The sequence below is a fragment of the Ralstonia pickettii genome (genome assembly GCF_000607165.1).
Lineage (GTDB): Bacteria > Pseudomonadota > Gammaproteobacteria > Burkholderiales > Burkholderiaceae > Ralstonia > Ralstonia holmesii.
Map to the genome: position 1 here is coordinate 288,358 of NZ_JFZG01000008.1, position 55,446 is coordinate 343,803.

The 55,446-nt window shown below is 64.8% G+C and carries 55 protein-coding genes, 1 pseudogene and 1 riboswitch (2 of these 57 cut by a window edge); of the genes and pseudogenes, 30 read left to right on the plus strand and 26 right to left on the minus strand.

Annotated elements, in window-relative coordinates; genetic code table 11:
• The 5 genes in view from BG83_RS0112795 to thiC are tightly spaced (at most 12 nt apart) and all read right to left on the minus strand, a layout consistent with a single transcriptional unit that may run on beyond the window.
• On the minus strand, positions 1 to 739 hold the 5' portion of the coding sequence (locus BG83_RS0112795; RefSeq protein ID WP_024977099.1) for a thiamine phosphate synthase. 416 nt of this gene lie to the left of the window's left edge; only the first 739 of its 1,155 coding nucleotides appear in the window; its start codon is at positions 737 to 739; its stop codon lies beyond the left edge, outside the window.
• Positions 736 to 1,563 carry a thiazole synthase gene (locus BG83_RS0112800; protein WP_024977100.1) on the minus strand — a complete coding sequence of 276 codons (828 nt, stop codon included), beginning with the start codon at positions 1,561 to 1,563 and terminating at the stop codon, positions 736 to 738. The genes BG83_RS0112795 and BG83_RS0112800 overlap by 4 nt, the downstream gene beginning before the upstream one ends.
• Positions 1,564 to 1,572: 9 nt before the next feature.
• Entirely contained in the window at positions 1,573 to 1,788 is a 216-nt protein-coding gene (gene thiS / locus BG83_RS0112805) for a sulfur carrier protein ThiS (RefSeq protein ID WP_024977101.1), read from the minus strand.
• On the minus strand, positions 1,785 to 2,930 hold the full coding sequence (locus BG83_RS0112810) for an FAD-dependent oxidoreductase (protein ID WP_024977102.1): 1,146 nt from the start codon (positions 2,928 to 2,930) through the stop codon (positions 1,785 to 1,787). Before BG83_RS0112810 ends, thiS begins: the two co-directional genes overlap by 4 nt.
• A 12-nt stretch (positions 2,931 to 2,942) precedes the next feature.
• A complete protein-coding gene (gene thiC, locus BG83_RS0112815; protein WP_024977103.1) occupies positions 2,943 to 4,850 on the minus strand; it encodes a phosphomethylpyrimidine synthase ThiC in 1,908 nt (635 codons plus the stop codon).
• Between the two features lie 99 nt (positions 4,851 to 4,949).
• Positions 4,950 to 5,051, minus strand: a riboswitch (TPP riboswitch).
• Between the two features lie 215 nt (positions 5,052 to 5,266).
• On the opposite strand from thiC, the gene BG83_RS0112820 reads away from it, so the two are divergent.
• Complete coding sequence (locus tag BG83_RS0112820; RefSeq protein ID WP_024977104.1) at positions 5,267 to 6,427, plus strand: NAD(P)H-dependent flavin oxidoreductase; 1,161 nt, start codon at positions 5,267 to 5,269, stop codon at positions 6,425 to 6,427.
• Between the two features lie 74 nt (positions 6,428 to 6,501).
• On the opposite strand, the gene BG83_RS0112825 is transcribed toward BG83_RS0112820, so the two are convergent.
• Complete coding sequence (locus BG83_RS0112825; protein ID WP_024977105.1) at positions 6,502 to 11,532, minus strand: putative Ig domain-containing protein; 5,031 nt, start codon at positions 11,530 to 11,532, stop codon at positions 6,502 to 6,504.
• A 502-nt stretch (positions 11,533 to 12,034) separates the two neighbouring features.
• On the opposite strand from BG83_RS0112825, the gene BG83_RS0112830 reads away from it, so the two are divergent.
• The 8 genes from BG83_RS0112830 (at position 12,035) to BG83_RS0112865 (ending at position 18,494) form a co-directional block, all read left to right on the plus strand.
• Complete coding sequence (locus BG83_RS0112830; RefSeq protein ID WP_024977106.1) at positions 12,035 to 12,583, plus strand: phage tail protein; 549 nt, start codon at positions 12,035 to 12,037, stop codon at positions 12,581 to 12,583.
• A 10-nt stretch (positions 12,584 to 12,593) separates the two neighbouring features.
• On the plus strand, positions 12,594 to 13,130 hold the full coding sequence (locus BG83_RS0112835; protein ID WP_024977107.1) for a phage tail protein: 537 nt from the start codon (positions 12,594 to 12,596) through the stop codon (positions 13,128 to 13,130).
• 18 nt (positions 13,131 to 13,148) lie between these two features.
• A complete protein-coding gene (locus BG83_RS0112840) occupies positions 13,149 to 13,667 on the plus strand; it encodes a phage tail protein (protein ID WP_024977108.1) in 519 nt (172 codons plus the stop codon).
• Between the two features lie 89 nt (positions 13,668 to 13,756).
• Complete coding sequence (locus BG83_RS0112845; protein ID WP_024977109.1) at positions 13,757 to 14,056, plus strand: DUF6916 family protein; 300 nt, start codon at positions 13,757 to 13,759, stop codon at positions 14,054 to 14,056.
• 8 nt (positions 14,057 to 14,064) lie between these two features.
• Positions 14,065 to 14,574, plus strand: coding sequence for a GNAT family N-acetyltransferase (locus BG83_RS0112850; protein ID WP_024977110.1), 510 nt, complete (start codon positions 14,065 to 14,067; stop codon positions 14,572 to 14,574).
• An 80-nt stretch (positions 14,575 to 14,654) separates the two neighbouring features.
• Positions 14,655 to 16,316, plus strand: a complete 1,662-nt coding sequence (locus BG83_RS0112855; RefSeq protein WP_024977111.1) for an acyl-CoA dehydrogenase family protein — start codon at positions 14,655 to 14,657, stop codon at positions 16,314 to 16,316.
• A gap of 124 nt (positions 16,317 to 16,440) precedes the next feature.
• Positions 16,441 to 17,328, plus strand: a complete 888-nt coding sequence (locus BG83_RS0112860; protein ID WP_024977112.1) for an amino acid ABC transporter substrate-binding protein — start codon at positions 16,441 to 16,443, stop codon at positions 17,326 to 17,328.
• 257 nt (positions 17,329 to 17,585) lie between these two features.
• Positions 17,586 to 18,494 carry an amino acid ABC transporter substrate-binding protein gene (locus tag BG83_RS0112865; protein ID WP_024977113.1) on the plus strand — a complete coding sequence of 303 codons (909 nt, stop codon included), beginning with the start codon at positions 17,586 to 17,588 and terminating at the stop codon, positions 18,492 to 18,494.
• A gap of 305 nt (positions 18,495 to 18,799) precedes the next feature.
• Here BG83_RS0112865 and BG83_RS0112870 read toward each other — a convergent pair whose 3' ends face one another.
• Complete coding sequence (locus BG83_RS0112870; RefSeq protein WP_024977114.1) at positions 18,800 to 20,530, minus strand: GMC family oxidoreductase; 1,731 nt, start codon at positions 20,528 to 20,530, stop codon at positions 18,800 to 18,802.
• 229 nt (positions 20,531 to 20,759) lie between these two features.
• On the opposite strand from BG83_RS0112870, the pseudogene BG83_RS29835 reads away from it, so the two are divergent.
• Positions 20,760 to 21,065, plus strand: a pseudogene (locus tag BG83_RS29835) (aldehyde dehydrogenase family protein); the annotation flags it as partial.
• A gap of 15 nt (positions 21,066 to 21,080) precedes the next feature.
• On the opposite strand, the gene BG83_RS0112880 reads toward BG83_RS29835, so the two are convergent.
• Positions 21,081 to 21,689, minus strand: a complete 609-nt coding sequence (locus tag BG83_RS0112880; protein WP_024977116.1) for a LysE family translocator — start codon at positions 21,687 to 21,689, stop codon at positions 21,081 to 21,083.
• A 104-nt stretch (positions 21,690 to 21,793) separates the two neighbouring features.
• On the opposite strand from BG83_RS0112880, the gene BG83_RS0112885 reads away from it, so the two are divergent.
• Positions 21,794 to 22,678, plus strand: a complete 885-nt coding sequence (locus BG83_RS0112885; protein WP_024977117.1) for a LysR family transcriptional regulator — start codon at positions 21,794 to 21,796, stop codon at positions 22,676 to 22,678.
• 14 nt (positions 22,679 to 22,692) lie between these two features.
• Here BG83_RS0112885 and BG83_RS0112890 read toward each other — a convergent pair whose 3' ends face one another.
• Both BG83_RS0112890 and BG83_RS0112895 read right to left on the minus strand, forming a co-directional pair.
• On the minus strand, positions 22,693 to 23,349 hold the full coding sequence (locus tag BG83_RS0112890) for a VOC family protein (RefSeq protein WP_024977118.1): 657 nt from the start codon (positions 23,347 to 23,349) through the stop codon (positions 22,693 to 22,695).
• A gap of 117 nt (positions 23,350 to 23,466) precedes the next feature.
• Positions 23,467 to 23,751: a hypothetical protein gene (locus tag BG83_RS0112895; RefSeq protein ID WP_024977119.1), complete on the minus strand. Its 285-nt coding sequence runs from the start codon at positions 23,749 to 23,751 to the stop codon at positions 23,467 to 23,469.
• Positions 23,752 to 24,218: 467 nt separating this feature from the next.
• On the opposite strand from BG83_RS0112895, the gene BG83_RS0112900 reads away from it, so the two are divergent.
• The 3 genes from BG83_RS0112900 to BG83_RS0112910 all read left to right on the plus strand — a co-directional run bounded on the left by BG83_RS0112900 (position 24,219) and on the right by BG83_RS0112910 (position 25,992).
• A complete protein-coding gene (locus tag BG83_RS0112900) occupies positions 24,219 to 24,794 on the plus strand; it encodes a PAAR domain-containing protein (RefSeq protein ID WP_024977120.1) in 576 nt (191 codons plus the stop codon).
• Positions 24,791 to 25,408 carry a type VI secretion system amidase effector protein Tae4 gene (locus tag BG83_RS0112905; RefSeq protein WP_024977121.1) on the plus strand — a complete coding sequence of 206 codons (618 nt, stop codon included), beginning with the start codon at positions 24,791 to 24,793 and terminating at the stop codon, positions 25,406 to 25,408. Before BG83_RS0112900 ends, BG83_RS0112905 begins: the two co-directional genes overlap by 4 nt.
• Before the next feature lie 71 nt (positions 25,409 to 25,479).
• Positions 25,480 to 25,992, plus strand: coding sequence for a hypothetical protein (locus tag BG83_RS0112910; protein ID WP_152543698.1), 513 nt, complete (start codon positions 25,480 to 25,482; stop codon positions 25,990 to 25,992).
• Positions 25,993 to 26,444: 452 nt separating this feature from the next.
• On the opposite strand, the gene BG83_RS0112915 is transcribed toward BG83_RS0112910, so the two are convergent.
• Positions 26,445 to 26,666: a hypothetical protein gene (locus tag BG83_RS0112915; protein WP_009239453.1), complete on the minus strand. Its 222-nt coding sequence runs from the start codon at positions 26,664 to 26,666 to the stop codon at positions 26,445 to 26,447.
• Between the two features lie 109 nt (positions 26,667 to 26,775).
• On the minus strand, positions 26,776 to 27,219 hold the full coding sequence (locus BG83_RS0112920; protein ID WP_024977123.1) for an acyl-CoA thioesterase: 444 nt from the start codon (positions 27,217 to 27,219) through the stop codon (positions 26,776 to 26,778).
• 188 nt (positions 27,220 to 27,407) lie between these two features.
• Between BG83_RS0112920 and BG83_RS0112925 the strand changes: the two genes are divergently transcribed.
• Both BG83_RS0112925 and BG83_RS0112930 read left to right on the plus strand, forming a co-directional pair.
• Complete coding sequence (locus BG83_RS0112925; protein ID WP_024977124.1) at positions 27,408 to 27,842, plus strand: universal stress protein; 435 nt, start codon at positions 27,408 to 27,410, stop codon at positions 27,840 to 27,842.
• A 166-nt stretch (positions 27,843 to 28,008) separates the two neighbouring features.
• Complete coding sequence (locus tag BG83_RS0112930; protein ID WP_024977125.1) at positions 28,009 to 28,398, plus strand: hypothetical protein; 390 nt, start codon at positions 28,009 to 28,011, stop codon at positions 28,396 to 28,398.
• Between the two features lie 68 nt (positions 28,399 to 28,466).
• On the opposite strand, the gene BG83_RS0112935 is transcribed toward BG83_RS0112930, so the two are convergent.
• Positions 28,467 to 29,330, minus strand: coding sequence for a DMT family transporter (locus BG83_RS0112935; RefSeq protein WP_024977126.1), 864 nt, complete (start codon positions 29,328 to 29,330; stop codon positions 28,467 to 28,469).
• Positions 29,331 to 29,684: 354 nt separating this feature from the next.
• The gene (locus tag BG83_RS0112940) at positions 29,685 to 29,957 is read right to left on the minus strand and encodes a metal/formaldehyde-sensitive transcriptional repressor (protein WP_024977127.1); all 273 of its coding nucleotides are present in this window, start codon (positions 29,955 to 29,957) and stop codon (positions 29,685 to 29,687) included.
• Positions 29,958 to 30,055: 98 nt separating this feature from the next.
• Here BG83_RS0112940 and BG83_RS0112945 point away from each other — a divergent pair, with 98 nt between their 5' ends.
• Both BG83_RS0112945 and BG83_RS0112950 read left to right on the plus strand, forming a co-directional pair.
• Positions 30,056 to 31,177: a nickel/cobalt efflux protein RcnA gene (locus BG83_RS0112945; protein WP_024977128.1), complete on the plus strand. Its 1,122-nt coding sequence runs from the start codon at positions 30,056 to 30,058 to the stop codon at positions 31,175 to 31,177.
• 212 nt (positions 31,178 to 31,389) lie between these two features.
• Complete coding sequence (locus tag BG83_RS0112950) at positions 31,390 to 31,698, plus strand: hypothetical protein (protein ID WP_024977129.1); 309 nt, start codon at positions 31,390 to 31,392, stop codon at positions 31,696 to 31,698.
• 58 nt (positions 31,699 to 31,756) lie between these two features.
• On the opposite strand, the gene BG83_RS0112955 is transcribed toward BG83_RS0112950, so the two are convergent.
• Complete coding sequence (locus BG83_RS0112955; RefSeq protein WP_024977130.1) at positions 31,757 to 32,653, minus strand: LysR family transcriptional regulator; 897 nt, start codon at positions 32,651 to 32,653, stop codon at positions 31,757 to 31,759.
• Positions 32,654 to 32,745: 92 nt separating this feature from the next.
• Between BG83_RS0112955 and tam the strand changes: the two genes are divergently transcribed.
• Positions 32,746 to 33,525 carry a trans-aconitate 2-methyltransferase gene (gene tam / locus BG83_RS0112960; protein WP_024977131.1) on the plus strand — a complete coding sequence of 260 codons (780 nt, stop codon included), beginning with the start codon at positions 32,746 to 32,748 and terminating at the stop codon, positions 33,523 to 33,525.
• Positions 33,526 to 33,610: 85 nt separating this feature from the next.
• Here tam and BG83_RS0112965 read toward each other — a convergent pair whose 3' ends face one another.
• Positions 33,611 to 34,447, minus strand: a complete 837-nt coding sequence (locus tag BG83_RS0112965; protein ID WP_024977132.1) for a bifunctional allantoicase/(S)-ureidoglycine aminohydrolase — start codon at positions 34,445 to 34,447, stop codon at positions 33,611 to 33,613.
• Between the two features lie 166 nt (positions 34,448 to 34,613).
• Positions 34,614 to 35,546 carry an N-acetyl-gamma-glutamyl-phosphate reductase gene (gene argC / locus BG83_RS0112970; RefSeq protein WP_024977133.1) on the minus strand — a complete coding sequence of 311 codons (933 nt, stop codon included), beginning with the start codon at positions 35,544 to 35,546 and terminating at the stop codon, positions 34,614 to 34,616.
• 115 nt (positions 35,547 to 35,661) lie between these two features.
• On the opposite strand from argC, the gene BG83_RS0112975 reads away from it, so the two are divergent.
• Together BG83_RS0112975 and BG83_RS0112980 are read left to right on the plus strand one after the other, a co-directional pair.
• Entirely contained in the window at positions 35,662 to 36,546 is an 885-nt protein-coding gene (locus tag BG83_RS0112975) for a LysR family transcriptional regulator (protein WP_024977134.1), read from the plus strand.
• A gap of 176 nt (positions 36,547 to 36,722) precedes the next feature.
• Positions 36,723 to 38,024 carry an MFS transporter gene (locus tag BG83_RS0112980; protein ID WP_024977135.1) on the plus strand — a complete coding sequence of 434 codons (1,302 nt, stop codon included), beginning with the start codon at positions 36,723 to 36,725 and terminating at the stop codon, positions 38,022 to 38,024.
• 4 nt (positions 38,025 to 38,028) lie between these two features.
• Here the strand turns inward: BG83_RS0112980 and BG83_RS0112985 are convergent, their stop codons facing one another.
• The 5 genes from BG83_RS0112985 to BG83_RS0113005 form a co-directional block, all read right to left on the minus strand.
• Complete coding sequence (locus BG83_RS0112985; protein ID WP_024977136.1) at positions 38,029 to 38,460, minus strand: hypothetical protein; 432 nt, start codon at positions 38,458 to 38,460, stop codon at positions 38,029 to 38,031.
• Between the two features lie 48 nt (positions 38,461 to 38,508).
• Complete coding sequence (locus BG83_RS0112990) at positions 38,509 to 38,946, minus strand: carboxymuconolactone decarboxylase family protein (RefSeq protein WP_024977137.1); 438 nt, start codon at positions 38,944 to 38,946, stop codon at positions 38,509 to 38,511.
• Positions 38,947 to 39,025: 79 nt separating this feature from the next.
• Positions 39,026 to 40,483 carry a PLP-dependent aminotransferase family protein gene (locus BG83_RS0112995; RefSeq protein ID WP_024977138.1) on the minus strand — a complete coding sequence of 486 codons (1,458 nt, stop codon included), beginning with the start codon at positions 40,481 to 40,483 and terminating at the stop codon, positions 39,026 to 39,028.
• Positions 40,484 to 40,556: 73 nt separating this feature from the next.
• Positions 40,557 to 41,771 (minus strand): NnrS family protein, encoded by a 1,215-nt coding sequence (locus BG83_RS0113000; RefSeq protein ID WP_024977139.1) that lies wholly within the window; start codon positions 41,769 to 41,771, stop codon positions 40,557 to 40,559.
• A 20-nt stretch (positions 41,772 to 41,791) separates the two neighbouring features.
• A complete protein-coding gene (locus tag BG83_RS0113005) occupies positions 41,792 to 42,997 on the minus strand; it encodes a globin domain-containing protein (protein WP_024977140.1) in 1,206 nt (401 codons plus the stop codon).
• 230 nt (positions 42,998 to 43,227) lie between these two features.
• Here BG83_RS0113005 and BG83_RS27780 point away from each other — a divergent pair, with 230 nt between their 5' ends.
• The 5 genes from BG83_RS27780 (at position 43,228) to BG83_RS0113030 (ending at position 47,941) form a co-directional block, all read left to right on the plus strand.
• The gene (locus BG83_RS27780) at positions 43,228 to 43,701 is read left to right on the plus strand and encodes an RrF2 family transcriptional regulator (protein WP_037031847.1); all 474 of its coding nucleotides are present in this window, start codon (positions 43,228 to 43,230) and stop codon (positions 43,699 to 43,701) included.
• 411 nt (positions 43,702 to 44,112) lie between these two features.
• Entirely contained in the window at positions 44,113 to 44,982 is an 870-nt protein-coding gene (dinD, locus tag BG83_RS0113015; RefSeq protein ID WP_024977141.1) for a DNA damage-inducible protein D, read from the plus strand.
• A 453-nt stretch (positions 44,983 to 45,435) separates the two neighbouring features.
• Positions 45,436 to 45,699, plus strand: coding sequence for a hypothetical protein (locus BG83_RS30090; RefSeq protein ID WP_327204824.1), 264 nt, complete (start codon positions 45,436 to 45,438; stop codon positions 45,697 to 45,699).
• Positions 45,696 to 45,824, plus strand: a complete 129-nt coding sequence (locus tag BG83_RS29840) for a DUF2795 domain-containing protein (RefSeq protein WP_327204825.1) — start codon at positions 45,696 to 45,698, stop codon at positions 45,822 to 45,824. The genes BG83_RS30090 and BG83_RS29840 overlap by 4 nt, the downstream gene beginning before the upstream one ends.
• A 455-nt stretch (positions 45,825 to 46,279) precedes the next feature.
• The gene (locus BG83_RS0113030; RefSeq protein WP_024977143.1) at positions 46,280 to 47,941 is read left to right on the plus strand and encodes an S-layer protein; all 1,662 of its coding nucleotides are present in this window, start codon (positions 46,280 to 46,282) and stop codon (positions 47,939 to 47,941) included.
• A 30-nt stretch (positions 47,942 to 47,971) separates the two neighbouring features.
• Here BG83_RS0113030 and BG83_RS0113035 read toward each other — a convergent pair whose 3' ends face one another.
• Both BG83_RS0113035 and BG83_RS0113040 read right to left on the minus strand, forming a co-directional pair.
• Positions 47,972 to 49,423 (minus strand): sensor histidine kinase, encoded by a 1,452-nt coding sequence (locus tag BG83_RS0113035; protein ID WP_024977144.1) that lies wholly within the window; start codon positions 49,421 to 49,423, stop codon positions 47,972 to 47,974.
• The gene (locus BG83_RS0113040) at positions 49,401 to 50,081 is read right to left on the minus strand and encodes a response regulator (RefSeq protein WP_024977145.1); all 681 of its coding nucleotides are present in this window, start codon (positions 50,079 to 50,081) and stop codon (positions 49,401 to 49,403) included. Before BG83_RS0113040 ends, BG83_RS0113035 begins: the two co-directional genes overlap by 23 nt.
• Positions 50,082 to 50,228: 147 nt before the next feature.
• Between BG83_RS0113040 and BG83_RS0113045 the strand changes: the two genes are divergently transcribed.
• A complete protein-coding gene (locus BG83_RS0113045) occupies positions 50,229 to 51,278 on the plus strand; it encodes an ABC transporter substrate-binding protein (RefSeq protein WP_024977146.1) in 1,050 nt (349 codons plus the stop codon).
• Positions 51,279 to 51,296: 18 nt separating this feature from the next.
• On the opposite strand, the gene BG83_RS0113050 is transcribed toward BG83_RS0113045, so the two are convergent.
• Positions 51,297 to 52,424: a porin gene (locus BG83_RS0113050; protein ID WP_024977147.1), complete on the minus strand. Its 1,128-nt coding sequence runs from the start codon at positions 52,422 to 52,424 to the stop codon at positions 51,297 to 51,299.
• Positions 52,425 to 52,715: 291 nt separating this feature from the next.
• Between BG83_RS0113050 and BG83_RS0113055 the strand changes: the two genes are divergently transcribed.
• Together BG83_RS0113055 and BG83_RS0113060 are read left to right on the plus strand one after the other, a co-directional pair.
• The gene (locus BG83_RS0113055; protein ID WP_024977148.1) at positions 52,716 to 53,150 is read left to right on the plus strand and encodes a PaaI family thioesterase; all 435 of its coding nucleotides are present in this window, start codon (positions 52,716 to 52,718) and stop codon (positions 53,148 to 53,150) included.
• Positions 53,151 to 53,173: 23 nt separating this feature from the next.
• Positions 53,174 to 53,773, plus strand: a complete 600-nt coding sequence (locus BG83_RS0113060; RefSeq protein WP_024977149.1) for a hydrolase — start codon at positions 53,174 to 53,176, stop codon at positions 53,771 to 53,773.
• Between the two features lie 4 nt (positions 53,774 to 53,777).
• Here BG83_RS0113060 and BG83_RS0113065 read toward each other — a convergent pair whose 3' ends face one another.
• A complete protein-coding gene (locus BG83_RS0113065) occupies positions 53,778 to 54,623 on the minus strand; it encodes a helix-turn-helix transcriptional regulator (protein ID WP_024977150.1) in 846 nt (281 codons plus the stop codon).
• 125 nt (positions 54,624 to 54,748) lie between these two features.
• Between BG83_RS0113065 and BG83_RS0113070 the strand changes: the two genes are divergently transcribed.
• Positions 54,749 to 55,446 carry the start of an MFS transporter gene (locus tag BG83_RS0113070; RefSeq protein WP_024977151.1) on the plus strand. It continues 769 nt past the right edge of the window, so 698 of the gene's 1,467 nt are visible here — the first part of the coding sequence; it begins with the start codon at positions 54,749 to 54,751; its stop codon lies beyond the right edge, outside the window.

Genomic DNA, 55,446 nt, shown 5'->3' on the forward strand with positions numbered 1-55,446 from the left:
CGCTGCCGGGTACCTCGGCGTGAACATCCTGCGAGACTTGCCAGTGGTCGTTGATGAACAAGCGCGTGGCGCTGCCGCGCGCCGCTGCTTCCGCGCGGCGCACTTGGTCAACCACCGCCTGCGCATCGTCCGACTTGAAGCGCAGTTGCACCGTCGGCACCTTGAGCGCGACGAGGCGCTCGACCCACTCAGCGTCCGGCACGACAGCGTAGACGCCGAGCTGTGTGGGACACGGCGCAAACGCGAGGTCCGCCGCAGTCGGGCATGGCAACGCCGGTTCGAGCACGCGGGGCAGGGCGTTGAAGCGAGTCGGCCAAGCCAGCGCGTCGGCGTTGCCTTCGGCGATCCACGCGCGTGCCACGCACAGCGCATCGCGCGGCTCGAATGCCAGCACGAGTGCCGCGCCGAAGATGGCGGCAAAGCGCGCATCGAATGCATCGCCTTGTGCCGCCGATGCGAAGCGGTACATACCGAGGCGGTCGTGCACGGTGTCGATGCGCTCCGCGCCGTCCGTCTCGCTGAGTACGACAGCTGCGCCGGCAGCGCGGGCGCGTTCGGCCTGTGCGGCGTTGGTGGTCAGCAGAACCGTTGCGGCGGTCGTCGCCTCTTCAGCACGGTCGGTCACGCTCCAGGCATGCGGCGCGCGACCAAAGGCTTCCACATGGCGATCGATGATCTGCGCAGCCAGTGCGGCCGCCTCCGGCCACGCGGCCGAAAAACGCAAAGCGGATGCACTCATGCCTGCTTCTCTTCCGCATGCCAGAACGGCAACCCGACAACCGGCGTGCTGGCCTGCGCAACATCACGCTCAGGCATCGGGCCAGACAGGCGCGCGAGCCGACCGGCCTGCGTGGCCATCGCAAACGCCTGCGCCATCGCCACAGGGTCGCCCGCTTGCGCGACAGCGGTGTTCAGCAGCACGGCGTCATAGCCCCATTCCATGACTTGCGTGGCGTGCGACGGTACACCCAGGCCCGCATCGACGATGAGCGGCACGTTGGTCAGGCGCTCGCGCAGCAGGCGCAAGCCGTACGGGTTGGTGGGCCCGCGGCCGGTGCCGATGGGCGCGGCCCACGGCATCAGTGCCTGGCAGCCAACGTCGAGCAGGCGGCGGCACAGCACGAGGTCTTCGGTGCAATACGGCAGCACCTTGAAGCCATCGCGGATGAGGCGTTCGGCCGCGGCGGGCAGGGCGAGCGTATCGGGCTGCAGCGTGTAGTCATCCCCGATGACTTCGAGCTTGATCCAGTCGGTCTCGAACACTTCGCGCGACATCTGCGCGAGCGTGTAAGCCTCGTCGGCGGAATAGCAGCCGGCGGTGTTCGGCAGCACGGGCACGCCGAGTTCACGCAACATCTTCCAGAAGCCGGCGCCCCCTTCGGGCGAGCCGGCGCTCTGGCGGCGCAGCGCCACCGTCAGCATGGCCGGGTTGGACACGCGCACCGCGTCTTCCAGCGCTTGCGGCGAGGGATACCGCGCCGTGCCGAGCAGCAGGCGCGAGGCGAAGGTTTCGTCGTACAGGCGCAGCGGGTCAGCCACGGTGGAAAGATTCGTAGTGGTCATCAAAGACTCCTAGCCGCCCACGACGGGCTGCACGAGCGCAATGCGGTCGCCCGAGTTGAGCGCGTGCTGCGCATGGCGCGCCTTGGGCACGAAGTCGCCATTCACCGATGCGGCAAACGGCGGGGCGATCTGCAATTGCGGCGTGGCCGCACCAATGGCGTCGGCCAGCGTGCTGCCCGCAGGCAGCGCGAGCGACAGATCGTTGAGGGTGACGTTCAGCGTCATGACAAAACAGGTTCGGGGGATGCGGCGCCAGCGAACAGCGCAGGCCATTCGCAGTCGTCCGTATCGAAGGCACAGCCGTCCAGCACGTCGCACGCTGCTGCCACCGCGGCTTGGGTGACGGCGGGCGCGATCATGTAGCCGTGCCGGTACAGGCCGTTGACCGAGAGCGTGCCAGCGCCGTCCCAGCGCAGCGCGGGGCGGTGGTCCGGCAGCGTCGGACGGCACTGCGTGTTCAGTTCCAGCACGCGCGCCTCGCCAAACGCGGGGTGCACGGCGTAGGCCGCAGACAGCAATTCCAGCGTAGAGCGCACGCTTGCCGGCGACATGTCGTCGGATTCAAGCTCGGTCGCACCGATCACGTAGACATTGCCCGGCTTGGGCGCGATGTACAGCGGATAGCGCGGATGCAGCATGCGCACCGGCCGCGTGAGCGACACGTCGGGCGCATGGATGCGCGCCACCTCGCCGCGCAGGCCACGCAGGCGCGGCCATTGCGGCTTGGCACCCAGGCCACGGCAATCGAGCACGAGGCGCGCGCCAAGCCCTGCAGCGGCCAGCGCGTCGGGGCTCGGATCAGCAACTTCCGTGTTCCAGCGCAGTTGCACGCCCAGCGCTTCGAGCTCGGTCGCCAGCGCATCCAACACGCCGCGCGGGTCAAGCTGACCTTCGCCCGCGAGATACAGCCCTTGCGTAAAGCGTTGCGCAAGAAGCGGCTCGAGCTGGGCAATGCCTGCTGCGTCTACGGCACGCAGATCGGCGGCCACGCGCTCGGGCGGCGCGGCATTGCGCACGTGGTTGGCAAACAGCGATGCCTCTCCACGGTCTGCCGCATGCCAAACCACCAGCGTGCCCGCCTCCTGGAAGAAGACCGGCGTGCGCAGCTTGGGCAACCAATCGCGCCACAGCGCCAGGCTCGCCAACCCCAAATCGACGACAAAACGATCCGCCACGGCGGCCTCGGCCAGTGGCGCCAGCATGGCGGCAGCAACATACGCCGCGGCACCGCTGCCGTCGCGCGGGCCGCGCTCCACCACGGCAATGCGCGCGGGGGGCACCCCCGTTTGCGCGAGTTGCCAGGCACACAGGCGGCCAGCGAGGCCGCCACCGAGGATCGTTACGTCGAATGAAGTCGAGGTTGGCATTGCACCGGTTGGTTAGCTGTAGATCTTGCTGCCGCTCTTGCGGAACTCGATCGACTTCTCTTCCATGCCCGCAGTTGGGTTAACTGCTGCGGCAGTGGCGTTGGCGTCGAGCGTTGCCGCGTAGTCGCGCACTTCCTGCGTGATCTTCATCGAGCAGAACTTCGGACCGCACATCGAACAGAAATGCGCGATCTTGGCGCCCTCGGCCGGCAGCGTTTCATCGTGGAAGGCGCGTGCCTTCTCCGGATCGAGGCCGAGGTTGAACTGGTCTTCCCAGCGGAATTCGAAGCGTGCCTTTGACAGCGCGTTGTCACGCAGCTGCGCGCCCGGCCAGCCCTTGGCAAGGTCAGCCGCGTGCGCGGCGATCTTGTAGGTGATGATGCCTTCGCGCACGTCTTCCTTGTCCGGCAGGCCCAGGTGCTCCTTGGGCGTGACGTAGCAGAGCATGGCGGTGCCGTACCAGCCGATGTTGGCTGCGCCGATGCCGCTGGTGATGTGGTCATAGCCCGGGGCGATGTCGGTCACCAACGGGCCCAGCGTGTAGAACGGGGCTTCGAAGCAGTGCTTCAGCTCTTCGTCCATGTTGGCCTGCACGCGTTGCAGCGGCACGTGGCCCGGGCCCTCGATCATGACTTGCACGTCGTGCTCCCACGCCTTCTTGGTGAGTTCGCCCAGCGTGTGCAGCTCGCCGAACTGCGCGGCGTCGTTCGAGTCAGCAATGCAACCGGGGCGCAGACCATCGCCCAGGCTGAACGACACGTCGTACGCCTTCATGATTTCGCAGATCTCGTCGAAGTGCGTGTACAGGAAGTTTTCCTTGTGATGCGCCAGGCACCACTTGGCCATGATCGAACCGCCGCGCGAGACGATGCCCGTGATGCGGTCGGCCGTCAGCGGCACATAGCGCAGCAGCACGCCCGCGTGGATGGTGAAGTAGTCCACGCCTTGCTCGGCCTGTTCGATCAACGTGTCGCGGAACATCTCCCACGTCAGGTCTTCAGCCACGCCGCCGGTCTTGTCCAGCGCCTGGTAGATCGGCACCGTGCCGATGGGCACCGGCGAGTTGCGCAGGATCCATTCGCGCGTCTCATGGATGTGCTTGCCGGTGGACAAGTCCATGATCGTGTCGGCACCCCAGCGGATCGCCCACACCATCTTTTCCACTTCCTCAGCCAGCGACGACGTCACTGCCGAGTTGCCGAGGTTGCCGTTGATCTTCACGCGGAAGTTGCGGCCGATGGCCATCGGCTCCAGCTCGGTGTGGTTGATGTTGGCGGGGATGATCGCGCGGCCTGCAGCGATTTCTGCGCGCACGAATTCCGGCGTGATGTCTTCCGGGCGCTGCGGCAGGTTGGCGCCGTACGAGAAGCCCGGATGTTGCTTGAGCAGTTGGCGGTACTCGGGCTTGTCTTGCAGCGCTTGCAGGTTCAGCGATTCGCGCAGCGCGACGTATTCCATCTCGGGCGTGATGATGCCGCGACGCGCATAGTGCATCTGGCTCACGTTGGCGCCGGCCTTGGCGCGGCGCGGCTTGGAGATGTGCGAGAAGCGCAGGTGCGCCGTGGCCGGGTCGTTGGCACGCGTCTGACCGTATTCGGACGACAGGCCCGAGAGGATTTCCGTATCACCGCGCTCCTCGATCCACTTGGCGCGCAGCGGGGCCAGACCGGCCTTCAGATCAATGTGCACGTCCGGATCGGAGTACGGGCCCGAGGTGTCGTACACCGGCACCGGCGGGTTCAGCATCTCGCCCTTGTCGGTGCGCGTGGCGGTCTGCTTGATGGTGCGCATCGGCACGCGGACATCCGGGCGGCTGCCGACGATGTAGGTCTTGCTGGAGGCCGGATAGGCGAACTTCTGATCGAGCTCGGACTGCAGCGAGTCGAACGATGCGGCGGGGGCGTTTTTGGCTTGGGGCATGGTCTCGTCCTAGATTCTGTGGCCTGGTGGAGCAGGCAGTGGACGAAACCGGGAGAGGTGGCGTGACCCGAAGAACTGAGGGGGTGGCTGCCAGAGACTACGCGGTGTTCTGAAACTTCCCACGCCGGTACGAACCGGATCGGGTGCGAAGGGACTCTCTCAGCCGCACGGCCCATCCGTACGGCACCCCTGTTTCATCCAACGAGGCTGAATTTAAGCACAGGGCTGCCGGCGTTGCCAGCACGAAAACCAATGAGGTGACAGTCGACGGGTCATTTCAGTCCAAACCGCCACGCAATGTGCGGCGGCGCGCACCGGCGCATCCCGCCTTGATCTTGCGCAACCCCGCTGCGTTTCACCTATGCGACGCTCAATCCCTTTTCTATTGCATTGCGGCACTGCCGCTGGGAGTTGTCATGCTGGAGCGTCGGTTCACACTCGCGGGGCGCAGCCTCGTACCCATCGTGCAGGGCGGGATGGGCGTGGGTATTTCGGCGCACCGGCTGGCCGGCGCCGTGGCGCGCGAAGGCGGCGTCGGCACCATCGCCAGCATCGACTTGCGGCATCACCATCCGGATCTCATCGCCGCGACCGAGAAATCGCGTGACAAGGACGCCATCAACGCCGCCAACCTCGTCGCGCTGGACCGCGAAATTCGCGCCGCGCGTGAAGGCAGCCAGGGCAACGGCATGATCGCCGTGAATGTGATGAAGGCGGTGGAATCGCATCAGGCGCTCGTGCGCCAGGCGTGCGAGAGCGGCGCGGATGCCATCGTCATGGGCGCGGGGCTTCCGCTCGACCTGCCCGAGATGACCGCCGAGCACCCGAAGGTCGCGCTGATCCCGATTCTTTCCGACTCGCGCGGCGTGGGCGTGGTGCTCAAGCGGTGGATGAAGAAGTCGCGCTTGCCCGATGCGGTGGTCATCGAGCATCCGACGCACGCCGGTGGCCACTTGGGTGCGGCCCGCATCGAAGACCTGCGCGACGAACGCTTTTCGTTTGCGCGCGTGCTGGACGAATGCCGCGAACTGTTCATCAAGCTGGGGCTGGCTGCGGAACAGATTCCGATCATCCTCGCGGGCGGTATTGATTCACACGTCAAGGTAAAGCACTGGCTCGACAAGGGTGCCGCCGCGGTGCAGTTGGGCACTGCGTTTGCCGTGACGGAAGAGGGCGATGCGCACGTGCGCTTCAAGCGGGTGCTGACGGGCGCGGAGCAAGGCGATATCGGCGAGTTTGTCAGCGTGGCTGGGTTGCCGGCGCGGGCAGTGATGACGCCGTGGCTGTCGCGTTATCTGTCGCGTGAAAGCGCGCTGCAAGCCAAAGCCAAGGTGCGGGATTGCCTGCAAGGGTTCGATTGTTTGCAGACGTGCGGGCTGCGGGATGGGATTGGGAAGGTCGGGCAGTTCTGCATTGACCTGAAGCTTGCGCAGGCGCTGCGTGGGGATGTGGAGCGCGGGCTGTTTTTCCGCGGTGCGGGCAAGCTCCCGTTTGGGCAAGCGATTCGGCCGGTGCGGGAGTTGATGCATTACCTGCTGACTGGGGAAAAGCCGGTGGAATCTTCGACGGCTACCTGATGCGCTGACATCTCGTCCGAAAAAAAAGCCAGCCCGAAGGCTGGCTTTTTGTTGGGCGCTTACCGCCTATTGACTCAGAACGGCGCAGCAAACGTCAATCGAATCCCCTGCTGCAAACCGCCCATCCCCGCCATCACGCTGTAATCCAGCCCAAACGTGAGCGGCCCGGTGCGGAACTTCGTTCCCAACCCGATCTGCATGCGATCGCGCCCAAACGGCGTACCCGGCACGTAGTAAGCCGGGCCCGCCGATGCCAGATCGGCATACGCCAACCCTGCATTGCTCTGCCCGTTGAAGTCGTGCTGGTATTCCACCCGTGCGAACGGCAGGAACGTGCCCCACTTGGTCTTCTGCGTGTATTCCGCACGCAGGCCGAGCGTGCCGGATACCGTTGTCACCGTCTGGTCGAAATACGTCAGCGCATTGATGCCGGCGCCCGATTCGGTGAACTGATCCAGCGTCGATTGCGAGACCGACAGGCGCCCGTAAGGCGAGATCAGCCAGGTGCGATCGCGATGCTCGTAGCCGGCCGACACGGAGGCGAACACTTGCTTGCCGTTGCGCTTGCCGGTGGCGAAGTCGTTGGAGTCCGTCACCCAGCGGCGCGAGTCGAAACTGAGCGTGCCAAAGCCGGCCACACCATCGACGAACAACGAAGGCAGCGGGCGATAGCTGCCGTAGAGCGCAAGGCTATAGCTGTCGCCCGTGCTCTTGGTGCCCGCGTTGCCGATGTCGGTGGAGTCACGCCCATAGCCGAAGCCGCCCCCGATCGAGAGCTGATCGGACACACGGTAATCCGCGCCGGCCGTCACGCCGCCTGTGGTGAAGCGGAAACCGGAGCGTTGCGTGCCCGCGTTGGCGAAACCAAAGTCCAGCGTACCGGCGCTCCAGAATGCGAGATTCGGATCGGTGTTGTCCGGGCCCGCGCCGGCTGCATCAGCACCGGGCAGATCGGGACCCGCATCGGCGTTCGACTTATCGGTGTTGCCGTTCGTCGCATCGGTGTTGCGCTTGCCGCGCGCGAATGGCCGCACGCCCTGACCGTCACCGCGCATGCAGGCATCGTGCGCGGCAATGCCGGCCACATCCTGGCAACGCGCTTGCATGTCCACGCGCTGGCCCGGCATGGCGACAGTCAAACCATTGCCTGACGGTGCCCGGCCAGTGCCATGCAGCGCTTCCAGGCGACGGTTGTAGTTGTCGATCTGCGTGGTGGCAAAGCGACGCGCGGCCTGCACTTGCGCGTTGATCAGACCTGCCACATCCGGGTCGGCCGAGGGGTCCTTGCGCGGCGCCACGCTCACCTGCACCGTTGCCGGCGTCGAGGTGGCAAACGCATTGGACAGCGTGTACGTCAGCACGGCCTGGCCGCTGTAGGTGCCCGACGGGGTGAAGTTCAGCACATAGGTCGATGCCGCCGCAGCCGGGCTCCTCACGCCCGCCGGCGTCTGCACAGCCTTCTGCACGATCGTGGCCGTGCCGGCGTTGGCCGGCACTACCGACACCAGCGTCGCCGCCGTGAAGGGGCCACCCGTGGCGCCTTCGGTCAAATCCACACTCACCGCCTGGCCCGACGACGTGGTGGCCTGTTTCTGCGCCACGGCAATCGGCACCGCGTTCACGTTGACCGTCACGGGAATCGGCGCCGACGTGCCGGCCGTGTTGATCAGCGCATAAGTGAAATTGACTGCGCCGGAGGTGGTCGGGGTCGGCGTGTAGACGATGTCCAGACCGTTGACGACGGCAGTGCCGCTGGCAGGCGGACTGACAATCGCGATGGACGAGAACGGACCACCCGTTGCATTGGCCGTTGCATGCAGCGTAATCGGTGCCGTTGACATGGTGGTGGCCGTGATTGCCGGCGCGGTGCCAATCACCTGGCCCACCGTGATCGTATAGCTGCGTGTACCGCTGTACGGAGCGCCGGTGCCGGTACTGCTGTCAGTTGCCCTCACAGTGAATGTGCTGCTGCCCAGCGTAGTGGGCGTGCCTGACAGAACGCCTGTGCTGGCGTTCAGACTCAGGCCCGCAGGCAACGTACCCGTGGTGACGGCGTACGTGTAGGGCGCGGTGCCGCCGGTAGCGCTGAAGGTCTGGCTGTAGGCCGTGGTGACCTGGGCCGACGTGGCGGCCGCCGGATTCACTGTTACCGTGGGCGCACCGATGGTGACGCTGTATGCACGGCTGGCCGTGAAGCTATTGGCATCCGTCGCCGTGACGGTGAAGTTGAACGTTCCGCCTGCGGTGGGCGTACCCGACAGGACGCCGGTGGTACTCAGGCTCAGGCCAGCCGGCAAGGCGCCCGCCGTCACAGCATAGGTGTACGGCGCGGTGCCGTTGGCTGCCGTGATGGTTTGGCTGTACGCCGATGCAATCGCCGGGTTGGGCAGCGTGGCCGGCGATACCGTCACGCTAGGCGCGGCGATGGTGAGCGTATAGACACCGCCTACCGCAAACGGAGCGCCCGTCCCCGTCGAACTGTCGGTAGCGGTGACGGTAAAGCTGACCGTGCCGGCCGTTGTTGGGGTCCCTGCCAGCGTGCCAGTGGCGCCGTTCCACGTAAGGCCCGCGGGCATGGTGCCGCTGTTGACTACGAGGCCATAGGTGTACGGGTTCGTACCACCACTTGCCGTGAAGTTGCGGCTGTACGCCGTGCCTGCCACACCGCTGAGAGAACCCGAGGCCGGCGTGATGGTCAAGGTGGGCGACCCAATCGTCAGCGAGTAGGCACGGCTACCCGTGTAGGGGCCGGTTCCGGTACTGCTGTCAGTCGCGGTGACGGTGAAGTTGAACACCCCGCCCGACGTGGACGTACCCGACAGCGTGCCGTTACTGGACAGCGTCAGCCCCGCCGGCAGCGAACCCGCCGTGACGGCATATGTGTAGGAACCTGTGCCGCCGCTGGCCAAGATGGTCTGGCTGTAAGCCGTAGCGACGGTAGCGCCCGGCAACGTGCTCGGGCTCACCGTGACGGTGGCAGCGTTGACCGTCAGGCTGTACGCACGCGAGCCGGTATAGCTGTTGGCATCGGTGGCCGTGACGGTGAAGTTGAAGGTGCCGCCCGCCGTGGGCGTACCAATGATCGCCCCGGTGCTGCTGTTCATGCTCAGGCCCGCTGGCAGGGCACCGGCCGTCAGCGCGTAGCTATAAGGCGCGGCACCCCCGCTGGCCGTGGCAGTCTGGCTGTAGGCGGCGCCGACAGTTGCCGCACTCAGTGTGGTGGGCGACACAGTAATGGTGGGTGCCGAGGTGGTCAGCGTGTAGGTGCCAGACGTGCTGTACGGCCCCGTGCCCGTTGCGTGATCAGTGGCAGTCACCGTGAAATTGACCACGCCCGTGGTGGTGGGCGTACCGGACAACACGCCGGTGCCGGTGTTGAACGAGAGACCGGTCGGCATCGTGCCGCTATTGACGGCAAGGCTATACGTGTATGGCGCCAGGCCGCCACTGCCTGTGAAGGTCTGGCTGTAGGCCACGCCGGCCGAAGCGCTGAGACTGCCCGATGCCGGTGTGATCGCCAACGTGGGCGCATTGACGAGCAGCGAATAGGCACGGCTGCCGGTATACGGGCCGCTGCCGGTACTGCTGTCGGTGGTGGTCACGGTGAAGTTGAACGTGCCGCCCGCCGTGGGCGTCCCCGACAGCACGCCGCCAGAACTGAGCGTGAGGCCAGTCGGCAATGCTCCGGAAGTGATGGCGTAGGTGTAGGCCGCCGTACCGCCGCTGGCCGTTATCGTCTGGCTATATGCCGTCGCAACGGTGGCATTGGTCAGCGCGGACGGCGAAAGCGTAATCGTCGGTGCGGCGACGGTCAGCGTGAGCGTGCCGCTGGTCGCGGTAAACGGACCGGTGCCTGTGCTGCTGTCGGTGGCCGTGACGGTGAAGTTGAACGTACCGCCCGCCGTGGGCGTGCCCGACAGCGTGCCGTCGCTGGCCAGCGAGATGCCGGTGGGCAGCGCGCCCGACGCGATCGTGTAGGTATAGGGCGCCGTACCGCCGCTGGCGGAAGCCAGTGTTTGGCTATAAGCCGTACCCACCGTGCCGGCTGCAGGCGAGGAGGGCCCATACGTGACGGTCGGATTCGACACGGTGACAGTCACGGTGGCCGGCGCGGACGTGCCACCCGCGTTGGTCGCCGTGTACGTGAATGAGTCCGAGCCTGAGTAGGACGCGCTGGGCGTGTAGGTGATCGACGTGCCCGACGCGGTGGCTGTGCCGTGCGCTGCCTGCGTTGCAACGGCCACGCCGGTCGGCGCGCCGCCGGTAATGTTCAGCGTGACGGGGTTGCTTGTACTGCCGTGCGTAACGGTGGTGCTGACCGCGTTCGCAACGGGAGGCGCCACAAAGGTGTATCGGTCGGCGGCGCCGGTGGTGCTGGTTCCGCCAGTGTTGGTCACGGTGACGTCAACAATGCCAGCCGCCCCTGCCGGCGAGGTGGCCGTGATCTGCGTGGCGCTATCAACAGTGAAGCCGGTTGCGTTGGTTGCACCAAATTTGACGGCCGTAGCGCCGGTGAAATTGGTGCCGGTAATGGTGACGGAGGTGCCGCCGGCTGTTGTGCCTGCGGTGGGGGAAATGCTGGTTACCGTGGGCGAGGTCGGGATGACGGTAATCGTCAAGAAACCTGTCGCAGTCCAAGCCCCACCGTTATCCGTGATGAAGAACGTCGCCGTATCAGTGCCGCTGAAAGAGGGGCTTGGTGGCGTGTAGACAAAACCGTTGGCGGCACCGCCGCCGCCGGGAACGTTCGCGAAGATATAGAACGTGCCGCCTTGCGTGGTCGGCGTAGTAACGGCACCCGAGGTGGAGTTGAAGTTCTGGTCCCCGATGGTGTCGAACGCCAACCCCGCGTTGAGCGGGTCACATGCCGTATTTTCACTGGACGTCAGCGTGTAGGTTTTCGTCGTGTTCTGCTGCATCGAAAACGAGACGGAGCACGAGATGTTTGCAAGCGCGCCCTGCGATAACAACATCAACCCGATCGCCAGAAAAGCCAGCTGGCCCCGGCGCATCCATTCCCGCCCCTGCGCCTTCAGGCACCTGAACATTGACCATCCGGCGACCCCACGCCGGCCATACGGGCTGCTTTGTTTCAGCACGCGCATTTCTCCCTCGCTCTGCCCGCTCTGTCGCGGGCTTTTCTCTTTGTGGCGTCATGGGAAATTCAGTGCCCGATCCCGATCAGGCACTCCCCGGTAATGAGGGGAAATAGCGCGCAGATTTGAACACTTACAATCCATTGCATAGCGTCTAACCATGCAATGATTAAGCGTTAACCCTCACAAATACCCCCCGACAGATCAATGCCCCTTTTTTTCTTTTAAAATGAGCAGGCGCAATGATCCCGACGCGATGCTATGAAAGGTGTCCCGTGTCGTCAATACCAACTTTCGGATGAATTGGCATGATGTGTCGCTTTTGGCACGCTCTGCTGCCTTGACACTGGATTTTCATACGGACAACGCGAAAATCCCGTCCATTATGTTTTGTGATACGCCATGACCAGACTGGCAATCAAATTGAGACGCAGAAACCATTAATAGAAGATTTTCTGCTTCGAAGCGAAGAATTCAAGATCGTGGCGATGCCACATTACGAGGAGGGGTCGTGGATCAATACCTGGGCGAGATTCGCCTCTGTGGATTTCCTTTTCCACCAAAAGGATGGGCCTTGTGCAATGGCGCACTGCTGCCCATCCAGACGAACACCGCGCTGTTTTCGCTGCTGGGCACCCAGTATGGCGGCAATGGCACGACCAACTTCGCGTTGCCGGACCTGCGCGGCCGCACGCCGCTGCACCGCGACCTCCAGGACTACGTGCAGGGCGAGGTAGGTGGCGCCGAGACCGTCACGCTGTCGACCCCGCAACTGCCGGCGCACAGCCACGCGTTCACCGCATCGACGACGCCTGCCACATTGCCGAACACAGGCATCACGCAGAACCATCTTCTAGCCACCAGCAACATTTACAACGCGACGAATCCGGGGCCCCCAAGCGCGGGCACCCTGCTTTATGGCGCTCCGGACACGTTGACGCCGCTTTCGAGCGAAGCCTGCGGCTCTAGCAGCGGCAACCAACCGCACGAAAACATGCAGCCTTCGCTGGCGCTGAACTACATCATCGCGCTGACCGGCGTGTACCCGTCACGCGGCTAGGAGATCACTCATGGCAGAACCATACGTTGGCGAAATCCGCCTGTTCGCTGGTAACTATGCCCCGGTGGGCTGGCTGCTTTGCCAGGGCCAGATCATTGGAATATCCGAGAACGAGGCCCTTTTCACCCTGCTTGGCACCACTTACGGTGGCGATGGCCAGAGCAACTTCGGCTTGCCGGACCTGCAAGGGAAGCTTCCCGTGGGACAAGGGCAGGGCCTAGGGCTCACCAACCGCCTGATCGGTCAGCAGTTCGGCGTCGACAGCGTGACGTTGACGACTGATCAGATTCCGGGCCACAACCACGCCATCAACTGCACCAGTGCGGCGGCCACCACCATTACGCCCGGCCCCAGCACACTGCTGGCGACCGTACCGAACGCACAGGGCTTCTACGACGCCGGCACGGCAAATCCGCCGGGCAAGGCCGCACTGGCCCCCCAGACGATCGGGCAGACCGGTGGCAATCAGCCACATACCAATCAAATGCCGACGGCCTCCATCAACTACATCATTGCCACCGCGGGCATCTACCCGTCGCAAGGCTGAGTCGAAAAAGGGAACCCCATGTCTGATCAATTCCTCGGAGAGATCCGGGTCTTCGGCTTCAACTTTGCCCCGGTGGATTGGGCAGCCTGCGACGGCGCGATCATGCCGATCTCACAGAACACCCCGCTGTTCTCGATCCTGGGCACCATGTATGGCGGCAACGGCACCAGCACGTTCGGCTTGCCCGACCTGCGGGGGCGCGCAGTAATGGGCACGGAGCAGAACGGCGTGCCGAACGAGTTGCAAGGCTCGTCGACGGTCACGCTGTTGAGCGCGGAGATGCCCGCTCACACCCACACCGCATACGGTGACAACAGCCGTGCAGCTTCACAAACTGCAGCAGGCCGTCTGCCGTCGCGCTTCCAGGTGACATTCAACCAGGCGTTCATCGCGACGGATTCGTCCCCGGCCCTCACGACCCTGTCCCCGCAGGCGGTCGGCATAGCCGGCGGCAGTCAGCCGCACGAAAACATGCAGCCATACCTGGTGATGAACTACTGCATCGCCCTGCAGGGTGCTTGGCCGACGCGTCCGTAAGCCGAGCCCTCGTGGCGGACCGGTCGCGCATGTCGCACCGGTCCGCCTTTCGGCTCCTCGATTTCCGCATCCGTCTTTTCGTTGCCCCCATGACCCTTTCCGCCGAACTGTTCCAGCCGCATGTCGGCACCGCCTTCTCTGTGCTCCAGGAGCCTGGCCAGATCCCCAATCCGCAGTTCACTCTGCGACTGAACGAAGTGACCACACCCGCGGCACGCCCGGGCCAGCAGGCGTTCTCGCTGTTCTTTACAGGCGATGCCTCGTTCACGCTGCGGCAGGGCACGTACTTCCTGCAGCACGACACGCTGCCCGAACAGGCGATCTTTCTGGTACCGGTCGAACGCAGTGCCGACGGCTTCCGGTACCAAGCCTGCTTCAACCTCAGCTGAGGCACCGCATGCCCGTCTTCCGCATTGACCGGCCCGGCACCACGCTGCGCCCCCTGACCGACGCAGACCAGCCCTTCCTCCTGCACCTCTACGGCACCACCCGCGAGGCCGAACTTCAGGCGACCGGCTGGACCGATGAACAGAAAGCGCAGTTCGTCCGGATGCAGTTCGATGCGCAGCAACGGGCGTACTTTGCCTATCCCGACGCGGAGTTCTTCGTGATCGAGCAGGACGGCATACCCGCCGGGCGGATCTATCTGCAGCACCGCCGGGAAGCCCTGCTGATCATCGATATCTCGCTGGTGCCGGAGCAGTGCGGTTCGGGCATCGGCAGCGCGGTGATTTCTGCTGTGTTTGCGCAGGCCTGCGCTTCAGGAAAACGCGTGCAGATTCATGTGGAGCGCTTCAACCCCGCTCAGCGTTTGTATCAGCGAATGGGGTTTCGGCTGGTGGAGGACAAGGGCGTGTATCTGTTTCTCGAGTGGGATGGCGCCGCCAGGCAAGCGGCAACCGTATAGAAATCACCCTCCACCCACCCCCAGCACCAGTGGTCTACCATGGCCCACACAACCAAAAGCACCACGCCAGGAGACTCCCAATGCCCACCGAGGCCACCCACCGCGTCTTCAACCAGGTCTCGGACCTGACCGGCTTCAACCCCTTGACGTCCGACACCACGTTGCAAAGCGCACTCGAACGCCTGGGCGGCGGCTGGAACGCCAGCGCGCTGCAAGCCTTCGGTGATCAGCTCGGCGCCCCCGAGACGCTGCGGTGGGCTGCCGAGGCCAACACATACCACCCCGAACTCCACACCCACAGCCGCACCGGCGAGCGCATCGACGCCATCCGCTTCGACCCCGCCTGGCATGCGCTGCTCGGTTTGATGCGCAGCCAGGGGCTGCAGGCGTTGCCCTTTGCCGAGCCGCGCGCGGGCGCATGGGCCGCCCGCACGGCGGGCTATTACATGCAGGCGCAGATCGAATCCGGCACGCTGTGCCCGGCGACGATGACGTTCGCGAGCATTCCCGTGCTGCAGAAAGAGACCGCGCTGTTTGCCGAACTGGGCCCCCGCCTCTACGCCCGCGAACACGATGCACGCGATCTGCCGTGGCGCCAGAAGACCGCCATCCTCGTCGGCATGGGGATGACCGAAAAGCAGGGCGGCTCCGATGTGCGCAGCAACACCACGGTGGCAACGCCCCTGCGCGGCGAGGGCCGTGGCGCCACATACGCGATCACGGGGCACAAGTGGTTCTTCTCTGCGCCGATGTGCGATGCACACCTGGTGGTCGCGCGCATGGGCGCGGAAGACGGACCGCTGTCGTGCTTCTTCGTGCCGCGCTTTCGCGACGATGGCAGCAAGAACCCAATCCAGATCCAGCGCCTGAAAGACAAGCTCGGCAACCGTTCCAACGCCAGCTGCGAAGTGGAGTTCCGCGGCGCAGAGGGCATCCTCATTGGCGAGGAAGGGCGCGGCATTCCGACCATCATCGAGATGGCCACGCATACGCGGCTGGATTGCGTGATCGGCAGCGCGGCCATCCTGCGCCACGCGCTGATGCAGGCGCTGCACCACGCACGGCATCGCATGGCCTTCGGCCGCCTGCTGGCTGATCAACCGCTCATGCGCAACGTGCTGGCCGACCTCGCGCTCGAATCGCAAGCCGCGACCTTGCTGATGATGGAACTGGGCAGCGCGTTCGAGCGCGCAGACGTCGATCCGCTGGCCGCGGCATGGAAGCGCATCGTCACGCCCGCCGCCAAGTTCTGGGTCTGCAAGCGCGCCATTGAGGCCACCGGCGAGGCGATGGAAGTCTGGGGCGGCAACGGCTATGTGGAAGAAGGCCCGATGGCGCGCCTGTACCGTGAAGCGCCGGTCAACTCCATCTGGGAGGGCTCGGGCAACGTGATGTGCCTGGACGTGCTGCGCGCCATCGCCCGCACGCCGGACGACGCACTGCGCCTGATGCACGACATTGGCGAGCGCGCGCAGGGCCACCGTGCCGTGCGCGCAGAGCTGGCGGCGCTGCAGGCGATGCTGCACCAGCCCGGCGACATTCAGGAGACGTCTGCCCGCCGCATCGCGCAGGGGCTGGCGCTCACCGCACAGGCCGCCCTGATGCTGGCCCATGCCCACCCCGACGACGCCGAGCGCTTCATCGCCAGCCGCTTCCATCATCAGCATGGCCGCGTGTTCGGCACGCTCGACGGACATGCGCAGGAGCTGGGTGCGGTGCTGCAACGCGCGTGGCCCGTATGAAGATTCTGTGAAGAGAAACGCGGGAAGGCCGGCGTGAAAGCGGGATGAAAGACCACATCGCCTAGGGTAGGGGAGCCGCGCGAGCGCGCCGGCACCAGAAAAATAACCAGACAGGAGACATTCCGTGCCGCACCCGACCCGCGCATTGCTCGCGGCCGGCCTGGCGTTGTGCGCTTTCCAGGCGTTGGCTGCATCCCCCGTGCTTGACCGCATCCGCGATACCGGCGCCGTCCGGCTGGCGTATCGCGAGAACTCCGTACCGTTCTCCTATGTCGATGGCGGCAAGCCGGTGGGGTATTCGATCGACCTCTGCGCGCGGCTGGTCGACGCGATCAAGGTGGCGGTCAAGCGGCCGGACCTGAAGGTGCAGTACGTGCCCGTGACGCCAGCCACGCGCATCGCCGCCATCACCGAGGGCCGCGCAGACCTCGAATGCGGTTCGACCAACAACACGCGCGAGCGCCGCGAGAAGGTAGCGTTCACTATCCCGCATTACATTGCCAGCAGCCGCATGCTGGTGAAGACCAGTTCGGGCATCCACCGCTGGGAAGATCTCAACAACAAAACGGTGGTCTCCACGCGCGGCAGCACGAACGGCGGGCAGATCCGCGCGATGGCCGACGCGCGCGTGCTCAAGGTCAACGTGGTGGAGGCCCGCGACCACGCTGAAGCCTTCGGCATGGTGGCGGCCGGCAAGGCCGATGCGTTTGCGATGGACGATGTGCTGCTCTATGGCTTCCGGGCGACGTCGCCCAACCCGGCGGACTACGCGGTCGTCGGCAGCAACCTGGCTGTGGCGCCGTACGCGATCATGCTCGGCAAGGACGACGCCGAGTTCAAGAAGGTGATCGACCTGGCGATGTCACGCACGATCCTCGATGGCGAGGCGGAAAAGCTCTACAAGAAGTGGTTCCAGCAGCCCATTCCGCCAAATGGCGTGAAGCTGGAGATCCCGATGAGCTTCCTGCTGCGCGACTCGTTCAAGTTCCCCACCGACAAGGTGGCGGACTAGCGCAACGCTTATCAACCATGCACCGAGAAGGTGCTTGAGGGTATACCCGCATTCAGCGCATAATGCGCGCCCATGGCGGCGCGTGACATTGCTTCACGTTTTGGCATTCCCGGGGGGAGTGACGGCGCGCCCCAGCCAATGCTGCGCAGCCGGGCGGATATCGCCCGGCAATCGATTGCGCGCACGGCCGCGTCGATAGGGCCCCGATGCGGTCGGCTGGCCACTAGAAGCCCGAACCTCTCCTAGGACCTTTGACGATGCCGTTCGCTGCGCGCACGTGGCTGCTGGCCGCGCTTGCCATTCCTGCTGCTGTTTCCACCGCTGTCTTCCCGTCCAACGCCGTTGCCGCCACCCCGACGCTCGATCGCATCCGCGATTCGGGCACGGTGCACGTGGCGTATCGGGAAGACTCGATTCCGTTTTCGTACCTCGATGGCACCAAGCCTGTCGGCTACACGATCGATATCTGCTCGCGCCTGATCGATACGATCAAGACCTCGCTCAAGCGCCCGGACCTGAAGGTGCAATACGTGCCGGTGACCGCCGCCACGCGTATGGACGTGGTCGCTTCGGGCAAGGCCGACCTGGAATGCGGCTCGACCAACAACTCGCGCGAGCGCCGTGAGAAGGTCGCCTTCACCATTCCGCACTACATCACCAAGGGCCGCATGCTGGTAAAGGCTGGCTCGCCGATCCAGCAATGGGAAGATCTGAACGGCAAGACGGTGGTGGCCGCGCGCGGATCGACCAATGCCGACCTCGCACGCAAGCTCAACGAGACGGGCATGACGATGCACGTGGTGGACGCCAACGACCTGCGCAGCGCCTTCGCCATGCTGGCCGATGGCCGCGCCAATGCATTTGCCGGTGACGACATCCTGCTCTCGGGCATGCGCGCCACCGCGAAGAACCCGGCTGACTACCGCCTGACGGGCAAGACGCAGCTTGTGTCGTCGTACGCGATCATGCTGAGCAAGCAGGACCCGGAGTTCAAGAAGCTGATCGACCAGTCGATGACGCGGCTGATTGTCGATGGCGAGGTGCCGAAGCTCTACAAGAAGTGGTTTCAGCAGCCGATTCCGCCGAATGGGGTGAATCTGGAGGTGCCGATGAGTTATTTGCTGCGGGATTCGTTTAATACGCCTACGGATAGTGCTGGCAACTAATGCTGGCGGCTGTTTTGTCCCCCCGGGGTGGGTGTTTGTGGTCCATCCCTGGTTTCATCCCCTGCCGGGGCTGACTCACTTTCTTTGTCTTGCCAAAGAAAGTATGCAAAGAAAGGCGCGCCCGAGATGGCGACTTCTCCTTGAATTTCCATGACCGTGCGGGGAAGGAGGCAAACTCGCTTCGCTCAAACAGGCCTCCTTCCTTTTCCTCTCTGCAACAGAAATTCAAGGCGCCATCTAGGGCTCCAACGGCCACACCGTCGGTGTGCGGAGGGCGACGCTGCGGTTCATCGCCCTGGTCGTTTTTAGTGCACCTCGGCCGGTGCTGCTTGCGCCGGGATGCTGCTCACCACATTCAGCGTCGGGCGTCCGCCTTGGCGCATGAGGTCGGCAGCGCGCTCGGCGATCATGATGATGGGGGCGTTGGTGTTGCCGCCGATCAGCGTGGGCATGACCGAGCCGTCGATCACGCGCAGGCCCGTGAGGCCGCGCACGCGCAGTTCCGGGTCGACCACGGCCATGGCGTCGTCCGCACTGCCCATCTTGCAGGTGCCGACGGGGTGGTAGATGGTGTCGGCGTGCTGGCGGATCAGCGCACGCACGGCTTCGTCGTCGGAGCCATCGCCGCGGATGTTCCCGGAATACAACTCACGCCCGCCTAGATCGGCCAGCGGCCGTTGCGCGAAGATGCTCTTCACGGCGCGGAAGCCGGCAAGCATGCCGTTCATGTCGTCCGGGTCGGATAGGAAACGCGGATCGATCAGCGGTGCCTCACGCGTGTCGGCGGTGGCCAGGCGCACTTCACCACGGCTCTTTGGGCGCAGCACGCACACGTGGCATGAATAGCCGTGGCCGTAGTTGAACGTGCGGTTATGGTTGTCGGCCATGGCCACCACGAAGTGCAGTTGCAGATCGGGATCGGCCAGATCGGGCCGGCTCTTGATGAAGCCGCCGGCTTCGGCAAAGTTGGTCGTCAGCATGCCGCGACGCTCGCGCCGGTAGCGCAGTATCTGGCCCAGCATGTGGGCGCTGCCGCGCGCGGAATAGCCGATCAAATCCAGGTTGAAGACTTTCTTGTGCAGGATGATGTCGAGGTGGTCCTGCAGGTTCTGACCGACGCCGGGCAGGTCGTGCACGACGGGAATGCCGAGCGAGCGCAGATGCTCCGCCGGGCCCACGCCCGAGGCCATCAGCAACTGCGGCGACCCGAACGCCCCTGATGAGACGATCACCTCGCGACGTGCGCGCAGCGTTTCAGTGCGCCCGCCGCGCTCCACCGTCACGCCTGCCGCGCGCTTGCCCTCGAAGACGATGCGCAGCGCCTGTGTGTCGGGCATCACCGTGAGTTGGCGGCGGTTGCGGCTGAAGGTGGCGTCTGCCTTGTCCCCGCCATGCAGATAGGCGCGCGCGGCGTTCCAGCGCTCGCCGTTGTATTGCGTGACCTGGTATGAGCCGACGCCTTCCTGGTCGGGACCGTTGAAATCGTTGTTGCGGCGGTAGCCTGCTGCCACGCCGGCATCGACAAAGCGTTGTGCGATGGGGTTGCCGGTGCGCAGGTCGCTTACGTGCAGCGGGCCGGTGCCGCCGTGCAGCGCGTCGTCATCGCGGCCAGCAAAGCGTTCGTTGCCTTCGGAGCGCTTGAAGTAGGGCAGCACATCGCTCCAACTCCAGCCGGTGCAGCCAAGTGCCGCCCAGTGGTTGTAGTCGCTGGGCGTGCCACGGATGTAGATCATCGCGTTGAGCGACGAGCTGCCGCCCAGCCCCCGCCCGCGCGGCTGATAGCCCTGACGCCCGCCCAGCCCCGCTTGCGGCACGGTCTGAAATCCATAGTTGCGTTTGTTCTTGAACGGCAGCGACGCCGCGCATCCGGCTGGCACCCATACCGAGAGGTGATGGTCGTGCGGCCCGGCCTCCAGCAGCGCGACGGTCACGTCGGGGTCTTCGGTCAGCCGGCTGGCAAGCGCGCAACCGGCTGAGCCTGCGCCGACGATGACGTAGTCGAAAGTGAGCGCGGATGTCTGCGATTCGGTGGCCATGGGTGTCTCCGGATGGTTTTCTAATGGGCGAGCGACGCCGCCGGCTTATTGCCGGTCACGAGTTCACATCCTAGGCGTGCCGGGTTGTTTCAAACGACCGGGCTTACCCGCATTAGAGGCATCGTTCGATGTCATGCAACAAAGCGGTGGGAGGCCGCACCCAAACCCTTTAGCTGACGCCAACAGCGGGATATTGCATTGCAGCAATTCAGGGCCGGCACACGGTTGCGCGCGCCCACGGCCCCTCGCGCTGTACCTCTTCGAGCGCAACGGCGCCACGGTCGACCGCGTGATGGCCGGCACGATTGCCGGCGGCGTGTGCATCAACGAGACGCTGCTGCACGTAGCGCAGGACGACCTACCCTTTGGCGGCGTGGGCGCCAGCGGCATGGGCGCGTACCACGGCATCCACGGGTTCGAGCGGTTCTCGAAGATGAAGCCGGTGTTCCGGCAATCGGCCATCAACGGGCTGGGCCTGTTCCGTGCCCCGTACGGCAAGACGTTTGAGGCGATGATGAAGCTCTTGGTGCGCTGATCGACGGGCACCCGATCACGGCTGCCACATCGGCACGATCGAGACGGCCAGCAGCATGCCCAGCACCGCATTGAGCACACGCCACTGGCGCGGCGTCTTCAACAGCCGCGCCAGCACGATCCCGGCCGCGCACCACAGCGACAGCGACGCCAGCGCGGCCAACCCAAAGGTCGCGCCCAGCAGCGCCGCCAACTGCAGCGGGCCGCTGGCCAGCATCGCAAATGAAGCCGCCGCGCCCAGCGCCATTGCCCAGCCCTTGGGGTTCAGCCACAGCAGGCAGGCGCCGCCAAACAGCGTGGTCGGCACCGTGGCGGCGGCATTGAGATTGGGCGGACCGCTGCGCGCCACTTTCCACGCCAGCCACAGCAGATAGGCCGAACCCGCCCCCTTCATCACCAGCAGCAGCCCCGGCGCAGCCATCAGCAACCCGGCCAAGCCCGCTGCCGCACCCGCGGCCAACGAAGCCAGCCCGACGGCAATGCCCACCATGAGCGGAATCGAGCGCCGAAACCCGAATTGCGACCCGGAGGCTGTCGCCAGCGTCGTCGCCCCGCCCGGCGACACGGTAGACACCACGGCAAACAACACCAGCGGCGCGATGGAGGAAAACGCTTCGACGGCCATAGTCGGCACTCTCGGGTGGTGACGGATGGCCCACTGTAGAGCGCGCAAAACCATTAGCAAATCGAAGGTTTTTGATGCAGTCCATTAGCATCTAGAATGCCGCGATGGCCAAGAACCTCGACATCACCCTCGTGCGCACCTTCATTGCCGTGGCGGAAAACGCCAGCATGACGGTGGCCGCCAACGCGCTGCACCTCACGCAGGGCGCCGTCAGCCAACAGATCAAGCGCCTCGAAGACGCCTTCGAATGCCGCCTGTTCGAGCGCGACGGCCGGCGGCTGGAACTCACCCACGCGGGTGAACGCTTCCTCGGCCGCGCCAAACGCCTGCTCGCGCTCAACGACGAAATCTGGGCCGACATGGCCGCCCGCCCGCTGCAGGGCCCGGTGCGCCTGGGCGTGCCTTACGACCTCGTGGGCACCGTCTTCCCGCCGATCTTCAAGGCGTTTACCGAGGCGTGGCCGTCGGTGGAGTTGACCATCGTGTGCGGCACCTCGCCCGAGCTGGCGGAGGGCATTGCGCGCGGCGAGCTGGACGTCGCCGTGGTCGAAGCCCCGGTGGATGAAGCCACGGGCGAATGCCTGTGCGTGGAGCGTCTGGTGTGGGTTGGCCCGCGCGGCGGCAACGTGCATGCGAAACGGCCGCTGCCCCTGTCGATGGTGGATGAGAGCTGCGCCTTCCGCGCCCGCGTGCTGAAAGCCCTGGGCGAGCACGGCATCGAATGGCGCACGGTGTTCGAGAGCGGCAACATTGAAGCGACCACCGCCACGGTGCGCACCGGGCTGGCCGTCACGGCATGGCTGACGCCGACGGTGCCGGCGGACCTGGACATCCTCGGGCCTGAAGCTGGCCTGCCTGAACTGCCGATGTTTGCGATCAGCCTGCTGTTGCCCGCGCAAGGTGCGAGCGCGGCGGCGCTGGCGTTGGCCCAGTGCGTGCGCGACGGTTTCTCTACGCGGCAGCGCGTGGCGGAGCGGCGCGCCGCCTGACCCGTGGCCGGCGGTTACAGCCCGCCGCCTTCGATCTGCACGCGCCCGTTCGGCGTATCGAGCACAAGCGTCAATGCCGGCCGCGCCGCCTCGGTCAATTCGACGTATCGGTTCTCCGGTTCGGAAGCATCCCAACCCAGCCCCTGAAGCTTTGTGCGGATGGCCGCCATCTCCGGATGTGCGAGTTGGAATTGGTTCAGGCGCAGCCCAACATCCTGCATCCGGTCGACTGGGCTTTGGCCGCCGGCCCAGTCGATGAGTGCGGGCCAGCAACCGCCCGCTTCCGCTTCACCGTCCTTGCGGTGGAAGAAGTGCCACCGCAAATCGCCACGGGACACCTCAAGCAATTCGTGCTGCGGGGCAGCCTTAACGTTGCGCGCCAGATCGGGAACGCTGGCAACCCAGCCGAACAGTTGGGGCGCATCTTTCAGCTTGCCTTCCTGCATCAGGCGGTCCAGTGCAAACCAGCGCGTCCTGTTGGGCGGCGGCGCCTCGGGGTCGATGGCGATGAACTCCAGAAAGACGCCGGGCGCGACGCGTGTGACCAAGTTGTGCGTGCCCATCAAGGGATGCTTGCCGCCTGCAGGCAGCGCGACGCCAAACAACTGCGACGCATACGCCTGCGCCTGGTCGAGGGATTGCGCGACGAACGCAATGTGATCGAGCTTCAAAATGGCTCCCGCTATATCGGTCTGAAACCGGAGCGCCCAGCATGCCACAGCGCATTCCACGGCGTTGCTGCGTGGTGCCGGCATCCCCGCCCGTCTCGGGGATGGGTCCAACTGTTCTTATGCGGCGGAAACCCGCCGGCGCTCAATGGCGGCCAACACCTCCCACGTGTGCGGATCCACGTCGCTTCCCCCGAGCGACATCGACAGATACACGTCGATGGCATCGATAAAGCCTTTCACGAATGCCGGTGGATACGCGTGTTCCGAAAAGTACGTGAGCTGCTCGCGCAGCCTGCCGGGCCGGCAATGCCCAGGGTCGCGCATGACGCTGTGCGTGCGGCACAGAAACGCGCGTGCCGAGACCGCACCGTCAAGGTAGATGCGGTTTTGGGTCAGAGACATGCGGCACCTCCCGGTTGCGTGGGGTGCACGCAGCGCCAAGGGGGAGGAGAGGGGTAAGACGCGGGGCGATGCCCGCCGGATGCGGTAGCCATGTGGCCTCCGGGGATAGGTCGAGGGAGGCTCGCCGCTCGCTGCGAAACGAGGGTGGCGGGCCTGACAACAGGGTTCGCAGACCGGCCTCCTATCCCAGCATTGCCGGCAGACCCGAAGGTCTCCCTGCCCGGCCCGCCATGAAAAGCATAGGCGTGCACAAGCACCGGACATGAAAACGCCGCGCGGAGGCGGCTGTCCGTCTGGGAAAAAAGGGAGGAAATGGGCTGCGAAACCCGGTCACCGTTGGTGCGGTGACGGTGGGGATTATAGCGATCGGATACATCCATCCTATTCGTAATATTTCGCCAAATCCCGCATGGCGCTTCGTTCGGCCAAGAGAATCCTTGAGGACTAACACCCACGAGGAGGCTGACTTGAGGCGCAACTTTCTGAAGAAGGGCGATGGATCAACCGCCGGAGCTGAAGTGCTTGAAGGCGAGGAAACCTGCACGCACAACGGTACCGCGCTGACATTCATTGGGGCCAAGGTCTATTGCTACGCATGCAAGACCGTTGGCTTGATCGCTGCACAAGGGCCGCGATGGCCCGATTTCATGATGGAGAAAGAGCAGGCACTTGAAGGGGATATCTGCATCTGCAAGTGCCAGCCCCCACCCATCATGATTGCGTCTCAAAACGACAGCTTCCAGAGTTTTGAGCACCATGAGCTTGCTGCACTGGGATTCGGTGAAAGCAGCAACCCTTTGCGTACTGCGCTGTCGGCTACAAGGCACTTCAATGCCTGTTCTTCGTACGACGAACAGACGCATCTCGTGTCCCCCGGCGTTGAGGGCATCCCGTACTACATCGAAACCGCAGACGGCCGCGCTTTTTCTGGGTGCGTACCCGCAAATGGATTGCTGCCGCGAATTGATACGCAAGGTGACGAGCCATACACAGTGCTCTGGGGCGACGAGGCACTGGCAATGCAAGCGGGGGAATCGGCATGACGGCAGCGCAACGCAAACCGCTCAAACAAAAGGCGCAGGTTCGGACCAATACAACGCGGGGCTCAGTGTGCCGAATAGACGCGCCGGCGGTGACGTTTGCGGACTTATGGGACAACTACGTCACGGGCGATCCCTATGCTGACCCCACTGGAGCCTACAAAAATCAGTGCGCAATCCGCATGAGCGCAACCTTGCATCGCATTGGTATAGAGATGAAATCGTTCTCAGAGAAGGTGATAAAACCCCCACCCGGCAAAGACACCATCGGGCGTATCTTGCTAAAAGGAAAAGCCACGGCAACGCGGGCTGATGAAATGGCCATATGGCTGAATCTGCAACCGTTCTGTGGCTTGCCTAAAAGACCGCAGGACGTGACGAGCAAGGACTGGGAGATGAAGGTGAAGGGACGTACCGGCATCATCTTCTTCGGGGAATATTGGACTCGCGATGGCGAATCATCGGATCGCGCTAGTGGTGGTCACATCGATCTCTGGAATAAAGACACGTTGACGCCTTCCTCGACGTCCTTTTTTCGATTCAGGCTTGGCTTCAATAGTCTTTGGTATTCGGACTTGCGGAACTCCAAGAAAATTCTCTTCTGGGAGATCAAGTGAAGGCTCTCATAACTGCAGTACTTGGTTCTTTTTTTGGGGCCGCAATTGGCATCGTCTTATCGCTGCCCTTCATGCACTTCATTCCCGTGTGCGGAGAGGACTGCGCCGCAAGGCGGCTAGGGTTGCTACTTTCCTGTGCGTTAGTGGGTGCCATCTTGCTGTGCGCGACTTGCCTTACGTTGCGACTCAAGCGAAGCCGTACTGCCATCTGGACCTTCGTCCTTGGCGCTGAACTCATCATCACTCTCGTGGTGGCGATGAGCGCTTACATCTATCAGTTGCGAGAAGAGAACGCATACCTCTACAGCATCCGTGAGATACAACCGGAGTCGGATTTCTACCTAACTGTCGTCGCCAAAGAAGATGTGCAGGCATATGCGTTCCATGCCCCTGCGAATCGGGAGCAGTCGATTCTCATTAAGCAATGGGAACGCTGTACAGCCGGAGGACCAACGGTCGGACGAACCCAAATCCACTGCAGATCGGGGTATGGCTGGGTGGATCGTGCTGTGATGCTCAAAAAATTCGCCTTCGTTCGTGATCCTCGCTTGCGCTATGACCAAAGTGAGGAAGGCTTAAAGTGAGGCGCGTTGGTTTCGCGTTGCTGTTTCTTGCCGTTGGACTGCTCACAACGTGGATGGCGCTAAAGGTCAGCAGCCAGATGTCATACAGGCTGCCTTTCAAACTTGTACCTCGCGCAGGAAGAGGTTGCTATGAAATTGGCCCTTGCTGGCTGCCGTGGTGGGCGATTGTTCCCCTGCTTGGATACTTGCTTGGCCCCACGCTGCTATTTGCCATAACGGGTTGGATTAGCGCCCGTCCCGGCACCAGTGCGCTGCGAGTATGGCTCCGACTATTGGGGCTGGTCATTGCGACAGGCGTGTTCTTCGTGGCTGGATATGCGCTCCAACCCTGAAGATATGCGCTCCAGACAATTGGGTTGAACCATAAGGCTGCAGCGGACTCATCGGTTCGATAAAACAAAAACCCCGCCAACCGGCGGGGTCCCCCAAATCCTTTTGAGCCTGCAAGCAAATCAGGCTTGCGGCGCGGCCCCATCTTCCGGAGCTGCCTCGGCGCCTTCGGCCTTGGCTTCATCCTTCTTTTCGATCATCTCTTCCAGCGCGCCCGCACCCTTGAAACCGGCGACGGCGGCAACCGCCTTGGTCAGCAGGCCGGCATCCGGATCGACTTTCTCGGCGGCTTCAACGGCGGCGACGGCGCCGGCGATCTTGCCCACTTCATCCAACAGTCCCATGGTCACCTCCGCGTGATTGAACGGGAGAGCCATCTTCCCACCGGCAAGCGGCGGAAGTGCAAGCAAAGTTAAAAATTTTCGGCGGGCGTTCGTTTGCGTACAGCGCGCGTCACTCCGCTTCTGCGCCGGCAGGGGTAGCGGTGAGCGCGGCAAGGCGCTGACGGGCGCTATCGGTAATCGGGCTCGATTGGCGCGTGGCAACGTCGATCTGCACAATCACCGATTGCGAGGTGGCGGCGCAGCGGCCATTCTGAAAGATGGCCTGTTCCAGCTTGACCGAGCTGCGGCCGACGCTTGCCACGCGCGTGCCGATCTGCACGGAGCCGGGCCAGAGAATTTCACTACGGAAATCGAGCACGAGCTGCGCGATGACGAACTCGCAGCCGGGCGCGGCCAGCGGGTTGTCGGGCGAGAAGAGCATCTCAACGCGACCCGTCTCCAGGTACGTGGCGAAGACGGCATTGTTGACGTGGCCCTGGCGGTCGGTGTCGCCGTAGCGGAGCTTGTCGGTCGAATGCAGCGGGTAATCGGAAAGGGATGGCGTGGTCGTCATGTAGGGGGGGGCGCGAAGTCTGGGGCAACCTGCGCATTCTGCCTGCCTTCCTGTGCAAACGCTGACAGCGTGACTGCACCACAGCGCTTCCGTTGACTCGTATCAACGCGTTGCTTTCAGCAGCGCTTAAGTTGGAAGCAGACACCGACCGCGCACGGGCGCGGCCGCGGACATGGCAAGGAGGCCACATGAAAACCCTGGTACTGGCGACGGACGGATCGGCCTATTCCGATGCGGCAGCGCGCTGCATTGCCGACAAGACCCTCTTCGGCAGCGATGTGACGGTGCACGTCGTGCACTGCATGCCGGACCTTTCTGGCGATATCAAGTCGCTCGTCGGCAAGGCAGAGGTCGACGCTTGGTACGCGGAGGAAAGCACCGGCGCCATGGCATCGGTCTGCGCGGTCCTGGGTGCGGCTGGCGTGCCATTCGAGCAGCATGCACTGGTGGGTTTTCCGCCCGACCGCATCGTGCATCACGCGCAAAGCGCGGGGGCCGCGGCCATCGTCATGGGCTCACATGGGCGCGGCGTGTTCGTCGAAGCCCTGATGGGCTCGGTGGCAGGCCGGGTGCTGGCCCATGCCGAATGCCCGGTGGTGCTGGTGAAGGCGCCCAAGGCTTGAAGGGGGCGGGAAGCGCGGAGCAGCTCAACTCCGCTGCGCGCTGCGCTACCCCAGCGGCGGTCCGTTGCTGCCGACGATGGGCGCGGCTGAGCGCGCATTGGCACCGCAGGCCGATGCGGCATGGTTTAGGATGAAGGCACCTTTTCGTCACATCCTGGGGGACCCCATGTTGCATCGCCGCCGTCTTGCGCTCGCCTTCGCGGGCGCCGCGCTGTTTGCTGCTGCCACGCCTTCGTTCGCCTATTTCCGTAACGTGCTGGCCAGCACCATCATCGGCTCGATGAGCCCGACGGAGCTGAAGTCGTTCACCAAGGCCATCGGCGATGTGCTGAAGAGCACCGCCGACAACACGCCCGCGCAATGGACCGCGCCGGCCAGAGGCAAGCAACCCGCCATCGACGCGACCATCACGCCGCTGGAATCCAAGACAGACGCAGGGCAATCGTGCCGCCGCCTGCAGAGCGAGCTGGCACGCGGCAGCAGCAAGGAACAGTGGACGGCATGGCTGTGCAAGCAGCCAAGCGGGGAATGGAAGTTGCGGCCGCTGGCGCAGTAAGGCATCGGCCACCGGGCGGCTATGGTTGAGCGAGCCACCAAGACCGGATGGCTCGCCCCCGGCTTCAATCAGCGGGCCGCCGGAAACACCACCGCCAACCCCAGCAGAATCATCGCCATGCCCGCTATTGCAACCGGCGCAAGGCGATGCCCCAGCACCAAATCATCCAGTAGCGCCGTGACCACCGGCACAAGGTAGAACAGGCTCGTCACGTTGACGAGGTTGCCGCGCTGCATGAGCCGGTAGAAGAGCAACTGCGCCCCCACCGACATCACCACGCCCATCCACAGCAAGGCGGCGATGCCGGGCAGGCTGAGCGTGAAAGTCGGTGTTTGCTCGGGCAGCGCCAATGCAAACCCCGCACACAGAACGAGGCTCACCGCGTTCTGCAGCGGCAGCGTATCGATGGGCGACTGGTTCAGCCGCTTCTGGCAGATGGCGCCCACCGTCATGCCAAGGAGGGCGGCCAGCGCATAGCCGAGACCGACCATCGGCACCTGGTGCGTATCGGCTCCGCCCACCACGAGCGATAGGCCGCCCAGTGCCAGCACGAGCCCGGCCATCCGCCGCGCAGACCACGTGCGCTCGGTCACCAGCAGCGTGAGCAGCGGCTGCACGCCAAGCACCGTTGCCAGCAGCCCGGGCGTGAGGCCGCGGTCCAGCGCGAGCAGATAGCAGATCGAATAGCCGCCGGTGAGCAACGCACCGGTGGCGGCCACCTTCAGGCGTGATCCCCGTGCCGGCCACCATTGCCCCCGCCGGAACCTGAGCCCCGCCAGCACCAAAGACGCGAGCGCAAAGCGCCCGACCAGAAACGCGAACGCCGAGACGTGCTGCACCCCGATCTCCGCAAAGATTGCGCCGCTGCTCCACAGCAGCACGAATAGAACCGTCGCGCCGGACCCTACCAGCGCGGCTTGCATGGAACGCATACCACTCACCTGTCGAAAAAGGATGTCGGGTTCCGACGCGCAGGCGAGCGCCTGCCTCGGGCGTGTGCCCGAGCCTGGTTCAGGTCAACCGGAAACGAAGCGGCTGGACGTCAGCCGAGTGCGGGCAGATGTGGCGGCGGCGGCGCGCCGACGTCGTAGCCCGAACAGACGACAGGAGGAGGGAAGGGGCCGGGCCGCACGCACACGTCATCCACGCGGGCGCGAGGGCCGGCGGCGAGGAGGGTGGCGCGAAGTCGGGACATGAAGACGAAGATTCGGAGAATCGAAGAATCAGAATTGGCCGATGGCGTTGGAGCAGCCTATCGGGGTCGCGCGCATAGCGCAAGGTTGGCGCTACTTCAGGTACGACTTGATCACTTGCATCACCGTGTCGAGATCTTCCTGGCGCTGCGCCTCGGCGGGTTCCTTCACGACGTGATCCGTCAGGTGGCCCTCGATGACCGCCGCCATCAGCCCGTTGACCGCGCCGCGAATGGCCGCAATCTGCTGCAGGATGGCCGTGCAATCGCCCTCTTCAGCGAGTTGTTTTTCCAACGCTGCGGCTTGCCCCTGGATACGCCGCACGCGCGCCAGCAGCTTGGCTTTATCGCGGATGGTATGGGCCATGGATCAGGTATCGAGGTGGTGTAAATGATGCGGGAGGGTAGCATCACTATACTAGGGGGGAGTATATTTCGCCTACCCGAATTTATTGACTGCCATCCATGACCGCCTTCACCACCCTGCTACAGCAAGGCAACGCCTGGCTGTTCGTTCCCAGTGCGATCCTGCTGGGTGCGCTTCATGGCCTGGAGCCTGGGCATTCCAAGACGATGATGGCGGCGTTCATTGTTGCGATCCGCGGCACGCTCACGCAGGCGGTGTTGCTGGGGCTGTCGGCCACGGTGTCGCACACGGCGGTGGTGTGGGCAGTAGCCATGGCAGGCCTGTACTTCGGCCGCAACTGGAACGCCGAAACCACCGAACCGTATTTTCAGGTGGTGTCTGCCGTGCTGATCGTGGCCGTGGCAGCGTGGATGATGTGGCGCACCTGGCGCAGTACCCACGCGGCGCACGACCACGACCACGACCATCATCACCATGATCACGATCACGGCCATGACGAGGTTCAGCGCATCGACACCGGCCATGGCGTCGTGCAGTTGGCGATCTTTGAAGACGGCGTTCCGCCGCGCTTCCGGCTGACGCGCGAGGGCACGCGTGGCACCGCTTGGTCGGCCGAGCAGGTGCAGGTTGTGACCGAGCGGCCCGACGGCAGCCTGCAAACCTTCCGCTTCGTCCAGCGCGATGGCTTTCTGGAATCGGAGCAATCCATTCCCGAGCCGCACGCCTTTGTGGCGCGCCTGTCGCTTGGGCACGAACACCATCGGCATGACTATGACGTCACGTTCACCGAGCACGACCACGACCATGGCGGGCTCGATGTGTCCTCTGCCGAATACCAGGACGCCCACGAACGCGCGCACGCCAACGACATCCGCCACCGCTTTGCCAACCGTGAAGTGACCACGGGCCAGATCATCGTGTTCGGGCTCACCGGCGGGCTGATTCCGTGCCCGGCGTCGATCACCGTGCTGCTGTTGTGCCTGCAACTCAAGAAGATCACCTTGGGCGCAGCGCTGGTGCTGTGCTTCAGCATCGGGCTGGCGCTCACGCTGGTGGCGTCTGGCGCGCTGGCGGCGCTGAGCGTGAAACACGTCTCCCGCCGCTGGGGTGGCTTTGGTGAGTTTGCGCGCAAGGCGCCGTACCTCTCGGGCGCGCTGATTGCCCTGGTGGGGCTGTACGTGGGCTGGCAGGGCGTGCACGGGCTGATGCAACTGCCGTAGCAACGTCCACGTTTTTTTCTGCAAGGCTGCATCCACTGCCGCGCGGCCTGCGTATCTGCAGGTACAGGTTGGTGCGGCATGTTTTTCGTCGATGCAGTGTCAGGTTTGCATGCGCACCGCGACCAACCTGTGGGATCCGGGCGGCCACGCTCCGCCAGCGATCCGATGGGATGCCGCCTCCGGCGGCACGTTCACCGCTCGAGGAGTTCACCATGCATACCCGCCGCATTACCCTGGCCTTGCTTGCCACGCTTTCCGCTTCTGCCGCACTGTTCATCGCGCAACCGGCTTCGGCCGCGCAGGCCAAGTACGATCCATACACGCAAGGCGCCGTCGACAAGACGGACCCGTTCACGCAAGGTGCAGACCGTCAGGCTGATACCTACGGCTATCTGTCGTGGAAGTACGATCGCTTCGATCCGTATGCGCAAGGCGCGGATCGGCAAGCCAGCGCACATGATGCGCTCACATGGCGCGGCGATACGCGCTACCCCGGCGGCACGGACGGCGCAAGCGCGTGATTGGCTGCGTATGGCATGAGAGGGGCCCCTAAGAGACACGGCCCCCTCTGCGCCGGCATCACGTCGACGGCGTTGCCCCCTCGACGATCCGGTCGTACAGCGCACGCGCCGCAGGCGACAACTGCGCCGCCTTGCGCGTGACGAGCACCAGCGTGCGCGACACCTCCGGCTCGACCAGTTCCACCGTGCGGATCATCGGATACGCATTCTTCTGAATGGCGAGCCGCGGCACCACCGCCGCGCCCAACCCTTCCGCCACCAAGCCGAGTGCTGTTGAACTGCGCTGCACTTCGTAGAACGAATGCAGCGTGACGCCGCTCGCCTTGAGCGCGCCATCGAGCAGGCTGCGGTTGCCGCTGACCTCGCCGGCAAAGATGAGCGGGTGGGGCTGCAAGGCTTGCCATCGGATGCGGCGGCGCTTGGCCAACGGATGATCGTCGCGGCAGACAAGGACATACGGATCGCTCGTCAGCGGCACGCTCACCAACTCCGGATGCTGGTCGCCCGCAATGCTGATGCCGAACTCGGCCTCACGCCGCAGCACCGCTTGCAGCACAGACGCCGATGCATGGTCGAGAATCTTCACGCGATCGTGCGGGCGGTGCTCGGAGAACGCGCGCAAGATGCGCGGCAGATATTGCACACCCACCGTCGGCACGCACGCGATCGTGATGTCGCCGCGCTGGCTCAGGCCGGTCTCGCGAATCTCCGTGAGCGCATCGGACAGCTCGTTGAGCAGACGCCGCGCCTGCGGCAGGAAGCGTTCACCGATTTCCGTCAGCTCGGTCCGGCGCGTGGTGCGCTCCACCAGCGCGACGCCCAGGAACGCCTCCAACTTGCGCAGGCGCTGCGTGATCGCAGTCTGCGTCACGTGCAGCGTGTCAGCGGCTTGCGTAAAGCTGCCGCACTCCGCAATCGCCACGAATGCCTGCACGCCCAGCGTATCGATTTTCATCAGCGTCGTGAATCAATCTGGAAATTGAATTCATTTTACTGATCGATCAGGAAACCGGACACTCCGCACATCGGCAAACGAAGGAGCGCATCGTGACGACCCCACACGATTGGTACGCGAAACAGTACGTGCAATTTGAGGACGAGCGCACGCGACCCGTCCGGGACCTGCTGGCCGCAGTGCCGCCTACGCCCATCCATATCGCCATCGACATCGGCTGCGGTCCGGGCAATTCGACGGAAGCGCTGATGGCGCGTGCGCCCGCCGCAGCCATTCGCGGCACCGACGCCTCGCCCGACATGATCCAAGCCGCACGCAAGCGCCTGCCCGACGTGCGCTTCGATGTCGCCGACATTGCTGCGTGGGATGAGCCCGGCGCGTACGACCTGATCCTCGCCAATGCGGTGCTGCAATGGCTGCCGTCGCATGAAACGCTGTTTCCGAAGCTCATCGGCAAGCTGGCGGCCGGTGGCCACCTGGCTGTGCAGATGCCGGACAACCTCGATGAGCCGGCGCACCGCCTGATGCGCGAAGTGGCCGCTACGGGGCCGTGGGCCGGCAAGCTCACGGGTGTGGAGCGCACGGAGCGCTTCGATGCGCGCCGCTATTACGCAATGCTGTCGCCGCTGTGCGCGCGCGTCGACGTATGGCGCACCACGTACATGCACCCGCTGCAAGGCGGGGCGGATGCGGTGGTCGAATGGTTCAAGGGCAGCGCGTTGCGGCCGTTCCTGGCAGCGTTGAGCGAGGATGAGCGCCCCGCGTTCCTCACGCGCTATCGAGACGCGATCGCCCAGGCGTATCCGGCCCTCGACGACGGCACGGTGTTGCTGCCATTTCCGCGCCTGTTCATCGTGGCCACGCGCAAGTAGCTGGAGTTTCAGAAACAGAAACGCCAGCCACGAAAAAAGCCCGCTGATGCTGCCGCGGGCTTTTTTTGTCCGACCGCTGCGACGCTTAGCGCGCCGGGTTCAGGGTCAGGTTCATGTGACGGTTCACATCCTTGTACAGCAGGTAACGGAAGCGGCCCGGGCCACCCGAATAGCAGGCTTGCGGGCAGAACGCGCGCAGCCACATGAAATCGCCGGCTTCGACCTCGACCCAGTCCTGGTTCAGGCGATAGACAGCCTTGCCTTCGAGCACATACAGGCCGTGTTCCATCACATGGGTTTCGGCAAACGGAATCACGCCGCCCGGCTCGAACGTCACGATGTTCACGTGCATGTCGTGGCGCATGTCGCTCATGTCGACAAAGCGCGTCGTCACCCAGGCGCCGTTGGTGCCCGGCATCGGGATCGGCTCGACATCCTGTTCGTTGGTGACGAAGGCTTCCGGCAAGGGAATGCCATCCACGACCTGGTAGTGCTTGCGGATCCAGTGGAAGCGCACCGCGGCATCGCTGAGGTTGTGCAGCGTCCAGTCGGCGCCCGGGGGAATGAACGCGTACCCGCCCGGCGTGAGCGTGTGCTTCTTGCCCTGCAGCGTCAGCTCGGCTTGGCCTTCAACAACGAACAGCACGGCTTCGGCGTTCTTGTCCTGCTCGGGCTTGTCGCTGCCGCCGCCCGGGTTCACTTCAACGATGTACTGCGAGAAGGTCTCGGCAAAGCCCGAGAGCGGGCGGGCGATCACCCACAGGCGCGTGTTGGTCCAGAACGGCAGCCAGCTCGTGACGATGTCGCGCATCACCCCTTTGGGGATCACCGCGTACGCCTCGGTGAACATCGCGCGATCGGTCAGCAGATCCGTCTGCGGCGGATGGCCGCCATGCGGCGCGTAATACGTGGTCTTAGACATATTGCATTCAGGCAATGGGTTGGTCCGGCCCCGGGCGCAAACAGCATCGGGCGGTTCGTACACGGGCGGCGTTGACGATAGCGAAGTCACTCACAATCGACCAATTAAATGTTGCGATGACTTCCATTCGATTTGCCACTACCCACTGGCCCCTGCGGTGCGCAGATCAGCGCGCCAGCATCAGGTCCAAGTTCTGGACCGCCGCGCCTGAGGCGCCTTTGCCGAGGTTGTCGAACACCGCCGTGAGCAAGACCTGACCGTGGCCATTGGCGAACACACCCAGACGCATGTCGTTGGTGCCGTTGAGCGCCTGGGGATCCAGATGCGGCAAGGCCGAAGACACCTGCAGCGGCATCACCTCCACATGCCGCGCACCAGCGTAGTGGTCGGTCAGACACGCGTGCAGCGCGGCCGCATCAACGCCGGTGTTGAGCAGGCGCAGTTCCAACGGCACCGTCAACACGATGCCCTGGCGATATGCGCCGTAGGCCGGGACGAACATCGGCCGCTGCGTGAGCCCCGCATGCAACTGGATCTCCGGCGTGTGCTTGTGTGCCAGGCCCAGCCCATACACCTGGAACGGCAATGCATGCGCTGCTTCCGGCCCCTCGTAGGTTTCCACCGCGGCGCGGCCACCCCCCGAATAGCCGGACACGGCATGAATGCTGGTCGGGTAATCCGCCGGCACGAGGCCCGCCTGCACGAGCGGGCGCAGCAGCCCAATCGCGCCGGTCGGATAGCAGCCCGGGTTGGTCACGTGCGACGCTGCGGCAACGCGATCGGCTTGCGCTTCGTTCATCTCCGGAAAGCCATACACCCAGCCCGGCGTGGTGCGATGCGCGGAGCTGGCGTCGATCACACGCACGCCCGGGTTGACGATGGCCGCCACCGCCTCGCGCGCAGCCGCATCGGGCAGGCACAGGATGGCGATATCGCAGGCGTTGATGGCCTCGGCGCGGCGTTGCGCATCTTTGCGCGCGGCGGCGGGTAGCGTCAGCAGTTTCAGGTCTTGCCGCTCCACACGGCCGCGCAGCCGCTCGTGAATCTGCAGGCCGGTGGTGCCTTGGTCGCCATCAATGAAGACGAGGGGAGTGGACATGACGGGGCGCTCCAGTGGAAAGAGAGTAGTGGCAAATGCGAACCCCCATCTTCGAGCGGCACCTAGAATATGAAAAGTTGAATTTCCCAACCATCACATTCAGCTTTTCTGAATCATGCGAGAAATCAGTCTGGACCGCCTGCGCACCCTCGTGGAAGTGGCCGGCCGCGGCTCGTTTGCCGACGCGGCTCGGGCCCTGCATCTCGCGGCGCCCACGGTCAGCCTGCACATCGCCGAGCTGGAAGACCGCGTGGGCGCGCAACTTCTCTCACGCAAGCGCGGGCAGGTGCAGCCCACCGCCATTGGCGAGGTGATGGTGGACCGCGCCCGCAAGCTGCTCGCCGATGCCGAACAGGCGCTGGACGATATCCAACGGCAAGTGCAGGGCCTGAGCGGGCGCGTGCGGCTGGGCGCTTCCACCGGGGCGATCGCACATCTGCTGCCACAGGCGTTGGACGTGCTGCGGCAAGACCACCCCGCCATCGACGTGCAGGTGGCGGTGCTCACCTCACAGGAAACGCTGGTGGGGCTCGCCGATGGGGCCTTGGATATTGGCCTGGTGGCGCTGCCGCAATCGCAGGTGGCCGGCCTCGCCATCAAACCGTGGCGGCGCGACCCAGTCATGGCGTTCCTGCCGGCGCACTGGACGAGCCCGGCGCGCATCACGCCCGCGTGGCTGTCTGCACAACCGCTGATCCTGAACGACGCCACCACACGACTCTCGCGCCAGACGACCGAATGGTTCGCGGCGGGCGGCCATCATCCCGTACCGCGCATCCAGCTCAACTACAACGACGCCATCAAGAGCCTGGTCGCGGCCGGTTATGGTGCAACGCTGCTGCCGCATGAGGCATCGGACGCGCCATCGGATACGCGCATCACCATGCGCCCGCTGCGGCCCGCCTTGTGGCGAGAGCTTGGTATCGCCCACCGGGCCGGTCATGTAGAGCGATCGACACAGCACGTGCTCGACGTGCTTTGGATGCTCCGGGCGAAATAGCGCATTGCACGCCTCGAAATCGTGACGAGGCGCAGAATCCCGCTTGAATAAAGTTTGACTTCTTGTGTCGCGACAACTATCGTAAGATATGTTTTCTGACACAACGCGGCGTGCCTGCCGGCCGATTCCGGCTCCAGCCTGCGCGCGCCGCCGCCTCCCTTTCTTCGCTCGCCCTCATGCCCTTACTTGATTCTTCGCGCGAGCGCCGGTTGCTCTGGCTGCTCGCGCTCACGCAGTTCACCGTCATCATGGATTTCATGGTGATGATGCCGCTTGGTCCGCAGATCATGCATACGTTTGGCATCGGTCCGGCGGCGTTCGCCACGGCGGTGTCGGTGTATTCGCTGTGCTCGGGTGCTTCCGGCCTGCTGGCCGCCACCTATGTCGACCGCTTTGACCGGCGCCGCCTGCTGCTGACCGTCTACGGCCTCTTCACGCTGGCCAACCTGGCCTGCGCGCTGTCGGGCAGCTACGGCATGCTGCTGTTTGCCCGCGCCTTTGCGGGCGTCACGGGCGGCGTGCTCGGGTCGATCATCATGGCCGTGCTGTCAGACGTGGTGCCACCCGCACGGCGCGGCGCCGCCACTGGTGTGGTGATGTCGTCGTTTGCGCTGGCGGCCATGGCGGGCGTGCCCGTGGGCATTGCCATTGGCGCGCACTTCGGCTGGTCGGCGCCGTTCTTCCTGCTGACAGCGCTCACGGTGCTGATCTGGCTGGGCGCACGGCAGACCATTCCGCCGCTGGCCGAACATCTGGCAGGCAAGCGCAGCCAGACGCTGGGCGAGATCCTTTCCGGCCTGTGGCAATTGCTCACCAACCCGCGCCACCTGCGCGCCTTTGTGCTGACTTTCGTGATGATGGGCTCGCACATGATGGTGATTCCGTTCATCTCGCCGGTGCTGGTGGCCAACCACGGGGTGTCGCCAGAAAACCTGTCATGGCTGTATGTGGCCGGCGGCGCGGCGTCGTTCTTCAGCTCGCGCGCCGTGGGCAAGCTGGCCGACCGTTACGGCCGCCGCCGCGTGTTCGTGGGCGCCGCACTGCTGGCGTTCATCCCGGTGCTGGTGATGACGCATCTGCCCGACTGGCCCTTCATCGGCATGCTGCTGTTCTTCCCGTTCTTCATGGTGATCCTCTCCAGCCGTATGGTGCCGATGCAAGCGCTGATGACGACGGTGCCCGCCCCGCAGGTGCGCGGTGCGTTTCTGTCGGCCAACAGCGCTGTGATGTCGGTGGGTACCGGCGTAGGTGCGTGGCTGGGCGGGCTTCTGCTGTCCAGTGGCGCGGGTGGACGCATCGAAGGCTATGGCCTCAACGGCTGGCTGGCCGTGGTGGCGGGGTTGTTCTGCGTGTTCTGGGTGAGCCAGGTGAAGGGATCCGATACGCACGGCGACCCGTCGCTGGGTGCCTCTCCGGCATCCGCCGGAGCGTCCGGTCCGCAAACGGCGCCGCAAGCGCCGCGAGCCGAAAAGGCCTGAGGAGTTATTCGGCTTCCAGCACCATCTTCAGCTTCACCAGGTCACGCTGCACCCATTCGGCATCGGCGTTGAATTGTGCGTCGTCCATGTTCGGTTGCTGAAACAGCGTGAGCGAGACGGTAGTGCCCGCGCCGTTGCGCACCACGCGCAGCGGCACGTAGACGATCGATCCGTCCGGCAGGCGGACCCAGTGATCGGCAATGCCAAATTCATTGGGCGGGCTGAAGCGGATGAACACGCTGCCTTCGTCGCTGTTGGGTGCGGCCTTGGCAATCCACTCGTCGGGTGCCGCGCCCGAACCCTGTGTGCCGGGCGCAAGCCCTTCCGACAGGCCTGTCGCCCAGATCGGGAAGTTCAGCGGCTCGGCCAGGAACGTGGCCACATCATCGAAGTGACGCTCGACATTCACGCTTAGGGTGCGGACGTTGTGCAGCATGTGGCCTCCGTGGGCGGTGCGCGCCGTGCGAGGCAGTATATGCGGCGCTCAGGCGGGCAGCTTGCGAAAGCTGATGGCCAGGCGGTTCCACGTGTTGATGGTGCTGACCAGCAGCGTGAGATCGACCAGCTCGGCATCGGAGAACTGCGCCCGCACGGACTGCCAGACGTCATCCGGCACGCGCGTTTGTGCGACGAGGGTGACGGCTTCCGTCCACGCCAGCGCGGCGCGCTCGCGGTCGGTAAAGAACGGCGTTTCATGCCAGACGGACACGGTAGCCAGGCGGCGGTTGTCTTCACCGCCCTTGCGGGCATCGGCGGTGTGCAGGTCGACGCAATAGGCGCAGCCGTTGATTTGCGAGGCGCGCAGACGCACGAGTTCAGTCAGCGGTTTTTCCAGCGTGCTTTTGGTCAGCGCTTTTTCGAGGCCCATGACCGCCTGGATAGCGGCGGGATTGCTTTGATAGAAGTCGAGGCGGGGTTCCATGAGATGGCTCCTGTGCTTGAGAACTGGAGCCAGTCTAGGCGCCGCAGTGGCACCTTGAAATTGCCAATCCCAGCGAATATCAGGTAGCCAATGTGGCCAGCACTTCCGCCAGCTTGCCGAGGCCCGCGTCGATCTCCGCAACGTTCACATGGCCGTAGCCGATCAGCAACCCGGGCTGCGGCGGCCGCGCCACATGCATCCTGGCTGTGCCGTATAGCCCGACGCCCACGCTCTCCGCCAACTTGACCAGCTCGGCCTCCGCCAACGGCGTTTGCAACTGCGCTGCCATGTGAATGCCCGCCGCCGACGGCACGGGCGCCAGCCACGGTGCCAGCGGGCCACGCAGATGCTGCAGCAGCGCATTGCGGCGTGCCGCGTACTCCTTGTGCATGCGGCGCAGGTACTTGCCGAAATCGCCGTCGAGCATGAACTTGGCCAGCGCCGCCTGCATGAGCGATTCACTGTGCCAGTCGGCCACCTGCTTGGCGTGCCGCAGCGGCGCCACCAACGAAGCGGGTGGCACCACGTAGCCGATGCGCAGCTCCGGAAAGATCGTTTTGGAGAACGTGCCCACGTAAGCCACGCAACCGGCGGCGTCCAGACTCTTGAGCGATTCCATGGGGCGGCCGTCGAAGCGGAATTCACTGTCGTAATCGTCTTCGATGACCAGCGCGTCATGGCGCTGCGCCCAATCGAGCAGTTGCGCTCGGCGCGCCAAGCTCATCGGCATGCCCAACGGAAACTGGTGCGACGGCGTTACGTAGACGAGCTTCGCGTGCTTCGGCAGCGCATCGACGACCAGGCCGTCAGCGTCTACCGGCACCGGCACGACCTTGGCACCCAGCGCCTGCAGCGCAATGCGTGCGGGCGGGTAACCGGGGTCTTCGATCGCCACCGTATCGCCGGGGCGCACGAGCACACGGGCGATCAGGTCGATGGCCTGCTGCGCGCCCTGCGTGACGACAATATCGCCCCACGCACACACCACCGCGCGGCTGAATGCGAGATAGCGCGAAATGGCCAGGCGCAGCGCCTGGTCGCCCGCCGGGTCGTGATAGCCGCCGCGCCCGCGGGCCTGCTGGCGCAGCGCATGCGCAACACAACGCCGCCACACGTCGAACGGGAACAGGCGCTTCTCCGTCACGCCGCCCACAAAGTCGTAGACGAGGTTCGCGCGCGGGAGGGGCAGCACCGCAGGCATGTTGTTCCAGGGCGTGTCGAAGGTGCGTACGGCCGGCGTGGGCGACGCAAGTTGCGCCGCAGGCGAAGCGGCCGGCGTGCGGGTGCGCAACCCTTCGGTGGCTTCGGCCACGAAGGTGCCAGAGCCGGCGCGCGGCTGCAGATAGCCCTCGGCGATGAGGCGTTCGAATACGTCGAGCGTGGTCTTGCGCGACACACCAATCTGCAGCGCAAGGTCGCGCGTGGAGGGCAGACGCTCACCCGGCACGAGCCGGCCATCGAGGATGGCAGTGCGGAGTTGTCGATAGAGCTGGCCGGCAAGGTCGTGCCGGCCATGGATCGTCAAATGGACATCCATCGTGGGCGCAGTGTGCTAAGGGGCTGCGCCATTCTACGGAAGCCGCCGGAGGCGGGAAGGGCAGGGGTGAAGCTCAGCCTTCCCGGCCGTCAGCGCGCGGCGCCATCAGCCACGGCGTGTAGCGCCACAGGTACGCCACGAACGCCGCCACCCACAGCACACTCGCCCCGCCGATCCACACTTCGCGCGGCAAGAAGGCGGGCCCCGCCACGCGCACGACTGCAGCCAGCGCGACGGCTGCGTAGGCGAAATTCTCTGCCCGGCCCGTGCGCAGCATCCGGCCGGTGTGGCCCAGCGCGGTGCGCGTGATCATGGCGATGATGGCACCTCCGATTGCCCCCGCCGTGAGCGCATGCAGCGCGGTGGAACGATCGCCCCAACCGAGCGCTGCGGCGGCCAACATGGCAAAGCCGATGGGCAGAAAGGCATACGCCACATGCAAGATGGAGACGATGGGCGTGCGCAGCGTGCGGCGCGTGTCCCAGCCGGCCCAGCGGACGGCCTGCACGACTGCCGCCGCCGCAAACACGATGGCCGGAACAATGCCTTGAAGCGGCGTCGCCAGCATGACAACGGCCAGCGCCGTCGCCGGCACGATGGCGCGCTCGGCCCACACCACGCGGCGCACGTGTGCACCAGGAACGGCGTTGGACGTGAACATCGGGATGACGCGCCCGCCAATGACCGTGACGAACAGGCAGACCAGCCCGGCGGCCGCATCGAGGCAGCGCAATGCGGCCAGCGGCGCCTCCAGTGCCAGCGCCGCATGGAACGCGGCGTTGATGGCACCGAGCACCAGCAACGCGATCGCCAAGCCGTAGTTGCGTGCGCTTTTTGCGCGCCGCAGGACGCGAAGGAACGCCACGCCGCACGCCGGCAGGAACGCCACATCCGCCGCCACGGCCAGCGGCACGGGACCCGTCCACATCAGCACACGCGCCGCCAGCCACAGCGCAGCCAGCGCAGCGAGTTGCGCGCCTTGTGGCGTCTGCAGGCCCGTCCAGTTCTTGCCCGCGGTGAAGAGGAAACCCACCACCACCGCTGCCGCAAAGCCGAACACCATCTCGTGGGCATGCCAGAACAGCGGCGCCATGGTGGCCGGACCCTGCGCCGACGGCAGCACCCCCAGCAGCAACGCTGCCCACAACGCCATGCCCAGCGCGGCAAACGCGGCTGCGAGCAGGTAGAACGGCCGGAAGCCGAGCGCGAAGACCGCTCGCCCCGTGTAAGGCACGCGGCTTGCCGGGTCGGGCTTGCCGATGGTGAGCAACGGGGCTTGGCGGGGCATGGTGATTTCCGTGGTTCAGGTCAGAGGATGTCGTCCAGCAGATCGGGGCCGAACACTTCGCGGTGGATGCGCTCCGACGGCACGCCGCTGGCGAGCAGCGCCGCGCGCTGCGCCTGCATGAACGGCAGCGGGCCGCAGAGATAGAAGTCCGCTTCCGTGCCGTTGTCGCGCACGAACGTGTCGACCGTCATGCGGCCGGGCTGGGCCGGGCGCTGTGCGAACTCCGCGTCTTCGCCGGACTCCAGGAACACGTGCGCTTCAAACGCCGGCAGCGCTTGTGCGGCACGCTCCAGATCATCGGCATGGGCGACATGCGAGGCCGCACGACCGGCGTGGCTGAAGACGATCTTGCGCGCGCTGTTCTGCTGCGCGAGCGTGTTGAGCGCCGAGATCATGGGTGTGATGCCAACACCGGCCGACATCAGCACGATCGGGTTGTCGGTTGCCAGTTGCGGCACGAAGTCGCCGTAGGGTTGGCTGACCAGCAGGACATCGCCCTCGCGCGCATTGGCGTGCAGCCAGCTCGACACGGTGCCCGCCGGGCGATCGGCATCACCCGCATCGCGCTTGACCGAAATACGCCACGTGCGGCCATTCGGCGCATCCGACAGGCTGTACTGGCGCTGCTGCAGCGCGCCCGGCGCCAGCTCCACTTGCACCGAGATGTATTGACCCGGCAGGAAATCGGCCAGCGGCGCATCACCCACGGCTTCGAGCGTGAGCGAGACCACGTCTTCGGCCTGCTGACGGCGCTCGACAATGCGCACCGGCTGACGATGGTCGGGGCCGCTGCCGGTGTGCTGGTACAGGCGTGCTTCAGCCGCAATCAGCTCGGCCGCGAGCAGCCAATAGGCCTCGTCCCAGGCGGCAAGCAGGTCGGGCGTGGCGGCATCGCCCAGCACTTCGGCAATCGCACCCAGCAGGTGGCGCGCGACGATGGGGTAGTGGCTCGGCTTGATGCCCACAGCGGCATGCTTGTGCACGATGCGGTTGACCACGGGCGCCAGCGCCGCGTTGTTGCCATGGTTGGCGGCGTACGCAAACACTGCCGACGCCAGCGACTGCTGCTGCGACCCATTGGCCTGGTTGCCCATGTTGAACACGTTGGTCAGCTCGGGGTGGCTGGCGAACATGTTGCGATAGAAGGTCTGGGTGATGGTCAAGCCGTGCTCGCGCAGCACAGGAACGCTGGCATCGATATAGGGCTTGGACTTGTCGGACAGCATGCTGGACTCCAAATATGCGTGAAATATGCAACAAATAAGACGGGGGGCGCCGTCACGCTTTGTTCTGGATGGCCTGGTGCTCAGGCAACCGCTTGCATTGGATTCTATTAAACATATATTTGTTATGCAACAAATTGACCTGCGGCAAACCGGCGCACCTTGGAGGCAACTTCCCGATAAGATGTGCCTCTCATGAATGTTTTTATCTGCGGCAAACCCGCACGCCCGCCATGCGACTGACCGACTACACCGACTACGCCCTGCGCACGCTGATCTACGTGGCCGTGCACCCGGACGAACTCGTCACGATCCAGCGCATTGCGGATGCCTTCGACATTCCCAAGAACCACCTCATCAAGATCGTCCAGCAGCTTGGCCAGGACGGCTTCCTGCACACCGTGCGCGGGCGCGCGGGCGGCATCACGCTCGGCCGCCCAGCGGCCGAAATCAACCTTGGCGATGTAGTGCGCGCCACCGAGCCCGACTTCCGCATGGTCGAGTGCTTCCATGGCGACGACAACCACTGCGTCATCACGCGCGTGTGCGGCTTGCGGGGCGTGCTGCACGCGGCGTTGCGGGCGTACTTTGAGGTCCTCAATGGCTACACGCTGGAGGATCTGGTCGACAAGCCGAACGCGGTCAGCCGGGCGTTGGGAGAGGCGCCGCTACCGATGCCGCGTGCGACCAAGCGCAAGGTGGGCTGATCGGCGCGCACCGGAACGCTCTTCCGGTGGCTACCGGGCGCATCTTCAATGCCTTGACCTTGGCGTCCTTCCAGTCCGTCGTCCGTTCGAACTTCGGGCACCACCGGAGCGGCGGCTGATGGGCTGGAGAAACTGTAGTCGTGCAGATCCACCCACCGCGCTGCACTGGCGCAACTCGACGCGCTGTTTGCCTCGCTGCAGCACCGTCCGTTTGCAGGACTGCTCTGACGCACCGCGCCCACTCCGGCGCAAGTTGACAACGTTTGACAACAACCGTGCCTGACGCCGCCTAGATTGTCTGCTCCGCAAACAATCGGCACCCAGGCTTCACGCCGCCCGCACACGCGCGGCGGCGCCGTGCCCGACACGCTGTCGGCCCGCAGCCCAGGTGCCCGCCATCTGGGGCAGGCAATGAGCGACAAACGTGTCGACACCAAACATGCACGAACATTTGAGAGTATCCGGCAACTGAACGAGGACGATTCCGAGTTCTGGTTTGCGCGGGACTTGGCGCCGGTGCTGGAATACCAAGCTTGGCGCAACTTTGTGCAAGTCATTGAAAAGGCCAAGCTGGCCTGCGAGCGCTCCGGCCAGGCCACCGACCACCATTTTGTCGAGTTCGACAAAATGGTCGAGCTCGGCTCCGGTGCCGCCCGTCGGGTGACGGACTACCGGCTCACCCGATACGCCTGCTACCTCATCGTTCAGAACGGCGACCCATCCAAGCCGGTCATCGCCAACGGGCAGACGTACTTTGCCGTGCTGACACGCCGGCAGGAACTGGCGGATGAGGGGCGTCTAGGCCAGCTATCCGAAGACGCCCGCCGCCTCATGCTGCGCGGCGAGTTGACCGAGCACAACAAAGCGCTCACGAGTGCCGCCAAGAAGGCTGGCGTGGAGTCCGGGCTGGACTACGCCATCTTCCAGGACCACGGCTACAAAGGCCTCTACGGCGGTCTGGGCGCCAAAGACATCCACACGACGAAAAGCCTGAAGAAGAGCCAGAAGATCCTGGACCACATGGGCAGCACGGAACTGGCCGCCAACCTGTTCCGCGCCACGCAGACGGAAGACAAGCTGCGGCGCGACAACGTGCGTGGCAAGCGCCAGGCCAATGAGACGCATCGAGAGGTAGGCGCCAAGGTGCGCCAGACCATTGCCGAGATCGGCGGCACCATGCCCGAGAAACTGCCTACGCCAGCCAAGAGCATCAAGCAGATCGAGAAAGAACTTCGGCAGCTGAAGAGTGACGCCGAGCCCTCTGAGCCGGAAAATACTTGAATGCCGGCTGCTGTGGCACGGCCTGATTCCCGCGGCCAGCCAGGCACTTCGCTCGCGCTCTGGCTACGCCTCTGGCCAGAGCTATGGCAAGTGCTGGCGACGCACCCAACCGCGCCACCAGACCTGTTTTGCGTTTTGGCACGCAATCTTGCGAGCGCAATGTCTAACGGGTCTGCAGGGGCAGCGCAGGCGGCTCTAGTCAACGATCCGCATGCCCGCCGCACGTTGTTCGCCATATCACAGCAGGCAGCATTGCCGACGAAGCGGCGCTGCCGGCGTTCGCGCATGAGGCGCACGACGCCACCATGGCTGACGTAGCCCGCGCGCCGCTTCTACCTAGCGTGTCTCTTCCGCGCTCACCGCATCACCGCGCAGGCATGTTCGCTGCTGCAAAACGGTTGTTGGCCGCGCCATTTCCGGTGAGGGCCTAATCAACCGACCAGCGGAGGTGTCATGAAACCAACTCGCGACAAGAGCAAGCACGCGTCGAACTCGAAATCGACGTCCCAGAGCCAGCGCAGCAGTGCATCCAGCAACGAGCGTGGCGGACACGCCAGCCACGGCAGCGCCGGCAAATCGTCTGAACGTGCGGGTGCCAAGTCGCACGAGCGCGGCACACAGGGCGGCAGCGGGCGTGAACACGCAACGCATTCGCCGATCGGCATTCAGAAGGCCCTGAAGGGCGCGTCCTACCGGCGAAGAAGCAGGAGCTGGTGAAGGCCGCGCAGGCCAACGGCGCAGACGACAGCACGCTCAGGACGCTCAGGACGCTGCGCGATATGCCCGGCGACGAGTACGACACGCCGGCCGCCGTTTCCAAGGCCATCGGCCACGAAATGTGATGCGCACCCGCGCAGGAGGACGATTCATGAACCGATCGACACAGCATATTGGCGCGCGCCGTGTTGCCGCGTCGGCTGTTGGGGCGCGCTGGGCTGTGGCGGGGCGCTTGGTATAGCGCAGGCAGCGGCGGGCAAGTCCGACAGATGGCGGAGCAGTTAAAACCCGCCGTGAAATAATTCCTCGCTACGTCCGCCAAGGCCTTGCCCTGACGCCGGGACAAATCGCGATGCACGCGGCCCCCTTTTGGGGCCGTTTTCTTTGCGCGCTGTTTGCGTGTCCAACCGCTTCGTTTTGGGCCACGCCGCTTCCTGTTTTCATGCCGCTTCGTCACTAAATTTTCATGGTTTCCCGCCAAGATTCGGCCGCGCAAACGTTTTAGTCGTGCAAGAGCCGCCCACACGCATGGGTGGTCGGAAGCGTTTGCCCGACCTCATCGAATCGACAGGAAACCACAATGCTTTCGACCAAGAAAACGCTGCTCGCGATTGCGGTGCCGGCGTGCATGACCCTCGGCCTGTACGCGTGCGGCGGCAGCGACGACCCCGCGCCCACGAGCACTGCAGGCACCTCGCCGGCACCGACGACGCCCACCACGCCGACACAGCCCGCCAAGCCGCAGGGTATGTGGACGATGGGCGACCTGCACGTGCACACGGCGGAGTCCGTCGATGCCGTCACGCCGCTGTCCACGGTGCTCGACCACGCGTTCGACCTCAACGGCTTGGACTGGATGGCCGTATCGAACCACTTGCGCCCGTCGCCGCGCGATGCCACGGGCGCCGCGCTTGCGGGCGGCTCCATTGCCGCGTCCGCCGGGATCGCCAAGTACGAGATGCCCGCCATTGCGCAGGCGCAGGCGGCAGGCAAGTACGCCGGCAAGCTGATCTTCTCGGCTGCCGAGTGGGACATGCCCACGCACGACCACCTGAACGTCGGCATCTTTGATGGCTCCGACAAGCTGCAGACGTCGGCCAAGGGCCTGAACAAGTTCGAATACTTCTTCACGCAGCAGTCCGCGTCGCTGTTCGACCCGAACGATGTGACCGCGTGGCAGCAGGAAGGCCCGCGCGCCGGCACCACGCACGCCGATGTGGTCAATGCCTTCAAGTGGCTCAAGACGAATTACCCGAACTCGAGCTACGGCCTGATCAACCATCCGTCGCGCAACCCGGGCAAGTACACGGTGGCGGACTTCCGCGAGTTCAACGACACCGCACCCGACATCATGTTCGGCATCGAAGGCATGGTCGGCAACCAGATGGAACCCGACCGCGGCGGCTATACCAGCGCCTACACCGACGCCAACCTGAAAAATCGCACCTACGGCGGCGTCGATTACGTGGTCGCGCAAGTCGGCGGCATCTGGGATGCGCTGCTCGGCGAGGGCCGCCGCGTCTGGAACTTTGCCGATTCCGACCACCACTTTGAAGTGGACGCCACGCAGCAGTTCAGCAGCGGCTATTACCCCGGCGAATACGCCAAGACCTACATCTGGCTGCCGGGCACCAGCACCGACCTGAAGACGCTGCTGACGGCCATGCGCTCGGGCAAATCGTTCGCCGTGTTTGGCGACCTCATCAACGCGCTGGACTTCAGTGCGGGCACCACGACCACGTCAACCGACATGGGCGGCACGCTCACGGCCAAGGCCGGTGATAAGGTGACGATCACCATCCGCTTCAAGAGCCCCGACCATAACAACTACGAGTACCCGCTGGGCAGCGGCTTCAAGGTCAACATGCGTCCGGTGGTGGATCACGTTGATCTGATTGCGGGCGACGTGACGGGCAAGGCTGCATCGGGCACGCCAGCCTATGCGAAAGACACCAATGACTCCACCAAAGTCATCGCCACGTTCACGAAGGCAGACTGGAAGGTCGACGCCGACGGCTACAACAGCATCACGTACACCTACACAGCGGCCAAGAACCAGTACTTCCGCCTGCGCGGCACCAACCTCGGCATGAACGTGTCGGGCGAAACCAGTAACGGCAACCCGCTGCCGGATCAGAAGACTGTGGTGACGGAAAACGCCGCGCGCTTCAACGCCATCAACGATCGCAACTACAACGATCTGTGGTTCTACTCGAACCCGGTGTTTGTGTCGGTGCAATAAGCGCTGAAGCAGTAAGGCAGCGGCGGTGACTTACGCGGCGGCAGGCGCACTCGTGCGCCGCAGCCAAACCGTCACCGCCAGCCCGGCGCCACCCGGCCCGGGCGCCAGCGCAATCTGGCCGCCCATGCGATCCACGATCTGACGCACGATCGCCAGACCCAGGCCGCTGCCCTGGGTCTGCGTGCCTTCCAGACGCGTGAAGCGCTCGAACACGCGTGTGTACGCCTCGGGCGGAATGCCGGGGCCGTCGTCGGTCACGGACAGGATGGCCCAACCGTAGTCCGCCGACACCTGCACCGTCACGTGGCCGCCTTCCTGCGTGTAACGCACGGCGTTGTCGACCAGGTTGAACAGCAGGGCAGCGATCAGCGTGCGATTGCCTGACGTCCACACGGGCAGCTCGGCAGGCTCGATGCCCAGATCGATCCGGCGGCCATCGGCCAGCAGCGCAAGGTCTTCGAGCACGGTGCGCGCCACTTGCGAGAGGTCGACCACCTCGCTCGTCGCGGCCGATGCTTCGGCCTGAGACAGCAGCAGCAAGTCGTTGATGAGATCCGCCAGGTTGCGCGTGCTTGTTCGCGCGGCCTTCAGGACTTCGTGCAGCGCGGCATCTGCGTTGGTTTGCGCTGCCACCTGCATCTGCGTATCGAGAATCGCGAGCGGCGTGCGCATCTGGTGCGCAGCGTCGGCAATGAAGCGCTTCTGCGTGATCGCGTTGTCGGCAATGCGCTGCAGGTATTGGTTGAACGCGCCCGCAATCGGCTGCAGCTCGTGCTGCAAGCCATCGGGGTCGAGCGGTGCAAGATCGGTAGGCGCGCGCGCCGACACATTGCCGGCCAATCGCAAGATCGGCCGCAGTTCGAGCGTCAGGCCGATGAGGATCATTGCCAGTGCCAGCCCCACCAGCGCGAGCTGGCGCACGGTGCCGGGCCACCACAACTGGCGGACCATCGCGTCACGACCGTTCATGGTTTGCGCGACGCGCGTGACGACGCGCTCGGTACGGCCCGCGTCGTACATGGTGCGCACCACGGCGGCCACATGCACGGGCTGGCCTTCCACGGTATCGGTGTAGGTGCCGGCGTCGGCCAGGCCGGCCGCGTCAAACGCCGGGCGCGTGCCAAAGTCGAGCCGTCCGGCCAGCAGGCGCCCGTGCTCGGTGCTGACCTGGTATGCCACCTGATCGCGCACCGGGGTTTCCGGCGCGGCGAATACGGCCAGCGCAGCCGGCGGCACCGACACACGCAGGCGGCCTTCGTCCCATTCGATCTGGCCGCTGATCATCTGTGCGGCCGTGTCGAGCGCATGGAAGTGCACGAGATCGGCGTTGTGACGTGCGGCGGCCAGATCAAGCCAGCCATCGGCCGCCACGTAGACGACCAGCGGCAATGCCAGCCACAACACCAGCCGCGCACGCAGGCTGCGCGCCCGCGTTGGGGCGGACTGCGCTGGTGCTTGATCAGGACTGCGCGGCGGAGGCATCGCGCAGCAGGTAACCGAGGCCGCGCAGCGTGACGATGGTGGCGGCGGAATGCTCCAGCTTCTTGCGCAGGCGGTGGATGTAGATCTCGATGGCCTCGGGGCTGGCTTCGTCATCCATCCCGAACACGCCGTTCACCAGCGCCGGTTTGGACACCGTGCGCCCCAGCTTGAGCATCAGGATTTCCAGCACGGTGTGCTCGCGCGCGGGCAGCACCAGAGGCTGGCCGGCCAGGTTGAAGGTGCGGCTGCCGGTGTGGTACGTCAGGTCGCCGCATTGCAGTTCGACGGACTGATCGGGAGCGCTGCGCCGCACCAGCACCTGGATGCGCGCAATCAGCTCGCGAATCTCGAACGGCTTGACGAGGTAGTCGTCGGCGCCGGCACCCAGGCAGGCAACCTTGTCGTCGATCCCGCCGCTGGCCGTGAGGATCAGCACCGGCACCGGGTTGCGCCGGCCACGCAAACGTTGCAATACACCTTGCCCCGACAAGGTGGGCAATTGCAGATCAAGCAGCACCACATCGTAGTGTTGCGTAAGCAACAGCGTGTCGGCGGATTCGCCATCGGTGGCGTGATCCACGGTGAAATGGGCGCGGCGCAGGGCCTCAGAGAGCCAGTGCGCCAGCGGGGCGTTGTCTTCGATCAGGAGCAGCTTCATGCGAAAACAGCGCGTCCGAAAAATGAAAGCGATTTGTGGGTTGCCGCTTCCTAGAATGGTGGCGGCTGCCTACGCGCGCCGGAGGCATCACTCACCAGATCCGGACCGCGCGATACTGATATCTACAAAAGAGCCGGAGACAACTCAATGGGTGTTTTTACCTGCAGGACCGCCCGCGCACGCGGCGTCCGGCGCTGGGTCACGCCGTGGCTCGCTGCCTTTCTGGCCGTGGCAACTTCGCATGCCCTTGCACAAGACCCGGCGCGCCTGACGCTCATGGTCAGCGGCACCGCCAAGATGATCTACCTGCCCGCTACGTTAGCGCAGCGCCTGGGCTATTTCCATGACGAAGGGCTCGACGTGGAACTGCTCTCGCAGCCCGCCGGCGTCGATGCGGAAAGCGAACTGCTCACCGGCTTTGCCCAAGGCGTGGTCGGCTTTTATGACCACACCATCGACCTGCAGGCCAAGGGCAAGGAAGTGCGCGCCATTGTCGTATTCAGTCAGGTGCCGGGCGAGGCGGAAGTCGTGTCGACACGGTTGCCGGCGACGGTGCAGTCCATGCGTGACCTGCGCGGCCGCACGCTGGGCGTGACGGGGCTGGGCGCATCCACCAGCTTTCTCACGCGTTACCTGATGACGCAGCAGGGGCTGTCGGCCGGCGACTACACCATGCTGCCAGTCGGCGCCGAACGCAGCTTCGTCACCGCGCTGCGCAGCGGCCGCATCGATGCCGGCATGACCACCGACCCGACGGTCTCGCGCCTCGTGCACAGCGGCGAAGCACGCGTGCTGCTCGACTTGCGCACGCTGGAGAGCACGCGTGCCGCGCTGGGCGGTTCGTATCCGGCCGCGTGTCTGTACTTGCAGACCGAATGGCTGGAAGCGCATCCGGACGTCGCCGCCAAACTGGCCCGCGCATTCGTGCGCACCCTGCGTTACATGCACACGCACGGTGCTGAAGACATTGCCGGACGCATGCCGCCTGAATTCCGGCGGGATCATCCCGAGCTGTACACAAAAGCGCTTGCCGCCGCGTTGCCCACCTTCAGCACCGACGGACGCATGCCGGACGACGGCCCACCCACCGTCCTGCGCGTCCTCGCCGCCAGCAATGCCAACGCGCGCGACAAGCACATCGACCTCTCGCGCACCTACACCAACAAGTTTGTCGATCAGGTGCGCGAGCGCCGCTAGCTCAAACCAAACACTCGCTTAGAAGCGCGTGCGCATACCGACGCCAAACTCCGTCTGGCTGTTGTGGCCGTTGGTGCCGCCCACGATGTACTGATCCTTGAGCTTCATGTAGTCCGCCGCCACGTAGAACTCCGTGCGCTTTGACACGTGGTAGAACACCGAGCCGTACAGCGTGTTCTTGCGACCGCTGCCTGCTGCGGTGGCACCCACCACGCTGGCATACGCATTGAGCGTGTTGCCATCTGCGTTGAAGGCGGCGTTGTCGGCCTTCATGATCTGGTAGCCGATTTCATAGTCGAACGCGCCTTGCGGAGCGATCTTCAGCGACAGCGTGTAGGCGTCATCCTTGCGGTTGCCCAGCGCGGCCGGCTGCTCGCCGGTGTAGTGGAAGTAGCCCGCATTGACACGGAACATGCCCAGAATCACGTTGCCGCCCACCGAGTACGAACGGTCCATGAAGCCGCCCACCTTGGCCTGTTGCGCGAAGCCTGCCAGATGGAAGTTGTCGCCGTTGTAGCCCAGTGCGAGCGACTCGGTGGTGCCTTGCGTGAACTGGCCCGGCACTTCGCCAAACTGATAGCCCAGTGCCGTCAGGAAGCGGCCGCCCCACATCTTCTTCCACACCACGCCGTTGTTCATGCGCGTGCCCGTGGCGCTGCCTGCGTAGAAAATCAGCTGCTTGAAGTTGTTGGTGTTGGTGTAGCCACCTTCTTCCAAACCGACTTTCTCACTGGTGTACGGGTCGCCGTAGATGGCAGAGATATCGCGCGCAATCGCGTTCTGGCGGCCGAAGGTCAGCTTGCCCAGCGATTCGCTCGACAGGCCCACCCAAGCGTCGCGATTGAACAGCACGCCCGGAGTGTCCATGTTGCCGGTCGGCGTTTCGTATTCCGATTCCAGTTTGAAGATGGCCGACGTGCCGCCGCCCAGGTCTTCCTTGCCGGTCAGGCCCCAGCGGCTGCCCGAGAACCAGGGAATCTGGAAGCCGGTGGTGCGCGCGCCTGAAGCGTTGGTGTTGTTGACGGTGCTGATGGTGGTGTCGATCAGGCCGTAGAGCGTCACGTTCGACTGGGCATGAGCGGCGCCGGTGGCCAGCGTGGCCGCGGCGGCTGCAGTTGCCGCAAGGGCAAACTTGATGCGGGACATTGAAGTCTCCTTCCTTTGTGGGTGATGGTGTCCGGTCGTGATGCCGGCTTCGGGAAACGCGCAACGGCAGTGGGTCAGACCGCCCGATGCAATCGCTGGGCGAGCGTAGAAGGGGGCACCTTTCTGGAGCCTTTCGCGTCGGCGTGCGCGCAACGCTAGGGTCTACCCGCATTGGGACGTGCGCAGAGGCGGGCGTTGTTGCGTCGGCCAATGCAACGCATTGCAGCCCGGGCAATCGGGCTCGCGGTAGAGTGTCGAGTCACCTCATCTCAACTCCGCCAGACTCCTCCCATGCATCCGTCCCAAATGACCGGCCTGCAATTGCTGCAGGCCATGTCGCACGGCGATCTGCCACGCGCATCCATCAGCGAGACCATCCCAATGACGATGGACCTCATCGAAGCGGGCACCGTGCACTTCGGTGCCCAGGCCGACAAACGCCACCTCAATCCGCTGGGCGGCGTGCATGGCGGCTTTGCGGCGACGGTGCTCGACTCCGTGACGGGCTGCGCCGTGCATTCGATGCTCGAAGCCGGCGTCGGCTACGGCACGGTCGACTTGAACGTGAAGATGGTGAAGGCAGTGCCGGTGGATACGCCACTGGTGGCGGTAGGACGCGTGCTGCATGTCTCGCGCACGATCGGCGTGTCGGAGGGCACGCTCAAAACGCAGGACGGCACATTGCTGGCGCACGCCACGGCAACGTGTGTCATCCGCCGTCCGTAACCCCGATTCACCTGGAGCACTTGATGTCTGAACCGCTGCAAACCCTGTCTGCCTTGTCTGCGAAAACCACCGCGCTGGTGTTGATCGACCTGCAACGCGGCATCCTGCCGTTTGCCCAGGGGCCGCACTCGGCCGAGCAGGTATTGGGCGCGTCCGCCAAGCTCGCCAAGCGCTTTCGCGAGCTGGGTGCGCCCGTGGTGCTGGTGCGCGTGGGGTGGGCGCCGGATTACGCTGATGCGCCGCGCCAGCCCGTCGACCGCCCCGCGCCCACACAGCCGGGCGGCCTGCCGCCGCAATGGTGGGAACAACCCGCCGAGCTGGAAGTGGCGCCTACCGACATCCAGATCACCAAGCGCCAGTGGGGCGCGTTCTACGGCACCGAACTCGATCTGCAACTGCGCCGTCGGGGCATCACCACCATCGTGCTGGGCGGCATCTCGACACATGTGGGAGTGGAATCGACCGCCCGTGCCGCGTGGGAGCACGGCTACGCGCTGGTGCTGGCCGAAGATGCAATGAGTTCGAACGATGCGGCCATGCATCGATCGTCGGTGGAGAACGTGTTTCCGCGACTGGGCCGCGTGCGCGATACCGGCACCATCCTCGCGGCGCTGGCGGCCTGAACGTTCAGGCGCCGTCTTCGACCGGCACGTATAGCACCATGCGCAGGCGCGGGTCTTCCATCACCGGCAGGCCGATGTAGTCGTAGCGGACGACCTTACCGGCGGGCGTGCGGATCAGCTTGTGTTCCGCGCGCTGGGCGCGCACCTCGTGCTGCCGCCACCAGGTATCGAACTCGCGGCTGCTCGTGCGCAGCCGGTCGACCAACGCCACGAGCACCGGGTCATCTGCGTGCGGGTCGTACACCGCGCGAAACTTCGCCAGCATGCGTCGCGCCTCGTTCTCCCACTCGACAAAACGCTCGCGCGCATTGGTGTACAAAAACATGTACACCAGCGAGTTGCGGTCTTCCGGCGGCATCGTGCCGAAATCCATGAAGAGCTGCGAGGTCGCCTCGTTCCAGCACAGCAGCTCGGTGCGGTAGCTGCGCACGTGGGCGGGCAAGACCATGCCGGCGACGGCCCGGCGCAAGACATCGGGCACCGCTTCGGCCGCTGAACGCCCGGGGGTCCCAACTCCGGGCCCCGTGAAAACCGATTCGGCACGCGCCAGGCCACGCATGTGCGCGCGCTCATCCGAAGACAGCTTCAGTGCGCGCCCGATCGCCTCGATCGTCGCCACGGAAGGCCGCACGTCGCGCCCCTGCTCGATACGCACATACCAATCGATGCTGATGTTGGCCAACTGCGCGACTTCTTCCCGGCGCAGGCCGGCGGTGCGGCGGCGCCCGCTGCCCTCGGGCAGTCCCACGTCCTGCGGACGCAGGTGGCTGCGGCGGCTGCGCAGGAACTCGCCCAGCTCGTTGCGGGGCGCGGCAGGGAAGGAGGCAAGGTCGGCGGTGAAATCGTCCATGAGGGGCATTACACACGACAGCGCGTGAAGGTGGGAGGGACAGCTCAATCCTAGGTTAATCCTAGCTCTGCATCGAATCGGCTCGCGCACCTACGCTGCGTTCATCCCTCTTTCCGGAGCCGATCGTGACTCACATTTCTTCTGCTTCCTCAGTATCGGAACCTCGCCGCTGGCTCGCCTTCGGTGTGATGGTGACGGCGCAATTCATGTTCATCGTCGACGCGTTCATCGCCAATGTGGCGATCCCGAGCATCCGCACGAGCCTGCACGCCACGCCCGCGCAACTGGAGGCGGTGCTGGCGGTGTACCAGCTTGGCTACGCGATTCTGCTCATCACTGGTGGCCGTCTGGGTGATCTGTTCGGGCGCCGACGCGTGTTCCTGCTGGGCCTCGTCGCCTTTACCGCCACCTCGGCCGGTTGCGGGCTGGCGGGCAGTGCGGCAGCGCTCATTGCATGGCGTTTCGCGCAGGGCCTGTCGGCCGCGATGATGGTGCCGCAGGTGCTGGCGAGCGTGCAGGCGCTCTTTGCCGGCACCGAGCGTGACCGCGCGCTGTCGATCTTCGGCCTGGTGATGGGCACCGGCGGCGCGGCCGGGTTGTTGTTGGGCGGCGCACTCACCAGCGCGGACATCGCCGGGCTGGGCTGGCGCGCGGCCTTCCTGATCAACGTGCCGGTCGGTTTGATTGCCGCGCTGCTGGGCTGGCGCTGGATTCCGCACCCGAGTGCCAACGCAGCGAAGGTGCATCTCGATACAACTGGCGTGGTGTGGATGGCCGTGAGCGTGGCGGCCGTGCTGGTGCCGCTGCTGTTCGGCCGCGAACT

Bases quoted from the DNA above. Each gene is read 5' to 3' on its own strand.
- BG83_RS0112820 (WP_024977104.1), top strand. From the start codon at position 5,267: ATGCTGGAGCGTCGGTTCACACTCGCGGGGCGCAGCCTCGTACCCATC.
- BG83_RS0112950 (WP_024977129.1), top strand. From the start codon at position 31,390: ATGCATACCCGCCGCATTACCCTGGCCTTGCTTGCCACGCTTTCCGCT.
- BG83_RS0113045 (WP_024977146.1), top strand. From the start codon at position 50,229: ATGGGTGTTTTTACCTGCAGGACCGCCCGCGCACGCGGCGTCCGGCGC.
- BG83_RS0112850 (WP_024977110.1), top strand. From the start codon at position 14,065: ATGCCCGTCTTCCGCATTGACCGGCCCGGCACCACGCTGCGCCCCCTG.
- BG83_RS0112980 (WP_024977135.1), top strand. From the start codon at position 36,723: ATGCCCTTACTTGATTCTTCGCGCGAGCGCCGGTTGCTCTGGCTGCTC.
- BG83_RS0112935 (WP_024977126.1), bottom strand. From the start codon at position 29,330: ATGCGTTCCATGCAAGCCGCGCTGGTAGGGTCCGGCGCGACGGTTCTA.
- BG83_RS0113035 (WP_024977144.1), bottom strand. From the start codon at position 49,423: ATGCCTCCGCCGCGCAGTCCTGATCAAGCACCAGCGCAGTCCGCCCCA.
- BG83_RS0113055 (WP_024977148.1), top strand. From the start codon at position 52,716: ATGCATCCGTCCCAAATGACCGGCCTGCAATTGCTGCAGGCCATGTCG.
- BG83_RS0112810 (WP_024977102.1), bottom strand. From the start codon at position 2,930: ATGCCAACCTCGACTTCATTCGACGTAACGATCCTCGGTGGCGGCCTC.
- BG83_RS0113060 (WP_024977149.1), top strand. From the start codon at position 53,174: ATGTCTGAACCGCTGCAAACCCTGTCTGCCTTGTCTGCGAAAACCACC.
- BG83_RS0112910 (WP_152543698.1), top strand. From the start codon at position 25,480: ATGCACTTCATTCCCGTGTGCGGAGAGGACTGCGCCGCAAGGCGGCTA.
- BG83_RS0112865 (WP_024977113.1), top strand. From the start codon at position 17,586: ATGCCGTTCGCTGCGCGCACGTGGCTGCTGGCCGCGCTTGCCATTCCT.
- BG83_RS0113005 (WP_024977140.1), bottom strand. From the start codon at position 42,997: ATGCTGTCCGACAAGTCCAAGCCCTATATCGATGCCAGCGTTCCTGTG.
- BG83_RS0112885 (WP_024977117.1), top strand. From the start codon at position 21,794: ATGGCCAAGAACCTCGACATCACCCTCGTGCGCACCTTCATTGCCGTG.
- BG83_RS0112930 (WP_024977125.1), top strand. From the start codon at position 28,009: ATGTTGCATCGCCGCCGTCTTGCGCTCGCCTTCGCGGGCGCCGCGCTG.
- thiS (WP_024977101.1), bottom strand. From the start codon at position 1,788: ATGACGCTGAACGTCACCCTCAACGATCTGTCGCTCGCGCTGCCTGCG.
- BG83_RS0112840 (WP_024977108.1), top strand. From the start codon at position 13,149: ATGTCTGATCAATTCCTCGGAGAGATCCGGGTCTTCGGCTTCAACTTT.
- BG83_RS0112905 (WP_024977121.1), top strand. From the start codon at position 24,791: ATGACGGCAGCGCAACGCAAACCGCTCAAACAAAAGGCGCAGGTTCGG.
- BG83_RS0112855 (WP_024977111.1), top strand. From the start codon at position 14,655: ATGCCCACCGAGGCCACCCACCGCGTCTTCAACCAGGTCTCGGACCTG.
- thiC (WP_024977103.1), bottom strand. From the start codon at position 4,850: ATGCCCCAAGCCAAAAACGCCCCCGCCGCATCGTTCGACTCGCTGCAG.
- BG83_RS0112835 (WP_024977107.1), top strand. From the start codon at position 12,594: ATGGCAGAACCATACGTTGGCGAAATCCGCCTGTTCGCTGGTAACTAT.
- BG83_RS0112845 (WP_024977109.1), top strand. From the start codon at position 13,757: ATGACCCTTTCCGCCGAACTGTTCCAGCCGCATGTCGGCACCGCCTTC.
- BG83_RS0112945 (WP_024977128.1), top strand. From the start codon at position 30,056: ATGACCGCCTTCACCACCCTGCTACAGCAAGGCAACGCCTGGCTGTTC.
- BG83_RS0112975 (WP_024977134.1), top strand. From the start codon at position 35,662: ATGCGAGAAATCAGTCTGGACCGCCTGCGCACCCTCGTGGAAGTGGCC.
- BG83_RS0113030 (WP_024977143.1), top strand. From the start codon at position 46,280: ATGCTTTCGACCAAGAAAACGCTGCTCGCGATTGCGGTGCCGGCGTGC.
- BG83_RS0112895 (WP_024977119.1), bottom strand. From the start codon at position 23,751: ATGTCTCTGACCCAAAACCGCATCTACCTTGACGGTGCGGTCTCGGCA.
- argC (WP_024977133.1), bottom strand. From the start codon at position 35,546: ATGTCCACTCCCCTCGTCTTCATTGATGGCGACCAAGGCACCACCGGC.
- BG83_RS0112825 (WP_024977105.1), bottom strand. From the start codon at position 11,532: ATGCGCGTGCTGAAACAAAGCAGCCCGTATGGCCGGCGTGGGGTCGCC.
- BG83_RS0113040 (WP_024977145.1), bottom strand. From the start codon at position 50,081: ATGAAGCTGCTCCTGATCGAAGACAACGCCCCGCTGGCGCACTGGCTC.
- BG83_RS27780 (WP_037031847.1), top strand. From the start codon at position 43,228: ATGCGACTGACCGACTACACCGACTACGCCCTGCGCACGCTGATCTAC.
- BG83_RS0112920 (WP_024977123.1), bottom strand. From the start codon at position 27,219: ATGACGACCACGCCATCCCTTTCCGATTACCCGCTGCATTCGACCGAC.
- BG83_RS0112990 (WP_024977137.1), bottom strand. From the start codon at position 38,946: ATGGAACCCCGCCTCGACTTCTATCAAAGCAATCCCGCCGCTATCCAG.
- BG83_RS0112880 (WP_024977116.1), bottom strand. From the start codon at position 21,689: ATGGCCGTCGAAGCGTTTTCCTCCATCGCGCCGCTGGTGTTGTTTGCC.
- BG83_RS0112985 (WP_024977136.1), bottom strand. From the start codon at position 38,460: ATGCTGCACAACGTCCGCACCCTAAGCGTGAATGTCGAGCGTCACTTC.
- BG83_RS0112955 (WP_024977130.1), bottom strand. From the start codon at position 32,653: ATGAAAATCGATACGCTGGGCGTGCAGGCATTCGTGGCGATTGCGGAG.
- BG83_RS0112940 (WP_024977127.1), bottom strand. From the start codon at position 29,957: ATGGCCCATACCATCCGCGATAAAGCCAAGCTGCTGGCGCGCGTGCGG.
- BG83_RS0113065 (WP_024977150.1), bottom strand. From the start codon at position 54,623: ATGGACGATTTCACCGCCGACCTTGCCTCCTTCCCTGCCGCGCCCCGC.
- BG83_RS0112925 (WP_024977124.1), top strand. From the start codon at position 27,408: ATGAAAACCCTGGTACTGGCGACGGACGGATCGGCCTATTCCGATGCG.
- BG83_RS0113000 (WP_024977139.1), bottom strand. From the start codon at position 41,771: ATGCCCCGCCAAGCCCCGTTGCTCACCATCGGCAAGCCCGACCCGGCA.
- BG83_RS0112965 (WP_024977132.1), bottom strand. From the start codon at position 34,447: ATGTCTAAGACCACGTATTACGCGCCGCATGGCGGCCATCCGCCGCAG.
- BG83_RS30090 (WP_327204824.1), top strand. From the start codon at position 45,436: ATGAAACCAACTCGCGACAAGAGCAAGCACGCGTCGAACTCGAAATCG.
- dinD (WP_024977141.1), top strand. From the start codon at position 44,113: ATGAGCGACAAACGTGTCGACACCAAACATGCACGAACATTTGAGAGT.
- BG83_RS0112800 (WP_024977100.1), bottom strand. From the start codon at position 1,563: ATGACCACTACGAATCTTTCCACCGTGGCTGACCCGCTGCGCCTGTAC.
- BG83_RS0112915 (WP_009239453.1), bottom strand. From the start codon at position 26,666: ATGGGACTGTTGGATGAAGTGGGCAAGATCGCCGGCGCCGTCGCCGCC.
- BG83_RS0112870 (WP_024977114.1), bottom strand. From the start codon at position 20,530: ATGGCCACCGAATCGCAGACATCCGCGCTCACTTTCGACTACGTCATC.
- BG83_RS0112995 (WP_024977138.1), bottom strand. From the start codon at position 40,483: ATGGATGTCCATTTGACGATCCATGGCCGGCACGACCTTGCCGGCCAG.
- BG83_RS0113050 (WP_024977147.1), bottom strand. From the start codon at position 52,424: ATGTCCCGCATCAAGTTTGCCCTTGCGGCAACTGCAGCCGCCGCGGCC.